We start from the raw sequence: 56334 nt of genomic DNA, 5'->3' as shown, positions 1-56334 counted from the left end.
CGAGTAACGGATCCGCGCGAGAAGATCGAGCTCCGCCTGGTATTGCGCCGTGGTGGCTGCGCTGTTGAGGATTTCGCTCAACCGCTGCGTCAATCCCCGTTCTTCCAGCACAGCAGTCAGCGCAACAACGAGATCCGTGGCCGGGATCGCGAGTCCGGCCCACGAGAATGCGGCGTCGATGGCCCCGAGGATCAGCGAGCGGGCGGAGTTGAGCCAGTCGCGGATGCCGCGACTCCCGCCCTCGGGCGCCGCGGCGGAGATACGCGGGACATGCAACGGATCGGGAAGCTCGTCGCCGAGCTCCAGTTCTCGCGCCGCGCCATACACGGTGGCCAGCAGGAGGTCCATCAACCGGAGCAGCGCAGCCGTCTGCTCCTCCTTGTCGCCGATGTGTTCGTTCTGCCGCTGGGCGAAGAGCCTGAGCAGGTCGTGAAAGCGGTAGCGCCCGGGGGTATGGGCTTCCAGCATGCTCGCCTCGATCAGGCTCTCGGCCAGGTCCTCGGCGCTGTCCTCGTCCACGCCCAGTAGGGCCGCGACCGCGAAGAGCGGCAGGTCGGGGGTGTCTACCAGAGAGAGCAGTCGGAATGCATGTGCCTCCTCGACCGACAACTGGCGGTAGCCGAGCCCGATCGTCGTCTCCACGGCCAGGTTCCCTAGTTGCAGCTCGTCGAGTCGACGTCGCTGGTCGGCGAGCCGCCGCGCCAGGTAGGCGACACTCCACCGCGGCCGATTAGCCAGCCTAGCGGCGGCGATGCGCACGGCCAGCGGCAGGAAGCCGCACGCAATGACCACCTCGACCGAGGCATCCGGCTCAGCCCTGACCCTGTCCTCCCCTGTCACAGCGGCAAAGAGCGCCACGGCATCGCTCGGGGCCAGCTCCTCTACATTCCACACAGACGCACCAGCCACCCCGGCCAACCGGGAACGGCTGGTGACCAGGACTGCGCTTCCGGACACTCCAGGAATGAGCGGCCGCACCTGTTCGGCGTCCCTGGCGTTGTCCAGCATGACGAGCATCCGCCGATCTGCCAGCATCGAACGGTAGAGCGCAGCGCGCTGCTCATACGAATCCGGAACCTCTTGCACCCCCAGCGCGTAGAGGAAGTCGCCCAGCACGGCCGCTGGGTCAGCCGGAGTCATGGCAGTGCCACGCAGATCTGCGTAGAGCTGGCCGTCCGGAAAGTCGAATCTGACGCTATGGGCCACATGCACAGCCAGCGTCGTCTTTCCCACCCCACCGATGCCGCAGAGGACTTGTACCTGCACCGCTTGTCCGGCCCCGCCCCGCAAGGCTTCCCTCAAGCCTTCGACCAGCTCATAGCGACCGGTGAAGTCAGCGACGTCCGCCGGAAGCTGTGCCGGGGGGCGCAGGGCCTGCTGGGTCGCCGGCTCCGTGAGCTGAGGGGCTACCGCCGGCTCCAGGAGCGTCGGGTCGGCAGCCAGGACACGGGCGTGCAAGGCGGCGAGCCCGGCGCCTGGTTCGATGCCGAGTTCGTTGATCAGCAGTTTTCGGGTGTCGGTGTACACGCCCAGGGCCTCGGCCTGGCGCCCGGCGCGATACAGGGCGATCATCAGAAGCTCACGCAGCCGCTCGCGCAGGGGGTGCTGGCTGGTCAGCTGTGACAGCTCGGCGATCATCTCGGCGCCGCCGCCGAGCGCCACTTGGGACTCGAACCTGAGCTCGTACGTCGCGATCCGGCTTTCCGTCAGCCCATTCCGCAGCATCGCGGCTTGAGGGCCGACCACGGCTGCGAGCGCCTCGTTGCCCTGCCAGAGCTCAAGCGCCGCTGCCGCCGCCCGGAGGGCGGTGGCGTGCTCGCCGGCTGACTGGGCCGACCTCACCTCGGCAAGCCGGTCCTCGAACACGTGGAGATCGACGGACTCCCGCGGCAGGAACAGGGCGTAGCCGTCGCTCACACTGACCAACCGAACGGCCGGCTGACGCAGCTCGCGGACAGGTTCCAGGACCATCCGGAGCCGGGACACATAGGTGCGGGCCGCCGCGATGGCCTGTGGCGGCGGGCGGTCACCCCAGACACCCTCGATGAGCTCCTGGGTCGACACCCGCTGACCGAGCTGCGCGGCGAGCATCGCGAGCACGGCCCGCTGCTGGGGCGATCCGAGCGGGACCTCGTGCTCCCCCATCCAGGCCCGTATCGGTCCCAGCAGCGAGATCCGAGGTACGTTCGGGACAGAGGGCAAGGCCGCCGCGCCGACCGCCGGCAAGTCGGCAGGCCGAACGGCCACCACCGACGGACGCCCGGGCAACGCGCGCGGCACCACGTCGGCCGGCCGGTTCGCCGCCGTATCGCCCGGCTGCTCCTGCCGCAGGTCCCAGGCCTGAGCGGTCCGGCCCGACCGTTCCAGAGCCTCTGCCAGTTGATCCCGGAACCGTTCGTGGCCAGGGAACTCGGCAACCAGCGCGCGCAGCCCGGAAATCACGACGGCCGGTCGGTCGAGCTGCAGGTCGGCGTCATTGCGTAGCGCCAGTGCCTCCAGTCGCAGTTCCTCCAGCCCACGTCGTTCCGCCTCCAGCCGCCCGTGCGCCCGAACGCCGCTCAGCGCCGGTCCGCTCCAGCACTGCAACGCCCGTTCGAGCAACTCGGACGCCTGCCCCGGCCGCCCGTCGGCGAGAGCCTCGGCGGCCTGCCCGGTCAGCTCGCGGAATCGGGTGGAGTCCACCGACTCGGGGACGATATCGAGCGAATAACTTTCCAGTCGTACGTGCCGGGTGACGGTCAATGAGGCTTCCAACGAGCGCAGTTGGCCGCGCAGTCGGCTCACCAGGGAGTGCAGCTGCGCCCGGGCGCGCACCGAGGCGGACTCGCCCCAGATGTCGACGACGAGTTGTTCAACGCCTACCGGCTGCCCAGGTGAGATCAGCAGGGCAGCCAGCAGCGCCCGGCTATTCGCGCCTCCGGCGTTCATGCTCACCCCGTCGGCCACCAGCGCCACTGGTCCCAGCAGCCGGGCTTCGACTGTCACCACTCCTCCGACAGCTTGCCCGAGAAGACCAGCTCGCGTTGCCGAAGCAGCTTCTCCGGCACCCGCGCGTACTGGTTCTCCCAGCGCTTCAGCTCCTCGTCGAGCAGTTCCAGCGCGTGCCGGTGGGAGCCGGCCAGGAAGAGTGCCGTCGACAGCAGGACTACGATCCCGTCATTGCCCGGGTGTTCCAGGTTCAGCTGCTGGAGGTCGAGGACGGCGTCAGAGAACGCCCCGATCCTCATGCGGACTCGGGCCGCCCTGGTCCGGACGTCCTGGCACAGGTCGACCAGCCCCTGGCGGACCGCGCAGACGTAGGGCGTGGGCGCCAGGTCCGCAAGCGGTTCACCCCGCCACCAGGACTGCGCTGTGATGCACATCGCGAGGGCCCCCTTGTAGTCGCGCTTGTCCTCCAGCTCGCGCCCGCGGTCGGCTCGTCGCTGGAAGACAAGGGCATCGACCGACTCGGTGTCAACGTGCAGGGAATAGCTGGCCTGTTCGCGCGAGTGGCCCGGATAGCCGGCCAACTCGGGTGCCGGGGCGCCGGCCGAGGTGTGCTCCCTGAGCCGTCGACGCAGATGGTGAACGTGGACCTGGATCGCGTCGATCGCCGTGGGCGGCGCAGCCGTCGGCCATAGCCGCTCCCGGATCACCGCAACCGGGACAGCCTGTGAGCGGGCGAGCAAGAGCAGGGCCAGCAGGGCCCGGCGCTGCGGCGGCCCCAGGGTGATCGGCACGCCGTCCCGGCGGGCGGTCACGGGCCCCAGCAGGAGGAACTGAAGGTCTGTCGCCACCCTGGCACACTAACAGAGCGTTCAGAGGTCGTTAAGTGCATGCGGAGAGACGTCATTTCGCAGTTGTTTAGCCCTTGCCGGGATACTTGATTCAGGCGTCGTGTGACTTGTCCAGTCCACCGTCCGTCGCAGGTGAGGGCCCTCGGGGGTGGTAGCCCGAGGGCCCTCACCTTCTCTTTCTGTCTCCAACACTGTTGAAGCAACGTGGCTTTGAGCTAGCGTCAATCTCGTCGCACGGTCGGATGGCTTGCCCCTACCTACCAAGGGGATCGGATCTCCGTCGTTCACCGTGTGCTGCGGAAGCCGGACTGGACACCTCACCTCAAAGGGACAGATTCACATGCAAGTTCAGACGTCTGCTGTGCTCACCGCCGGGATCGTCACCCTGGCGTTCTTCGCCCTGGTGGGCTCCCTCGTGTGGATGCTGCGCGGTACGCGGCGCCCGGTGGCCGTGCTGGCCGCGGCCGTCACGCTCCTCGGGGCGCTGCCCACGATTCTGTACGTCTTCTCCGTGATCGCCGCACCTGCAGGCGGCACCGGCTGACGCACTCGTGCCCGGCCCTACCTCCGGGCGGCGCCGGGCACGACCTCCTTCCGGTCACCACGTGCGGTCGACCCGCTCCGATCTCGTTGCACGACAGCAGGTAGAACCTGTCGGACGGCTCGGCTCGAAGCAGCCCTCCTCGGCGAAGGCAAGTGCTGCGAGATAGGTGTCCAACGCCGCCTGGTCGATGGCGGCGGGGCGATGATGCGAGCCACCTTTGCCCGTGATGCTAGGCACATGGCGAGGCGGTCCTGTCCTCGGTCAGGTTGGCGACGGCAGGGCCAATGAGGGCTGCGATCTCGGACAAGTGCAGTCCTCCGTTGGCAGCGAGTTCAACGAGGAGTTCGTCAGCGCTCCCGCCGAGCATGGCCTCGGCGAGCATGACGGCCGCGTCCTCGTCAGTCATCTTCATTGGCGTGATCCGCGAACTCCCCCTCTGTGGTCAGATCAAGGCCGGTGACGCCCGGCGACCGTCGTAGTGGCCCCGCTGTGGGGCAGTCGGCCTCACCCGCCGGGACGGCTGGCATGCTGGGCAGGAGAACCGACTGAGAACCGTAGTCGTCCGGGGATAGGCATCGCTGAACATCAGACGATAGCCAGCCGCGCTGTTCGTTCACCGAGAGGCACCTCAGAGGCGGTGGTGAACGACGTGTGGTCCCTGGCAAGTACCCAGATCCTGCCCTTCCGAGTCCGCTCCGACTCCATCGCATCAACTGATCTAGACCTGCCCCAAGTGGCAGTCTTTGCCTGCGAACCCAAGCCCTGACCTTCCCGAGCCGGCACCTCCACCCTCCTCGCTCACTGCGCCCGAAGCGCCCGCTCGCAGTCGTGGCAGCGCCGCGTCACCAGCGCCGACGGGTACCAGGGCTCACCCAGCCGGGACGGCCTGTAATGCGCGTGCTCCATCGAACCGGTATCCAGGCCGCACAGCGTACGAGGCTGCGGTTCCTCGGGCGCATCGGGATCAGAGCCCGCTGCGTGCACCGCCACCACACGGCGGGCTCGACGCCGTCCAGCCCCAAGGCCCGGTCCGGCTCCACCTCGAAGAGACAACGATCGATCCCATGGACACGAGGGTCGGCCAGGTCCGCCGGACCCACATCCGGGGTGCGCCTCTGCGGCTGTATCTGTTGTCGAAGTCGTAGGGCAGACGCTCGACGCTCGGGCTCCACTGGCCCCTTCATGCAACATCACCGGAAGGACCGACTCCGGAACAGTGCGCGCTCACGCAGAAAACGACCGCGCGGATTCGAGAACTGATCAGGTGGCTTCGAGCATGCGTCTTTTCGCGATCGAGGAGTGATCGAGGCAAACGGATATTGCGTCCTCGGGCCTCAATCTCGTTGAGCTGGATATCCGCCGGTAGGTTGATGTTGTCGCCGCAGATGCGGCGGCGGCCCCGGGGGCGGTTGCCCCCCGCACCCGGGGCTCCTTCATCGACCAAGCCCAATGAGAGAACACATGCTCGATCGATTCCGCGGAGGTCGGCGGCGGCCGCTTCCCTCCAAGGCCCCTCAAGTTAGCAGGATCTTCCAGCCTCACGCCGGTACGCGCTCGTTCGAGGTAATCGATGTGGCTGCGCGTTTGAGCGGGCTTATTGCGGTTCCGCTCGCCGTGTGGCTGGCGCTGGGTGACGGCCCTGTCGCGCCGTCGCGGGGGGTGCTCCTGTTCGGCCTTGTCGGGCTCACGAAGGACGTGACCGTTCGCGTTCGGCGAATGCGTTCTCGTTGACCCCGTACTGCGGGCCCCTAGCTGGGGCCCGCAGTATGCCCTTGACATGGCACGGAATCGGCGAGCGGCGGGCGGACATATGTGGTTGTACACCTCGGCCGGGATTCCTTGTTATCACCTGAAGCGGGAATCCGGCCCTATTCGTTTTGGCTGCAGAAGCGACTTCGACGCTTTCGTGCAGCTGTACGAGCAGCAGTATCTGCAGTACGCGCATGTGCGACTGGCCGATGAGGGCCTGGGCGCCGAGGCAGTGGAGCGGACGTTCGGGTATCTCTCGGGCGGCTGGGACGCGGTCCTGCGCTGCCCTCAGCCGATGGCAGCCTGCTGGGTCCTTCTGCGGCAGGTGGTGTCCGAGCGGAGTCGGCGCGCGTCCCGGACTGGCGACCGGCTGCACCGTGCACTGCCCGCCTTGGCCGCCGACGCAGCACTTCTGCGATACCGGCTCGGCCTGGACGCATCGATCGCCGCGCACTTGATGGGCGTGGACGAGTCGGCTCTGCGGGCCCAGCTTCGTACCGCGACCAGCATGCTCGCTCGCGTCTGACATAGGTGTTCGCCTCAACACGCCCAGTTGGAGTCGGGTCTTTGTTCCCTGGCGCAGAGGGGGGAGTGCGCCACCTGCGCTGATACGCAACTGTTCGCCATGCTTCGCCACAGTGCGCCACCACCACCCGATCGGGGGCATGGTGGTCGCTGGTGTGCCCGCTTACGATTGGTCCCCAACTTCCCCGGGCATCCTCGGGGTTGTTCCGACCACGGAAGGGGCACCGTGGATGCCGGCACGGGGCATGGGCACAGCCATGCCGTCGACCCATCCCTCCCAAGCGCAGCGCGCATGTACGACTGGCTGCTGGGAGGTTCCACCAACTTCGATGTAGACAGGCTTGCCTGCGAGGAACTGTTGGTCACCGCGCCCAGCAGCCGCGAACTCGCGCTCAACAACAGGTGGTTCTTGGAGCGTGTTGTGCGCTTCCTTGCACGTGACTGCGGAATCAAGCAGTTCCTCGACCACGGCTCCGGGCTGCCGACCAGGCCCAACGTCCACCAGGTGGCCCAGGAGGTTCACCGCGACGCCAGGATCGCCTACATAGACAACGACCCGATCGTGATCGCCCACGGGCGTACGTCTCTCGACGTCAATGCCGGGACTCGGTTCATCGAGGCGAGCATGACCGAAACGGACCACATCCTGGATCGGGCCGCCGAAGGCGGGTTCATCAACTTCGACCAGCCGGTGGCGGCCCTGTTCGTCTCGGTGATCCACTGCCTGAAGGACTCCGCGCATCCGGAGGAAATGATCCGCCGACTCCGTGCACGCCTGGCGTCGGGAAGCTACCTGGTGATCTGCCAGCTCGTGAGCGATGACGAATCGGTCCGCCGGGATGTGACGGAGCTGATGGACCGCGGGACCCAGGGCCGTTGGGGACGGGTCCGCGAGAAGCACGAGGTGCGCACCTACTTCGACGGCCTGACTGTGCTCCCGCCCTACCTCGTCGACGTCACCAACTGGCGGCCAGACTCCGAACTCCGTCGACCGCAAAAGAGCCACGAGTGGGTGGAGTTCGGAGGTGTCGCACGGATCCGGTGATCGCCGGGACTGCGGGTCAGCTGGAGAACCGCTCCCGGGCGGCCTCCAGCCTCCTGAGGCTTTCCTCACGGCCGACTGCCTCGTACCGCAGCTTGTCCATGAGCTTCTGGTAGTGCTCGAAGGACGGGCCAGCCTTGTCTTCCGGCTGGATCCCCTTCATGTAGTACCGCCCCGTCCAATCCTCCTCGACGTACGCGAGGTTGGGCAGGCCGCTGAAGGGGGCGAAGCCCAGTGTCGTGAACGAGGTGATGTTCGCGGCGATGGCGGGGTTGCTGCTGAAGGGGACGATCCGGATCTCGATGCCCTCCACCGCACTGAGGCGGGTCAGATGATCGATCTGCTTCGTCATGCCGGAGGGCGATCCCACACCCCGGTGAAGGATGCTCTCATCGAGGAGGAAGAGCGCCTGCGGATCGCGATCGAGGGCAAGTTCTTGGCGGGCCTTACGGAGGCGGAGCCGCTCCTCGATCTCATCCTCCCCGAGGCCGAGTTGACTGCCGACCATGAGAGCTCGCGCGTAGTCGGGCGTCTGGAGGAGGCCGGGGAGGAGGCTCAGCTCGAAGGTCGACAGCTCCGTGGCGGCGCACTCCAAGCCGACCAGCTGCGAGAGCGAGGTGGGTACCGAAATGTTGGCCCTCTTCCACCACGTCCGCTCGCGGGCCATCTGGGCAAGACGGATCAACTCGGCAGTGTTCCGCGGGGACAGCTCGTAGAGCTTGGCCAGGTCCTCCACATCGCGGGGATGTGGCGTGATCTCGGCGCGCTCCAGCCGGCTGAGCTTCGCTCCCGAGATGCTGATCGCCTTGGCAGCCTCGTTCTGCTTCATCCCGCTCGCCAGGCGCAGGGAGCGGAGATGGGCGGCCAGTACGACGGCAGCGAAGACCGCGTTCTTCTCCGGGTCGGCGTTCGGCCGGGAGAACGGCACAACATTGGCGAATGCCGGTGGATTGACATCGCGCGACACGCGGGCCCCTTAGCGGAGAGCAACCTTATCCATCGCATCTTCTCACGAATCGGGACCCGCGTGTCGGCCTGCCGATATTCGTACAGGAATATCAGACGGTCGGCAGGTGATCGAATTCTCCGGCCTTAGCGCCGGACAGGAACGCGTCAAACTCTCCGGGCCTAAAGATGAGCGCGACCCCCTCCGGATCGGTGGAGTTGCGGACAGCGACCCGACCCGCACCCAGTGCCGCCAGCTCCACGCACTGGCCGTTCGGCGCGCTGGCACTGCTCTTGATCCACGCCACCTCGATCAGGCCAGCCGGCATCCCGTTCCGGTACTCCACCATGACACTCACACCTTTCCCTCGTTCGAATTCATCCGATGGTCGCAAAAGTACGACCGGACTCTCGGAGTTGCAGGTCGCAGGCTTTCACAATTGCATCCCGCAATTTCCTCCACCGGAGCACTGGAATCGTAGCCGCCGAAATTCGAACGTCGGACCCGCCAAATGGGTGACTCTGATACTCCAGCCGTAGATCGCGATCATGGTTACTCGATCGGTGATGACGGTGGTTCGGCTGATTGTCAGACGTGCCGGCTTGCGGGGTGGACGAGGGTCGGCTGAGCGGGCAGCATGCCCCGGTGAGCATCATCATCAAGTTCTTCGTGGCGCCGGACGACGAGGCTGCGGCGGCAGTCGTGGATCACGGGCCCGACGAGGCCTTCGAGTCGCTGGTGTTCGGCAACTTCGATGTTGAAGAGGCGATAATCGAGTGGGAGAGCATCCTCACCGGTCGAAGCTTTGAAGAGCTCGTTGATGCCGATGAACCGGCGGTCGTCGCCGGCCCCGGCGACGGAGAGGGCCCTATGGTCCTGGCCGCTTCCAGAGTCCTGCAGGATGCGCTCGCCGCTGCCGACGCGCCGAGGCTTGTCGGGGTCAGCGAGCTATGGGTTCAGGAGCGGGCGGCGGGGGGCGAGGTCCTCGACCCGGAGGTCGCGACCAGGATCCTCTGTGATGTGGCCGAGCTGGCACGAAGCATCGGCATGCAGGACGGCGGCAGCCTGTACTGCTGGGTCGCATAGAGACACAGACGGCCACCGTTGATCATCGCGAGGCGTGTCGAAAAACGAAGATCAGCTGGTGACCGTGGGGCCGCAGCGAAGACCCTGCCCGGTGGCAGTCGGTAATTCGAGGACCTGATGGCCAAGGCTGCGAGCCGGTTCACGCGAGTGGAGCCTCGTCGACGGGCGCAGGCGTTCGCGCTGGGGCTCCTTGCGGACCTGCCGAGGAAGAACTGCTGGACGTCGCCGAGCACGCCGGTGACGCGAGTCCGGCCGGCACACAGCATCTGCTCAGCCGGGCGTCCTGGGATGCCGACCAGGTCCGTGACGGCATACGCGACTTCGTGGTCGACCGCCTCCGCGACGAGGACGCTGTGCTGGCCATCGACGAGACCGGGACCTGAAGAAGGGCACCGAGAGCATCGGGGTTCAGCGCCAGTACACGGGCACCGCGGGACGGGTCGAGAACTCCCAAGTGGCCGTCTACCTGATCCACTCCGCCCCGGCCGGACACGCCGCCATCGACCGCCGCCTCTACGTCCCCCGTTCCTGGGCCCAGGACCACGACCGGTGCCGCACCGTTGGCATGCCCAACAGCCTGAAGTTCGCCGCCAAACCCGCCCTGGCCACCGAGATGATCGCCCACGCCCTGGACGTCGGCATCTCGGCCGCCTGGGCTACCGGCGACGAGATCTACGGCGGCGACCCGCACCTGAGCGCCGAGCTGGAAAGACGTCAGATCGGCTACGCACTCGCCGTCTCACGCACGCGGTCAATCGCCACCCGTGCGAGTGTCTTCCGCGCCGACGTGCTGGCTCACAACCTGCCGAAACGTGCCTGGCAGCGGCTGTCCGCAGGAGTCGGGGCCAAGGGCCACCGCCTCTACGATTGGGCCCAGGTCGACATCGACAGCCTGCCCGGGCGCCCCGGCGACCGGTGGCTGCTCGTCCGACGCAGCCGGCGCACCGGTGAACTCGCCTTCTACCGCTGCTACTCGCCCCGCCCGATCCCGCTCACCACGCTGGTCAAGGTGGCCGGACGCCGCTGGACCGCCGAGGAGACCTTCCAAGCCACCAAGGGCCTGGCCGGACTCGACGAGCACCAGGTCCGCCGCTGGACCTCCTGGCACCGCAGGACCACCCTGGCCATGCTCGCGCACGCCTTCCTCGCCGTCACCGCCGCCAGCGGACGGGCCACGAACATCGCGGCTGCCGAACTCAGCCCGCTGACCTGCAACGAGATCCGACACTTGTTCGCAGCCTTCTTCGCCCAGCCCGTCCGCGAGCTCGCCCACTGGCTCCGCTGGCCGAATGGCGGCGTCGGAACCAAGCACGCGCCCGCATCATCCACTACCAGCGGCAAGCAGCCCAACAACTATGAAGATCAAGATCTACAGCTGGAGTACTAGCTGGCTCCCGCTGACGCTCTCGCGAGGCTCAACAAGGGGCCTACCGGGCGAGGGTGACGGTGATCATGATGTTCTCGCATCCGGCCGCGATCCGGTGCAGCGCGTCGAGTTCCACTTGGTCCACGGACAGGCCCCAGCGCGTCTTCACCGCGGTCGAGTCTTCGGCGTACCGGCAGCGGTAGGCTTCCGACGACGGAAGCCACCCCGCGACGTCCTTGTCTGCTTTTGCCCTGTTCGATTGGAACGAGACAGCGATCAGCGTCCTGGGGTCGCCCTGGTCGTTGGCGTAGGCCTCGCGCTCCTTCGCGGTCCAGGTCGATGCGCCCGAATCCCAGGCCTCGGCAAGCGGGATCAGGTGGTCGACGTCGATCTTGGTCGCGTCCGTGATCGTGCGGTCGTCGTACGGGCTAAACCACACCCCGCCGGCGAGCGCGCACCGCGGCCCGACCTCGGGAGAGACCAGCGCCTCGGACCGGATCACCTCGCGGCGAGTGTCGCAGCCGTCGGCCGGGTCGAGACCGCTGTTCCAGTGCTTGAACGCGGTACGCACGTACCCGGTGCGGTCCTCCGCGGCGACCGGCAGCGCGTCGATCAGCTCGCTGAAAGCCGCGCTCACGGTCTCGCCGGCCACACGGTGCCTGGCCGTCCCGGTGGCGGGGGCAGCTACCGCGGATGCTTCTGCGGCCGATCCAGCCAGCAGCACGATCGCCGCCACCACCACCCACACTCTGCCGCGCCTCATCTGCTCCTCTTCCTGCCCGGTGATAACGTCACCGTGATCATCCCGACAGGGTGTGACCGTATGGAAGCGAGCCGCTGCGGATTTCACTCGCGGCGGTGAAGTAGTCGTACCGCAGGTCTCTGGAGTGGTCGGGGTCGAGCCAGACGCCTCCTGAGAGCGGGGCAGCATGCGAGGCTGCGACGAGTGGGCGGCTGGCAGGGCTGGAACTCCTGCTTGAACTTGATCGCCGTGGCGGCGTCCTGCACCTGTTTCGGGGTGAGGTCATTCAGGGACAGGCTGCCGATCTCTTCGCTGATCTTGCCTAGCGCCTCCGTTCACCTGCCGTCGCCGAGGAGTGCACTTCCTTTCTCAGGAAGCTCCATCTCGTTCGTCTCCCCCGTCGCCCTGGTCTCGGCGGCGCGACTCGTGCAGTTGCTGGACGAGTCGGAGGCGAGGGCCGTGGACGCCACGAGGTAGCCCTGCGTCGGCGAGGATGCGGTCGATGCGGTCCACGATGGTCGCCGTCGTGTCCGTATCGGAGAACAGCGCGCCCTCGCGTTCGGGAAGGCTGGTGATGTGCCGGGCGAGTGCCTGGCTGGCGGAGTTGGACAGGGTCAGGGTCCGAGGGGCCTTGCCTTCGCTCCGGAGCAGCCGGCCTTCGGGGTCTTCGGGGTCGTTCTCGACGCTGTCGAGCCGTAGGGTGGCGATCTCTCCGGGGCGCATGCCGTGGGTCACCGCGAGCTCCGCAAGGAGTTCGTCGGCGGGGCCGCCGGCGCGAGCCTCCGCGAGGATCGCAACGACCTCTTGGTCTGTGATCACTCTGTGCTTCAGCACCAGTAGTTCCCCTCCTGCGTTCGGCGATCAGGCTATGCGGTGCGCCTGACAGGGCGTAGCGGCCCGGCTTGGGTCCCGGGCCGCTACGGGCTAGGTCAGGCGTCCTGCCCGGCGGGGAGGGCCGGGGCGGCTGGCAGGAGGAGCAGTTGCAGGCCGTGGTTCCAGAACGACGACTCATGCCCCTGCGGCCGGAAGAGGCGGGCGCGGTGCTGGGGGTGGCGCCACAGGTGGCGGATCTCCCGTTCGACTTCCTTGCGTGTGCGCCACCACCATGCCTGCTGGGTTGATGGGGTGAAGTCGCGCTCCTTGGGGATGGCGACCAGGGAGGCGCCGTGCGGATCGATGAGGTGTTCGACGGCGATATCGACTTCGCCACCTTCGCTGTCGAGGCTGATTAGCAGGGCAGCTGTGCGCGGGTGTTGGCGGCGGAGGCTGGCGGCGAGGGCGGCGGCAACGTCCGGGGCGGGTAGGCGCAGCAGGTGGCGGGCGGGGCTGTGGTTGCCGAAGGGTGCGACTGGCAGGGCGCTCGCGTTCAGGGCTGGTGCGAGCAGCCATTCCATGTCCTGGGTCCACAGGTGGTCTCGGATCGACAGGTACTCGCCGCGGGACCACAGTGCACGGGGCTGGGCCAGGGGCGTGGTGGGGATCTCGGTCCACAGGGCGCAGATGCGGGTGGTGCCGGTGACGTTGTGCTCGAACTCGATGCTGCCGGCTTCTGGGTAGTGCTTGCGGGCCATGGCCGCGAGAAGTTCGAGGGCGGTGGCGGCCAGCGCCATCTGGGCTTCTTCGGCCACCTCGTGGGAGATAGCGAAGTGGTACTGGAGGTTGGGGCGCTCGTAGGGCGCGGGCGTGGGTGGCGGGGTGATGAGCAGCTTCGTGGCCGACATGGGGTTGTCCTCGGCATCCGGGGTGGGGCCGGGCCGCTCGGCGGCGGCCCGGCCGGGGTGGTCAGCTGGCGGCGTCGAGCTGGCGTTGGGCGAGGTCGTGGAGGCGCTCGGCGAGGGCCTTCGCGGCGCGGGCTTCGGCCGAGGTGTGCTCGGTCCCGGGGGCGCAGAGGTTGAAGAACTGGTTGGCGAGGTCGGTGAGGCGCAGCATCGCGCGGGTGTCGTGGGCGGGGATGGTGCGGGTCCAGCCGGAGGCGCCGATGCGGTGGTTGGTGCCGGCGCGGTAGGCGAGGAGTAGGCGGTCGTCGGCCTCGTCGCCGGTGAAGCCGCGTGTGAGGAGTTCGGTGCCTTCCAGCCAGTCGCAGAAGGGGCCGGGCAGGATGAGGGTCCAGCGGCGGCTGGAGACGGCGTGCTGGCGGGCTTGCTCGGCGTAGGCGGTCGCGTAGCCGAGGTGCCGGTTGGTGGCGGCCGGGTCGGTTTCCAGGGTGCGTAGGGCCCAGTCGTAGCCGCAGGCCGCGTGCTCGTGGTCGCGGCGGGCGGCCGGGCCGAGCGTGTCGTCGGCGGCGCTGCGGCGGTGCTTGTCGCGGGCGGTCTGCAGGTCGTTGGCCGTGGGGAGCCCGGGGGTCGGCGTGGTTGGGGTGGGCATGGCGGCCTTCGCGTCGGGGCCGAGCCGCCTGGGGCGGGTCGGCCGTGGGCTGGGTGTCGGCCGGGTGGTGTCCGGCTGATCCCCAGCCTCCCCATCGAAGTTCACCGTTGGGAACATCAACTACCTGGCCAGTTTCGGCAGTTGTGTTGTCGAGGGTTGCGCTGTGCGGCTTCTGTCGATCAGCCGGCGTAGGAGCCGAGGAAGTCGCGGGCGGTCGCGGAGTCGCGGCGCCGGGCGAGTTGGGTGCAGAGGCTGTCCAGACTTACGTTGGACCTGGCGGGCGTGACCTCGCAGATGGGAAGGCAGATCGCAGCACCGGCTCGGCCGCCGGCGCGATGGAGGTGGGCCCGGGAGTCTCAGTCGGCTGAGATCTGTGCAGCTCGCTGCACGAGTTCGGCCGCGCCAGGGATGCCGCGCCGGACGTAGACGGTGAGAGTGGAGCGCATCGTGTCCAGTTCTCTGCGGTTGCGGTCGGAGGCGACGCCGTCCATGAGGTCCGCGCTCTGGCTCCACAGGCCGACGGCTTCCTCGGGCCGGTGCTGGGCCGCAACCGTCTTGGCGATGTTGGCCAGGGTGAGGCCACGCACGCGGTGGTACGTGCCAGAGGTGCGGTTGCGCAGTGCCGCACGGTAGTGGCGTTCGGCGGCGCCGTAGTCCTTCATCTCGGTGAGGGTGCGGCCGATGTGGGAGGCGACGGTAGCTGCGACCGGGCCAGCCGCGGCAGCGTAGGTGGGGATCGTGTCGGCGCTGGAGAACATGGCGTCCTCGGCGGCGAGGATGAGTTTGGCCGCGGCGGCACCGTTGCCGGAGGCTCCGTGGGCGCGCGCGGCGGTGACGAGCAGCAGGGCCTCCGTATGCCGGTCAACCTTTCCCCGGGCCCGCTCCAGGGCAGCCCGGGAAAGGTCCACGCAGCGGCCCGGCTGACCGAGATCGAGGGCCTGGTGGGTGAGGGCGCGCATCGTCCACGCGGCATGACCGGCGGAACCGGACTCGCCGGCGAACTGGTAGGCGAGGAGGTAGAAGCGCTGGGCGGCACCCTCGCGGCCGAGATCATGGAGCTTCCAGCCGATCAGGGTGGCCAGTTCCGCGGCGGCACCGAACGCGTCGGCACGCACGTCGCTGGCAGGGAAGGTCGCGCTGAGCATGGGGGCCACGACGTCGGTCAGGTAGGAGGTGATGGCGACCAGGCCGTGACCGCCACCGAGGCGTTCGTCGGTGGCGCGGAACATCTCGGTGAACTGGCGTACGGCGGCCACCTCTACGGCTCCGACCCGGCGGCCGCCTGCAGCGGCCAGCAGGGACGCGGCGGCAGCCTGGTGGTCGTGGTTGAGGGGCAGGCCAACGGCGGTGGCGGAGAAGGCGAGGGAGAGAAAATCGCGGCGGCGGAGCATGACGAGCCTCCCGAGATCGGAAGCGGCGGCGAGGGGGTCGAGCGCCATGGCGGCCAGGGCGGCGTCCTCGACGGGCTCGAAGCCTAGACCGACCTCGGCGCGCGTCACCGGTCGGTTGAGCTTTCTGCTCAGGGCCTCGGCCACGTAGGCGGGGGTCCGGCCTGCCGGGACGGCGCCCACCACGATCCAGGAGTGGACGGCGGCACGGGAGGTGCGCAGCTTCTCCCCGGCCTCGGCGGCGACCGTGCGGACCGCCTTGGCAAGGGCTTCGTACGTATACCCAGCTTCTTTCACGGCAGCCGCCAGCAGCCGGTTGGGTTCCCTGGGATTGACCAACTCGCACCCCCTCGTAACGATCATGAACAGGATGAACGGGACGGGCGGGTGAACACGGTACCGCCGCCCGGCGCCCGGGGGTTCACTGGCGGGACCAACCCAATCCCACAAGAGGAGCCTGATTCCTCATGATTGACGCATGTTCAGATCCTCGGCTCCGCTTCCTGGACGGTGCCACGGTGCTGGTGACCGGCGGCGGCGGGCTGGTCGGCAGCCGGATCGTCGCCCAGCTCGCCCGGGTCGGTGCCCGCCCCGTCGTCCTGGACCGCTTCGACGCCTACCCGCACCCGGTGCGGGACCGGTTCGAGGTTGACCGGCACGCCGCGCAGGTCGTTCTCGGCGACGTGCGGGAGCGGGCCACGGTGAGGTGGCTCGTCGGCCGGGCTGATTTCGTGGTTCACGCCGCCGCGTACGCGGACGTGGCCGCCTGTACCCGTCGGCCCAGCACCGCGTTCGCCGCCAATGTCCACGGCACCCAGACCGTTCTGGACGCGGTCGCCGACTCCGCGGTGAAGCGTCTGGTGTTCGTCTCCTCCGCCTCGGTCTACGGTGACGGCGCCCGCACGGAAGGCGGCGGGACGGTGATAGGCGGCATCTCCCGGTTCTCCGAGGAGCAGCCGCTGACCCCGATCTCCGTCTACGCCAACACCAAGCTCTGGGCGGAGCACCAGGTGCGGCTGATGCTCGGGGGCACCGGCACGGCGTACTCGATCGTCCGGTACTTCTCGGTCTACGGGGAGCCGCAGGTACCCAAGCCGGGTTCGCACTCATGGATGGTTCCGTGGATGGCCATGTCCGCCGAGACCGGCCGGCCACTGCGGCTCAACGGTGGCGGCCACCAGGTGCGGGACATGGTGCACGTGGACGACATCGCCCGCGCGACGATCCTGGCGCTGGTCGCCGAGGCGGCCGCCGGCCAGACGGTCAACGTCGGTACGGGTGTTGCTACCTCGGTCCGCCGGATCGCCGAGCTGATCGCCGCCCACTACCCCGGCACCGCCTTCGTTGACACCCCGATGCCCGAGGGTGACCCGCGCGGGGGCTTCGCCGACACCCGCAGGGCCGGCGACCTGCTCGGCTGGCAGCCGGTCGTCGCCCTCGCCGACGGGATCAACCGGTACGTGGCCTGGCTCAAGGCCACACCGGGCGCGATCCCGGACTGGTTCACCGCCCCGGCGGCTCTGGCCGCCTGACCGAGAAGGGACACACCCTGATGCGCATCGTGCTGCTCGGCGGAGCCGGCTACCTCGGCTCCGCCGCCTCCCACCACCTCGTCTCCCGGGGCCACCACGTCACCGTGGTCGACGGGCTGATCTACAACCGCGGCGACGACCCCGCCAGGCTCCTGCCGGCCACGGCGACCTTCGTTCCCGGCGACCTGCGCGATCCCGCCCTGCTGGCCAGAACGGCCGAGGGGGCAGACGTCGTGGTGCACCTGGGCGGCATCGTCGGCGAGCCCGCGAGCCGGCTGGACGAGCAGCTGGCGGTCGAGCTGAACTACGCCTCCCCGATGATCGCGGCCGAGGCCGCCTGCGCCGCCCGGGTCGGGCACTACGTGTTCTTCTCCTCGTGCAGCGTCTACGGCATGCACGAGGGAACGGTGGACGAGGACACCGAGCCGAACCCGCTCGGGATCTACGCCCGTACGAAGGTCCTGGCCGAACGGCGGCTTCCCGACGTGCTCGGCGACGACACCGCGCTGACGAGCCTGCGGCTGGCCACCGTTCACGGCTCCTCTCCCCGGCAGCGCCTGGACTCGGTGGTCAACGCGATGGCGTCCCGGGCTGCCGCCACGGGCCGCATCCCGCTCAACGGCGGCTCCCAGCGCCGACCGCTCGTGCATGTCGGCGACGTCGCGCGGGTCCTGGCCGGCGTCGTGGAGCGGCGGCTGGCGGGCGCGTGGAACGTGGGCAGCGACAGGGAGAACTTCACCATCGGGGAGATCGCCGCCACGGTGGCCGATGTGGTTCCGGGCGCGGTGATCGACCGTGGGCCGGAGCAGGACGAGGCCGACGCCCGCGACTACCGTGTCTCCTTCGCCCGGCTCCAGCGGGCGCTGCCCGGTGCGTGCTCCACCAGCCTCAATGACGGGGCGCGGGAGATCGCCGACCTGGTGCTGACCGGTCACATCACCGACCCGGGGAAGGCCCAGTACGACAACCACCGCGGCTTGATCGCCGCCTTCACCGCCGGGAAGGTCGGCCGCCTGGGCAACCCGGACTGCGCGCGGTACGGGGCCGAGTACGAGGCCGCCTGGGGTGAGCGGTGACGGCCCCGACGGGAAGCCTGCCGTTCCTGCCGTGGAACCGGCCCTCGATCGGCGGGGAAGAGGCGGCCGAGGTGCTGGACACGCTGCGCTCCGGGTGGCTGACCGCCGGGCCGAAGGCTGCAGCGTTCGAGCAGGCCGTGACGGAAGCACTCGGCGTGGAGGACGCCTTCGCCGTATCCTCCTGCACCGCTGCCCTGCACCTGGCGCTGCTGGCCGTTGGCATTCAGCCGGGCGACGAGGTGATCACGCCGAGCTTCACGTTCTGCGCGGCCCCGAACGCGATCGTCCAGTCCGGCGCGACCCCCGTGTTCGCCGAGATCGACCCGGTCACGTTCAACCTCGACCCGACCACGGCCGAGCGGGCGATCACCAGCCGGACCCGGGCGATCATGGTCATGCACTACGGTGGCCAGCCCTGCGACCTCGCCGCGTTCCGCAGGCTCGCCGACAGCCGCGGCCTGGTGCTGATCGAGGACGCCGCGCACGCCCTGCACGCCTGGCGCGACGGTGCCCGCGCCGGCAGCGTCGGCGACCTCTCGGTGTTCTCCTTCTACGCCAACAAGGTCATCACCACGGGCGAGGGCGGCATGCTCGCCGGGCGCGGCGACCTGGTCCAGCGGGCCCGACTGCTGGGCCGGCACGGCATCGACTCTTCGGTGTGGCAGCGGCACGGCACACGCAGCACCGCCGACTACGAGGTCACTGTGCCGGGGCTGAAGTACACGATGCCGGACATCACGGCGGCGGTCGGCCTCCGGCAGTGGCAGAAGCTGCCGGACTTCACCGCGGCCCGGGCCCGGATCGCCGCCTCCTACAGCCGCTCGCTGGCCGGCCTGCCGGGGCTGCGGCTGCCGACGGTCTTGGACGGCATCCGGCACGGGTGGTTCCTCTACCCGGTGCTGATCGACCCGACGGCCGGGCGCAGCCGGGACGTGGTGGCCGAGGCGCTGAGGGAGGTCCACGGGATCGGCACGAGCGTGCACTTCAAGCCCGTGCACCGGCTCGCCGCGTACCGGCAGGTCGAGTGCCACCTGCCGGTGACCGAGCATGTCGCCGCCCGGCAGCTGTCCCTTCCCTGCTATCCGGCGATGACCGCCGGGGACGTGCAGCGCGTCATCGACGCCCTGCATGCCCTCTGGTCCTGACCGGCCTGCTGGGCCGGTCCGTCAGAAGACGGGCGGCCGGCCCAGCTTGGTCATCCGCCACACCGTGGTCCACCGCATCGGCCGGCGCGGCGGGCACGGCACGCGGACGCCCTCGAAGAATCCGCCCCACCATGCCTTCAGGCCGTCCATCGGCGGGCGGCGCAGGAGCGTGTAGGCGGTCCAGGAGACGAGGTAGACCGGGACGAGCGGTGCGGGCAGGTGGCGCTTGGCGAGCCAGACGCGGTTGCGGGCGGTCATCCGGTAGTAGGCGGCGTGGCGGGCGGGGTCGGTGCGGGGGTGCTGGAGCACCATGTCCGCCCGGTACTCGATCCCCCAGCCGGCGTCCAGCGCCCGCCAGGCGAAGTCGGTCTCCTCGTGCGCGTAGAAGAACTCCGCGGGGAACAGCCCGACCTGGTCGATCACGGACATGCGGATGGCATGGCCCCCACCGAGGAAGGTCGTGACGGGCCCGGACTGCATGGGGTCGGAGGCCCCGAGACGAGGAACGTGGCGACGCTGGGTGAATCCGGTCTCGTCGGCGATCCGGAAGGAGACGATGCCCAGCTTCGGGTCCTGCTCGAACGCTTCGCGGATCAGGCGGAACGTGTCGGTCCTCGGGAGGAGGCCGTCGTCGTCCAGGACCACCAGGACGTCGGTACCGCCGAGCTCGCGCAGCCGCTCGACGCCGGCGTTCCGCCCGCCGGGGATGCCGAGGTTCTCCGCCAACTCGACCGCGTCGACCCATCCGGGCAGCTCGGGCAGCTCGATGCCCTGTCCGAGCACGACGGTCCGTACGCCGCTGTCGCCGCCTTCCTGGGCCTCGACCGAGTCCAGCAGCGCGCGCAGCTCCGCCGGCCGGTTTCCCATCGTCAGCACCACCACGCCCAGCGTGACGCCCATCGCACCCGACCCCACTTCGAGGAACCCTTCATGATCACACCGACATCGCCGCCCACCGGCGAACCGTCGCTGCGAGAACTGGCCGAGGCAGGTCAGCTCCCGGACCACCAGGTGATGGACCGGGCCACGCTGGCCTGGATCGCCGGCCACCGGCCCGCCGGTGCGGATGTCCGGGCCAGACTGCCACAATCGGTGAGGCTGCTGGTACCGAACGCCTCCTGGTTCGCCCGCACGGAGACCACCGACTCGATCCACGGTGTCCGGCACGGTGCCCGGGTGGCGCTCCTCGTACAGTTCCTGGCCCCCGGCCTGGGCCTCGTCCCCGAGCGGGTGCTCGCTCTCGCGGCTGCGGCGGCATGCCACGACTGCCGCCGCCGGCACGACCGGGACGACCCCGGCCACGGCCGACGCACCGCCCGCTGGCTGGCCAGCCATCTCGACACCGTCACCTCCGCCTTCGGCACGGCCCCCTCGGCGGAGGCAGTCGTCGCAGTCGCCCTCCACGACGTTCCGCACCACACCTTCGACCAGGACGACAAAAGCGAGTACCGCCGACACGGGCTTGCGGTGGACCTCCTGAAGCTCGCCGACGCCTTGGACCGCTACCGGCTGCCGCTCCCCCGCTGGTGGCCCGACCCCGGCCGCCTACGGCTCCCGGTTCCCGACTGGGCGCCCGCACTCGCCCACGACCTGGTGGTGCGCAGCGAGCGGGCCCGGCGCGACGGAGCCTGCGACGCCCAGGCGCTGGAACTCGCGCTCCACGCCGTACGGCCCGAATAGGAGAGAACCCGTGCACACCGACTGGGACCACGCCCACACCGACTACGGGGCCCCGACCGGCCACCCCGCCCCGACCGGGCTCGCCGACACGGAGAACGACTGGCGCCGGCGCCTCGCACAGAGCCCCAACGGCGACCTGATGCGCGACAACGCCATGCTCCGCGTCCTCACCGCCGGCGGCCCGCTCCATCTGCTGCACCTCACCCGGTCCCTGGACGCCGTCCGCTCCAGCGGCCAGTTGCTCGCCTCCACCGGCTGCCTGGTCGGCGCCGTCTACGGATCCCCGCTCACCCCGCTGCCCGGCGGCGCGCTGAGGCCCCACAACCTCGGCGCGCACTTGCTGGACGCCCGGGCCCAGCTGGTCAGCCGCCGGGACAGCACACCGCTGGTCATCGAGATCGTCCCCGACCGCCCGGCACCCGCGGTGGGCCTGGACTACCTGCGCCTCGGCGCCATCCACCTCCGGGTCTTCGAGGCCCACCGACACACCCTGACCCCGGACGAGGACGACCGGGTGACCGGTTCCGTCGCGGACCGGGTGCAGGCCAGCGCGCCGCTGCTCGACACCCTGCTGCGCAACGCCAGCGGCCGACCGACCGCCGACCGGCCGTTCCTCGACGCCCTCGCCGCCGCCGTCCCGGTGATGCCCTACCTCGGCTACCTGTACTTCGAGACCGTCGCCGAGTACCTGATGTCCCACTCCACCAGCTCGGCCACCCGCGAGCTCGCCGCCCGCGGCGAGCTGAACAACCACCTCTACAAGCAGCTCGCCTTCGCGGCGGTCGATGGGATGGGTGTCTTGTTCGACCTCGGCCGATTCCACCCCGACCACGACCGGCTCCTCCGACTCGTCAACACCATCGAGCCCGGCCTGGCCCGCCAGGTCGCGCCGTTCGTCCGCCGGCGCCTGTCCCACCGCTTCGCCACAACCACACTCGCCCCGGCTACGGACGCCTCCACCTTCACGTTCGACCGCGCGGACCTCGGCACGCTCGCGGCAGCCGCACCGGGCCTGCTCGGCCAGCTCCTGTTCCGGGAGGTCCGTCTGCTCGACCGATACGCGCACCGGCTCTACCACGTCTTCGAGCAGGCCAAGGCGCTGGAGGTATGGGCGCACTGGAACACCGTGGGCATCGCGACGCCATTCAACGACGCCTGCGGCCCGAAGGGCGAGATCGGCATCAACCCCGCCCATCCGGGAGCCCGGGTCACCGTCTGGACGGCCGAGACCTGCGAGCGAGGGCTTCTGCACCCGTCCGAGCCGATCGATGCCGTCCCTGCCCCGCGGCTCGTGCCGTGGCTGGTCGCCCCGCTGCGAGACAGGTCGGAGGAGCAGCGCTGGATCAACCGGTCCGTGGCGCGGGCATGAGCTGGCCCAGCCTGATCGTGCTCCGAGGCAACTCGGCATCCGGCAAGACCAGCACGGCCTGGCGCGTTCGGTCCTTGTCCAACGAGCGGCTGGCGATCATCTCGCAGGACACCATCCGGATCAACGTCCTCGGTGAACCCGACGTGCAAGGGGGCGTCACCATCGAGATGATCGACGCGATGACGAGGGTTGCCCTCGGCCGGGGCTGCCACGTGCTTCTGGAGGGCGTTCTCGCCGCCGAGTTGTACGGCAGCATGCTTCGCAGGCTGTATCTCGACCACCCGCAGCGCTGCTTCTTCTTCTACTTCGATCTTCCGTGGGAGGAGACCGTGGCACGACACGCGACCCGAAGGAAGTCGGCGGAGTTCGGGGCCGACGAGATGAGCCGGTGGTTCATTCCGTATGACGTACTCACCGGAGTGGGAGAGGTCATGATCGGGCCGGAGAGCACGCTGGATGACTCAGCGCGCCTGATTCTGGGTGCTGCGCTCTCGACACCGAGAGAGTGAATCGCTACCCGCGGGTGGCGCTGTGGCCGGCTCCGCCCGCGCGTAGGAGGGCCTCCACGCCGTCCGGGTAGCAGGACATCCGCTGGCTGGCCTGCGCCACGGGCACCCAGGCGACCTCGGTCACGTCGTCGTCGTGTTCGTTGGCGGCCGGGTCGCCGGACAGCAGCTCGGCGCTGAAGACGGTGAACACGTCGTGGAGGTCGTCCGTGATGCGCTCGCTCACGTCCACGATCCGTCGGGCCTCGACCACGACGCCGGCTTCCTCCTTGGCCTCGCGCACAGCTGCTTCGGCCAGGCTTTCTCCCACCTCGCGCCGGCCGCCCGGCAGGCTCCAACTGTCGTGGTTGCGCACCAGGAGCACGTTCTCGCCGTCGCTGTCGGCGATCAGGACGTAGGCCACATCAACGCGGTCCGCTGGCATCGTCGCTTCCTCTCGGTTGTGCACTCGATTGTTCCCGGCCAGGGCCGGATTGCGCAGCGGTGGGCCTGGGCGCGGGAACGGCCACGGCCCGAGAGCGGGGCCGTGGCCGTTATATCGCGTGGGGCTAGGCGGGCGGGCGGGAATCCTCGTCCCGGGTCGGCGCCTGCTCGCGCGACCCGTGGATGTCTTCCCACGTGGGCCCGGTCGGGCAGTCGGTGAAGCACAGGCTGCCAGCGGCGGCGCCGCAGTCCTCGCAGGGGTCGGGCAGGTGGAGGGGGTCAGTCATGGTTGCCGTCCCTCGGGTGTCGGGTCGGGTGTGGGTGGAGGCGGTACTTCGACCAGCCGGCCGTACGCGGCGGCCATGCGCAGGGCGTAGACGGCAGGCCCGTACGCGTTGGCGAAGCCACGGCAGATCGCCGCCTTGGTCCCGGGCGGGGCGAGGGCGGGCAGGGTGGAGTGGCAGACGATGTGCCCGTTCTTGGCCAGTGCCTCCCGGGCGAGTTGGCGCAGCCGCCCAGGAGCGAGGTGCATCAGGTTGCCCGGCCGGTAGACGCATGTGGTGCAGAGGTCGCTGAGGACCCTCACCTCCCCGGTAAGTGGGTCCGCCACGGGCGGGGAGGGCTGCTGGCCGTCGTCGTCCTCTTCTGGGTCGTCCCAGTCGGCGCTGCTGTCCATTCCGCTGCCCCCGTGGTGGTTGGTGAGGTGATCCGGCCCGTTGTATCGATCCGTTGCTGTGGCGTCGCGTCGGCCGGTGGTGGGGCGGCCGTCCTGGTGACGGCCGCCCCGGATCGGACTTTCAGTCCAGACGCCCGAGGCGCAGGGCCCTCTGGCGCTGCGTGGTGGCCAGGATGCGGTCGAGGGGCAGCCCCTTCGTGATCATGGCCAGCAGCAGCTCTGCCAGCTGGTAGTACGGGTCCGCCTGGCGCGCCCGCCTGAGGGTGATCACGGCAATGGCGGTGTCGGCGGATGCCCACGCCGTGTACCCGGCAAGTGTCAGCAGCGGGGCAGCGATCTCCCCGTCGGGTGTCGTGCACCGGCGGGCGAGCAGCGTCCACAGGTCGTGTGCGCGGCGCAGCTCGGCGGGTCGGGTGAACTCCATTGCCAGGTCGCGCAGGTGGCGCCACTGGAGACCAGTGATCAAGTCGGCCGCGAGATCCGTGTCGAGGTCGGCGAGTGGGCTGCCGTCGCCACCGTCCAGGAGCAGCGTGTCGAGCAGGGTGGTGAAGCTCTGGTCCTCGGCGTGGAGACTGTTCGACCCGATCCGCTCGTTCCAGCGCGTCGCGGCCCGGTCCAGGGAACGGGTCTGGGCGTCCGCGAGCGGGCCCGTGATGGGAGTGATCTGCGCGTGCACCTCGGCGAGGCTGGGCGGCATCGGGATGCCGCCCAGCGCGGCGGCGGTGGTGATGGGGCCGGGGAAGTCGGGGCTGTGGGCGGGCATCCCTTCGCTGCGGCAGTACATCGGCTCGGGGTGGTCGTAGGCCCACCAGTGGGTGGTGGTGACGAACAGGGTGCCAAGTGTGGCCACGCGGTGCTGGGTGGCGGCCTCGGTCAGCCGGGCGGCCAGAGGTTCGTAGCGACGCATCGCGGCGTAGCCGTTCGCTGCGGCAGCGGGGTCGGGGCTCAGGTAGAGCAGGAGGCTGTTGGCGGTCCCGTCGGGGTGGCCCATCAGGTGCAGCACGGTGTGGAAGAACTGGCCGGCGCATTCGTTCCACTCGGCCGGATCGGCGGGGATGTCGCGCCTTGCGGTGCCGTGGGGGCGTTCGTTGGTCTCGTCGTAGATGAAGGCCACCATGCTGTTGTCCGGCCGGAAGCCCATCAGGAACGGCAGGGCTTCTGCGGCCTGTTGCGGGTCGTGGACGTCGAACGCGGGCATGTCGATCATGGTCATCGGGTGTTCCTCGCGGGTCTGGTTCCGGGTCTGGTCGCGGTGGGCCCGGCGGGCCGCCCGGCCGTGTGCCGGGCGGCCCGCCGGGCCTTCTCAGTCGGCGGAGTGCAGACCTGCGCGGTGCGCGTGCAGCATGCGGCGCGTGACCTCGAAGTCGGGCTCGGTGTTGATCAAGCCGACCAGCAGTTCGGCGAGGCTGTTGCCGAATTCGGCGGCGTCGGCCGCGTGGGCGGCGATCCGGGCGACGCCTGTCTCTCCTTCAGCCCAAGCAGTCAGGCCGTAGAGGGCGAGCGGGGTACCCCGGTAGTCGCCGTACGGCTCGACGCCGAAGCGGGCCAGAGAGCGCCACAGGTGCCGTGCCGCGCCGACCTCCTCCGGCTCGATGTACTGCATCCCGGCGTCGCGCACGTCGCGGTACTGGAGCAGGAGCAGAAGCTCGGCCGCGCGGTCGTCATCCAGGTCTGCCGGGGTGGTGTCGGCGGCGAGGCTGCGGATGGTGTCGGCGAGCAGATCCTTCCCGTCGTCCACGACGGTCTGGTTGCCTTCCGCGCGGATCTTCCGGTGGAGGGCGATCGTCGCGCGGTCGATGGCGTCGCTGTACCGGATTGCGTCCGCCCCCGAGGCTGGGGCGAGGTCGGCCAGCACATCGGCTCGCCGTACGTACGGCGTGTGGTTCCCAAGTTCGGCCGCGAAAGCCTCGGCGGCAGCGTCCTGGATCGGCTTACCCTCGGGCGGGCAGCACTCAGGCTTGGTGCAGCATGCCGACCACCAGTGGGTACGGGTGACGTACAGGCTGTCCAGTACGTGTACCTGCCGCTCGGCGCACGCCTCCCGCAGGTAGGTGGTGATGGGCTGGTGGGTGACGCGGGACTCGGCGCCGTAGCCGGGCTCGGAGGGGTCGGGGCAGATGAAGGCAACGACGGCCTGGGTCCGGATGCCGTGGGCGGCAGTGGAGCCCATCAGGAATTCGAGGCTGTCGCGGACGAGCGCCTCCCAGTGGGAGGGGTCAGTGGGCAGTTCCGTGCTGGCCATGCCGCGCGGCTCGTTCGTGCTGGGGTTGATCCCGCACAGGATGAACCCGCCGTCCGGGTAGTAGCCGAACAGCGAGGGCATCAGGGCCACGAAGCCGGCGGGGCCGGGCACGACCACCGTGTTCTGGGATGGGTCAGTCATGGGGGGTGTTCCTGTCTAGGTGGGTCCGGGTTCGCGGCCCGGACTGGCAACCAGGCAGACGTACTGCTGTCTGCTTTCTTGACCCCAGTCTATTTTCTGAGGCCACTGCTTGGGCACACCCAAAGCCCCCTCAGATCCGCCTAGTTGACCCTCCACCCGCTCCCGGCGATGGCGAGGAGCAGCCCCGCCGCCCACCGGCTCTCGCACGAGAACCAGAGCAGCGCCCCGGCCATCGGCAGAGGCGCTGCTATCGGTTCCTCGCTCAGTCCCGCTCAGCCCGGAGACGTGCCCGCCCGGACCGCAGATCGCGGTGCAGCAGCGCGACGGCGTCCATGCCCCGCGTCAGCACGCGAGCCTCCTGAAAGTCGAGGATCCGAGACAGGCGCTCGGCGGTCGCATCGCCGGGCTTGGCGGCCATGGCGGCCAGAACCATCGCCCGGGCCCTCGACAGATCCCCGGCCAACAACTCCGTGAGCGCGAGCAGATTGAGCGGCGCAGCGGCCAGCATGCGGTAGGGATCGACGCACAGCCAGGCAGCACGGGCCCACAGCTCCTGCGCGCGCGCCAAGTCCCCGATCTCGCACAGCTCGGCGGCGGCGTCGAACAGCGGGCCGTTCTGAACCGCGACGAGCACCCGTGCAGCGAGATCGTCGCCCATGGCGCCCTCTCCTTGCGCGTCGCCAGGGCGCAGCGCCTGGTCGAGGAGCGCAAGGAGCTGGCGCCTGGTGGTGCCGTGGCCGGCTGCGAGCTCGCGGCCGAGGTCGGCAAGTGCCCGTTCGACGGCGTGCCGAGCCGTCGTCTCGCCGGGCACCGGCCCGCGCGTCCACGCCTCGGCGGGCGCGGTCCCACCGGTGCCGCCTGCGACGCCTGTGGAGCATGCCCCGGTCGCCGCTTCCCCTTCACCCGCGGTTGGCGAAGGTTGGATGCGCCGGGGGGTGCCGGGGAGCGGTGCGCCCGCGAAGGTGCCGTTGCCGGTCAGGTGCCACCAGTGCGTGGTGGTCATGAACAGGCTGTGGGTCAGTGCGAGGTGCCGGCGGGCGCAGGCGGCCGCGAACTCCGCGCCCAGGGGTGCGTACCACTGCTGCCCGGCCGCGTCAGTCTCGTCGGGGCAGACGGCGAGGATGACGTGGTGGGCGTCGATGCGGGCGTCCTGGGCGGCGCGTGCGGTCATCGCCCCGGCGAGGTGCCTCCAGTCGGCCGGGCGGGCGGGAATCGGGGACAGTACGGCGCCCGGGCTGTCGAGTTCCTGGTCGAGGGCGATCACGACCACGTTGCCGTACGGGTGGTGGCCGATCACGTGCGGGACGAGTTCGACCATGTCGGCCGGGTTCGCGAAGTTGAAGTTCTTGCTGCTCATCATGGGTCCCATCGGCTGGGGGCGGGCCGCGCCGCAGGGTGGCGGCGCGGCGGGCGGCGGGCGGGTGGCCCGCGAGGGGTGCGGCGGGGGCTGACGACCCCCGCCGCACCGATGGGTCACGCGGCGAGCAGCAGGCTCTTGGCGAGGTCCTTGATCGGGTTCTTCTGGTCGTGCAGCAGGACGGTCATCGCCAGGTTGTTGCGGTGCTCCTGCTCGGTCAGCTCCTCGGGGGTCTTCACGTCCCGGAAGTAGTCGTCGAACTCGATGACCGCCTGGAGGGCGGCCCAACGGGTGCCCCGGATGTTCTCCTGGGTGTCAGCCTCACGGAAGAGGTGGTGGAGGCGGTCGCGGCGCTCGGTGTACTTGGCGACCACGTTCTTGCGGGCGCCCTCGGCCGGAGTGCCCCACAGCTCCGTGATCAGCTTGTCGAAGTCCTGGTTGGTCATGGCCGTCTGGAACAGCTGGATGGCCTCGGCCTCGAAGGCGGCGGCGAAGCGCTCGTTGTAGCCGAGGGCCCGACGCGCCTCCTCCAGCTGGGAGAGGGCGTCGGCGGTGTGGCGGATCTTCCAGGTGCGCTGCGCCTCCTTGACTGCGAAGTCAAGGGTGTTGGTGCAGACGGCGCGGATGGGGGTCTCGACAGCAACGGCGGCGGAGCGGCCGTCGTGGCTGTTGGCGAACAAGGTGTAGAGGTCGATGCGGTCGGCTGCGCCTTCGGGGTCGAGGGTGATGCTCGGGGCTGCGGTCGACATGAAGACGACGCGGCCGCCGTCGATGGCTCCGGCCGTCTCGTAGGTGACGTGGCCGCCGCCGACCAGCTCGTCCAGGAAGGCGAACGCCTCGCGGTTCTGGATGGGGGTCCAGCTCTTGCCGACGAGGCCGCCGACCCAGTCGCCCGTGTCGTCGCGGAAGGTGCCGAAGCGGCCGGGGATCTTCTTGCCGAGCTTGCCCTTGTTCATCGACAGCAGCGGGCGCTTCTCGACCAGCCAGTTGAGCTTGGCGAGGTGCAGGACTTCGTCGCTGGTCTTGGCCTCCTCGGTGACGGTGCCGAGGCCGTGCCAGGCGGGCTGGCGGTGGGAGTAGAAGGCGGCCTCGCCGGTGGTGTTGTCGATGGCTCCGAGGTCGGCGCGGCCGGTGATGACGTCGCTCTGTCGCATGGGTGTCTCCTGTGCGGTGGGTCCGGGTTCGCGGCCCGGACTGGCAACCGGTGAAAGCTGACTTCTGTCTGCTTTCTTGACCTCAGTCTATTCTTCGAGGGGTCGCCTTGGGCACACCCTTTGAAACGTCAATTGTGGTTCGATAGACGTGTTTTGAGTCCTCCATGGGGCTTCCCATCGGCGGGCTTAGCGTGGACCATCGCGCCGAGCCACGGCACCCCGCCCTGCTGCCCCGGTCCCGATGCGGGTCGAGCGCGACCGCCGACCGGGCTCAGTCCCCCTATGCCCGACTGCTGCGCCCGGCCGCCCGAGGCCTCGTGCGCGCCATCGCGATGCACCACGCGTGGGTCGGCGCGGCGAGTCTGGGTCCGCCGTTTTCGCCGACCGCCGCCGGTGCCGGCTGCCGCTTCGCCGCGAGCGTGCGGCGCGACACCCTCGAGGAGGCGGCCAGCCGCGGCCTGGTCATGCCGGGCGCGGGGAGCGTCCCGCCCGAGTACGGCGGCGGGTCTGCGAGTGGCGCTGGGGCGACGACCGCACCGGCAGACCGGCCGCCGCGACAGCGCGGTCCCGGGGGCGAGGCCAGGGCTCGCCTGCGCCGGTGCAGGCGCGGCTGAGAAGCCTTGCTGCCTGGGTGACCGACGGCAGAAGGCCCGTGCCGCTGAGCGGCACGGGCCTGGCCTTCGAAATCTGGTCCCCTACCCGCTGCGCCTGTTGCGCATCTCCAGGCCCGCCTCACGCGCGTATCGGGTGACGAGGTTCGGCACGATCCCCGAGGCAGCTGCGATCTGGTAGACGGCGAGGCTGCGGTCCGGGTACGCGGCGACGACTGTCTCGCGGCGCAGCTCTCGCATGCGGGCGACCACGGCGTCGGCCTTCTCGAGCGGACCTCGCAGCGCCTCCAGCAGCGGCAGTTGATCGAGACCGGCTTCCTCGACGGCCTTAAGGGCTTTCTCCAGCGCGGTCGCGGCGTCGGCCAGCTTCATGCTCGGCGTCTTGCCGCTCATCGTTCTCCTTCGGCGTGCGGCCGGGTGGGGTCGTTCTATGTGTATCAGGACGGACGCGGACCGAGCGAGTAGCCGGGGGCTTCCCCCGGCGTCCGGGCAGCGTCGTGACCGTCGGCGGGCTGCGTCAGGGCGGGGTGGCTGCGGGCCACGCCGCCGTCCAGCAGGAGGCCGATCGCCTGGACCTCCAGTTCCACGATGATCCGCTGGTTCTCGCCTGGCGGCTGGTGGAGCCGTTGGGTCAGCGAGCCGACCACGATCACCCTGGTGGTGGCCTGGAGGGTGGCGATCTGCTGGGCAAGGCCGCCCCGGGCGACGCATCGGAGGGTCAGAGAGCTGTCTGCCGAGCCGCGGGACCGGCCGCCGCCGGCCAGCGGGGGCCGCTGCTGCAGGGTGAACGTGACGGTGGCTTTGGACGGCCCGCTGCCCGGCGGCTCGTAGAGCTGCGGGTCACGCAGGATACGGCCGATGAGGGTCGTGTGGCTGGTGATACTCACCGGATTACCTGCCTGCCTGGCTGAGGGGCGTACCGGGTGTCTCCAACGGGTCGGAGACTGCGGCCGCGTCGAGGCACCGGGCGATGATCCGGTGGTGCTGGGCGTTGTCCAGGGCGTGATGCCGGCGGGTCTGCTGGCTGGGCAGCTCGTCCGGATCCACGCCGAGGCGGTGCGCCTCCTGCCGCAGGTCGTTGGTCCAGTCCGGGACCGCGTCCGGCAGGTCCAGTTCCGTGCCGAACAGCTGGCAGAGCAGGACGTGGGCGTAGGCCCCGCGCCACGACCACAGTTCGAGGTCGGGCACTGCTGCGAGGAAGGCGTCGACCTCTGCGGCGATGCGGCTGCGCATCTTGACGTCCGGGTGGCTGCGGTCGAGCAGGGTGTCGTCGCGTGTCGGCAGATACGGCCAGGCGGCGGCGCGCAGCGACGGATCCGCGAGGACATGACGCGCGGACAGGCCTCGGTTGACCGCGTAGTACGTTCGGCCGTCCTCGCGGACCAGGCCGATGCTGATCAGGACGAGCCGGTCGCTGTAGTCGAGGTACTGGGCGCTGTAGAAGACCCTCACGGGTTGTCTCCAGATGGTGGGTTGGAGTTGGCGCGGCGCCCGGCCGGGTCAGGCCGGGCTGCGACGCTGGGGTGGTCGTGCCGGCTGCGACGCTGGGGCGTGAAAGGGCCCGGGCGCGGCCGCCCCGGGTCTACTCGGGGCGGCCGCGCCGTTCGGTCACTGGAACGGTCGGACGGGGTCGCCGCTGGCCATGCGGAGGGCCTCGGCGTTGACCGCGTCGGGTTCGTCAAGCGTGGCCAGGACGACTCTCTCTGGTCGGGCTCGCCGCCGAGCCGCTGTCCAGGTGCGGGCCGAGGGCGGCCTCAATGAGGCCCCTCACGGCCTCCAGGGCCTGGTTCCACCCGTCCGCCCATTGATCGCCCACGCGCTGCTCGCCGAGCGAGGCGATCGAGGTCAGGGCCGAGACCATGGCCGGCAGCGGGAGCGCGATCACGCGGGTCGCTCCGCCGTGGCCGTGGACCGCCTCGACGTCCTGCGCCCGGTCCCAGGCGACGGTGGAGCCCCGCTCGCCCCGCCATCGGGTGACCGCGGTCGAGCCGGCGGCGGCGGAGAAGAAGCAGCCCTCCGCGACGGTTCCGGTTCCCGATACTCCGGACACGTCGGTGTCGCGGCGCAGCACGAACGGGGTCGGTACGGGCTGGGCCTGGTCGAAGAGGGCGGCCAGGCGCTCGGGCAGGTTGGCGCTCATGCGGCGTCCGGGGCGGCAATCGGGGTGTGGGTGCCCTTGGGGTCCTTGCGGATGGAGCTGACGCCCTCGGGCAGCTCGCGAAGGCCGGCGGCGAGATCCTTGAAACGCTCGTGCGGCCGGAACCGGGGAACGGTCCGGGCCGGGATCGTCACGCGCGCGCCGTTCTGGGGGTTGCGGGCGGGGCGGCTGGCGCGGTGGGCGGGTTCGAAGGATCCGAATCCGGTCACGGAGACGGTGTCCCCGTCTACGACGGCGCGCACGATGGTGTCCAGCACCGCTTCGAGGGCGGCGGCGGCGGCGGCACGTCGACCCCCGAGCTGGGGAGCGAGTCGGTCGATGAGCTTCTGCCTGTTGACGTTCACGGCGGAGTTCCTGTCCTGGATGGGGCCTGCGGGATGTGGTTCCGGGCCGGGCGCCGGTGGGTCGTCACGGCGCCCGGCCCGGGGCATGTGGCGCCTTATGCGGCCAGGCGCGGTACGGGCGCCGGGGCCGGGCTGGGCGCGGGAAGGGTCGGGGTAGCGACCGGCTTGGCCGTGCCGGACGGGGTGGCGCAGCCGGGCTGTGCGGGCTGGGATGCGGGGACGGCGGGGGGCTGGCCGGGACCGTCGGCGGTGCGGGCCACGGCGGCGCCGCTGAGGGTGCCGAGCACCAGTCCGGCGAGGAGGGAGCCGACGAGCAGAGCGGGGCCGCGCATGGCGGTGTCCTTTCTGGGTGGGCCTGACCGGCCCCGCCGTGCGGCGGGGCCGGTCAGGTTCCGGTCAGTGGCTGGCGGTCGGGTGGCCGGGGACGAGGGGCGGCAGGCTGGTCGGGATGGGTGAGGGGCTGGGGCTCGGGCTCCCCGACGGGCTCGGCGCGGGGGCCGTGGTCGCGGGCGCGGTGGGCGACGGGACGGGGGCGCAGATCGTGGGCGCGCCGGTCGGGATGGGGGCGATCGGGGTGGGTGCGGTCTGGACGTGGGTGACCGTCACGGTGACGGTCGGGACAGGAACGGGTTCGGTCGTCTGGGTGACGATCGAGGGGGCGGGGGTGAGGCCCGGGGCCGGGGCGACGGGCGCCGCCGGGGCCATCGGGGCGGCCGGGGCGGCCGGGGCGAAGGCCGGGGCCTGGGTCGGCAGGGCCGGGAGGGTCGGGGTCTCGGTGCCGAGCTGGACCGGGGCGGCCGTCAGGCTCGGCGTGAGGGTGGTCGGGATGGGCTGGGCGCTCGGGGCCGGGGTCGCGCCGGGGCGACCCATCACGACGGAACCGGCGACGAACCCGGCGGCGGCGAGGCCGAGGGCGACCAGGGTCCGCTTGTCGAGGCGCTGCCTGGCGGCCGGGCGGGTGCCGGTCTCGCCGTGGGTGTTGGCCTCGGTGGCGGGGGTGTCGGTCATGGGGCTGTGCTCCTTGCGTTGGGCCGGGGCTTCGCGTTTCCCCGGCTGGCAGGACCAGCCTCGCACAAAACAGACTGAAGTCTAGTAACTAGACCTAGGTAACTTTTAGTTCGGGGTGGGCACTCAAAGCGCCCACCCCTCAATTGAGTTGAACGCCTACCGGCCGCGCAGGCCGTGCGCCGTCTGATAGGCGTACAGCCATGTCAGCGGGCCCGTCAGCCCGTCCGCCGGCCCCAGATCACCGACGTAGTACTCCTGGAGCGCCGCGACCTTCCGCAGGTCCAGCGACTCCATGTCCTCGCTCGGCCCGACCCGGTACGGCGGCCCCCAGCCGGCGGCCTGCAGCCACGTCTGCAGCTGCTTGGCGTACGGGCTGTGCGCCCCGAGGACGAAGTGCTCGCGGCCCGGGAACGGTGGCGCCGGCACCTGGAGCTGCTGGCCGGCCTGGATCACGTCGGGGTCGGCGATGCCGTTGAGGGTGACGAGCTGCGTCACACTCGTCTCGAACCGCCCGGCGAGGCCGCTGAGCGTCTCGCCCGGCTGCACCGTGTAAGTACCCGCCCCCTGGCCCGAGGGCTGCGGCGGCTCCCCACCACCTCCACCACCGGACGGCCGCGGTGCGCCGCGCTGGATCCAGCCGTACAGCTCATCGCCGGGGCAGGTCGTGGCGTATCCGTCGCGGTGCCCGCGCACTTCGCCGCCGGCACCGCCCTGCGCCCGGCAGTACTCGATCGCATCCACCAGCCCGTCGAGCATCGCGCCGGTCGGCGAGGTGATGCCGGAAGTGCCGACCATCGCGCACACCGCGTAGTGGCCGGCGTTCAGCGCCGGGTTGCCGTTCGCTCCGTTCCTGCGACCGAGGCCGCGCCCCTCATGCACGTACCCGTGCGGGCACACGACGAACGAGTAGGCGATGTCGATCCAGTCCTCGTTCGGGTCGTTGAGGTGGGCGCGCTGGATGTCGCGGACGTGGCCGGCGCACTGACCGTGGTCGCCCAGCAGGCCGCCGGGTACAGGAGACCCCTCGTAATGGATCTTCACGCCCCGCGTCGACGTGATGCGGCTGTAGGAGCCGGTGGGCGCCGCTGCGCCCCACTCGGAGCGGGAGACGAGCTTCATCGGCTCGCCCCCTGCCCGTAGTCGGTCCGGCTGGCGCCCTGGTGGTTGATCGGCACGGTGTCCTCCCCGGTCGGGTTGGTCGGTGTGCCGGGACGCTAGGCCGCACCGGGCCTTAAGGTCGCGCCGTCAGTCGGCGCCCTGCTCGGTCAACACACCGTCCTGGTAGCTGAATCGGCGCTCAGCAAGCCGCTCGCCAACGATGAAGACCGGCGCCACGCCGCCGCCCTCGGCGGGCGCGAGCGCCGAGTAGTAGTCCGCCGCGAGGACCATCACCCATTCGTCCGGCTTGGCCTCCGAGAACCCGACCGGCACGGCCGTGCCTGCCGGGGTGCGCCCCGCGCTGGCGCGACGGGCGTGCTGGTGGGCCATGTGCGGGCACAGCAGCAGTGCGGCTTGTGCGCACGCCTCGTGCATTGGCGGATCCGAATACCAGCCCGCATCCGCTGCGCGGGGGCCGCCCAGGAACGCGGCCGGCCCTTCCAGCCGCAGCGTGCACAGCGAGCAGCAGCCCTTGACCGCCAGGTTCAGCGCGACCTGACCGTTGATGGACACGAAGTCGGCGGTGCCGTCGGGCTGTTCGTTGACTGCGGGAATCGGAAGGCCCCGCCGCTCGTCGCGGGGCCGGGCGGCGAGGCCCGGCGGCATGTCAGGCAGGTTCGTGGTGTTCGGCATCTCTACCTCCGAGGAGGCCCCGTTCGCAGCGGGGCTCGGCGTCAGGTTGTCCGCCGTGCCGGGCCCCGCTTGCGAGGCCGGGCCAGTCGCAACCAGACCCGGAACGCCGTCCCCGGCCCCCGGGGGAAGGCGGGGAGCGCGGACGACGGGGCCCGGCACGAGCGGACCCGTCCACACTCCCCACCTGCATGCGGGCCGGACAACAGGCCTACCGCACAGGCCGGATGACGCCCTCCGGGGCCTCGCCGTCCGCGTTCAGCAGATCCTCCGACACCCAGTAAGGCTCGATCAGCTTGGAGTCCGGGATGCTGCGACCGGGACCGGTCCACACCGTTTTGAGGTGCCCGCCGCGCAGGTGCGGGTACTGCCGCCAACCGCTCGTCCCGCCGCCAGCACCCGGGTTCGGCATGCTGCGCCGCGCCTCCTGCACGCGCACGCGTGCTGCCCGCAGGGCCGGGCCAAGCCGCCACCCGAGCCGCAGGAAGTTGTCCGGCTTGTTCCAGCGTCGCTGCTTACCGCGTTTGGCGGCCTTGCCTCGCGGAGCCGGAGGAGTCTCGATGTCCGCCTTCGATGAGCACAGGTACACCGCAACCTGCAACGCACGCTCGACCATCGCGCGCTGCGCCTCCGTCGGCTCGTCTTGGCCGTTCTTCTGGGCGAGCCGGACGGCCAGATCCTCGACGGTGAACCGGTCCGTCGCCCGTGCCGGGATCGACAGGTGGAAGAACTCCAGCGGCGTGGTCCCGCCGACCGGACGCGGCAGCGCGGTGCCGTCCTGGGCCATCGGCTCGCAGATCGCCGTGACCGACACCTCGTCCATCCGGGTGTCACTGGTCAGGCACAGCAGCTTGTCCGGCTCGCTGCGCCCGCAGAAGAGGATCGCCAGCAGCCGCCCCTTGCCGCCCTCGTCCACGCTGAGTTCCATCACTGGCGGCTCACCGAACACCACCGCCAGGTTCGGGAACCGCCCCAGGTTGCGGAACAACCCGCCGGGCAGGGTCCCGAGCTTGTAGGTCGCCAGTTCCGCAGCCATGTCCGGGTGCACCGCCGCCACGTTCTTCCCCCGTGCCCACAGCCGCCACAGCGCGGCCATCGTCGTCGTCGCCCGTACCTCCCGCAGGCTCAGCACGTCCTGCGGAAGCGTGCTGAGCAGCACGCCCCCGTTGATGGCGTAGTCCGGCAGTTCACCGAGGCCAATGCTGTGCATCTGCCGGTTGGCTGCCGACAGCTCACCGAACACCCGCTCGGCGATCTCTGCAGTCGTACGGCCCAACTCGACGTCCCTGCTTGCCATGTGGGCTACTCCCTACCCCCTGGGCCTCTCCCGGCCCGACTGCTCCCACACTCACCAAGAGCCGCAGATGAGGACAACAGCCTTATATGGCAATGTAGTTGCACACTTAGGGATCGATCCCTTCCACCAGCTCCGCATCGACGACGCCGGCCTCCTCCTCCAGCTCGGCCGCGAACTCCTCGCGGATCGTCGCAAGCCGGGCGGCCAGCCGGTCGATGTCCGCGCCCGACCCACCGGACCCAGCGGGCAGCTCGCCCCCTCCCGCCGGCGCCAGCTCGATCCGGGCCTGCGCCGCTCGGCCGAACGTCTCCGGCGCGAGGCACGCCAGCAGGAACTGCGCGGCCCGCCAGTCCGGCTGCGCGAAGTCGCGCTCCGTCTGGACCACTTGCTGACCGGTGTCCGGGTCGCGCACCAGCCGGGTCCGCTCTCGCAGCACGTGACCGCCCTGTGCGGCCTTGCGCACCAGCAGCACCAGCTGCGCCTTGCCCTCGCTACGCGCGCGCATGAACCTGTCGCGAAACTCGCGAAACTGCCGCTCCCCCGGCCTGGCCCGCTGCCCGCCCTCGATCCGCTGCTGCTCCTGCTCGGCCCGCTCCAGCCACCGGTACACCGTGCTGGCGTGCACGCCGGCCATCGGGGCGGCGTCGCTCACTGGTACGCCCGCCCGGACCGCGTCGAGCAGCCGCTTCTCGACCTCCGGCTCGAGGGCAGGGCGACGACCCGGGCGGCTGCTCATGTCGCCGAACGTACGACGAACCGCAGGTCAACGACTCCTCGACCAGCCACGCGCCAGCCTCTGAACGTCCGCCCGGGAACCAGTCGTCCGCCTTAGCGGCATTCGCAAAGCGCCAAATGATGCGGGAATAGAGGTCGCCATACCAATCAAGCCCTACCCTTTCAGAGTAGTGGCCAACCATTCGGCAAGCGAAAAGGAATGAACCCCGGCAATAGGCGATTAGGTTAGCCCGAAAGAGCAATGGATTACGCACACTCTTTAGGCCTAATGGAAACGGCTTCATCCATTCATTCGGGAAAGACTGGAGCGGTGGCCTCCCGAGGCGTGGAACAAAGGTGACATACGCAAGTCTCCCCTGGCAGGGCGCCCGGATGGGGATACGCCGGCCACACCTTCGCAGGCCGAGGAGCGCGGACGGAACATCTTGTCGCCAGCCCCCGACCCGGCCGTTCTCCCTCGACTTCAGGACTCGCACCACGAACTTCACAGAGCCCCGAGCTGGAACGATTCGTTGGCGCACCTATCGGATTTGGCGAGGCGTCAGCCAACTCGTAAGCTTCAGGGCGCGGAGCGGGCCACCTTTGCAGAGGTGGCCCGCGTGTCCCGCAATGCTGCCCTCAATTAACAGAAAGGGAACTATGCCCATCATGGCACAGCCCAAGGACTCCTCGGCGCCGTCGATGGCGGACCGGCCGGTCACCTGGCGAGACCTCGCCGTGTGCGCCCACGGGGCCCTGGCCGCGGCCAGCCTGCACACCCAGGTGGGCTGGCCCGTCGCCACATCAGCGATGTTCGGACTCACCGGGCCCGTGCTGTGGGCGCTGACGCGCAGCAGGTAGCCACGCGCTGCGCCTGCTACGGCCACCCCACGGCCGGCTGTAACCCATCACGGCCCGGGGCGGGCACCTAGTAACGTTACTAGGTGCCCGCCCCGGGCCGTGGGCTAGTCAACTGACCTACTCCCAGCCGAGGTTGTAGACGAGCTCGTCGTAGGCGTAGCCGGTGGCACCACTGACGACCTGGGGCAGGGACACCGCGCGCACGCTGACGCCCGACTCCTCATCGACGTAGTCCGTTTCCACCGGCCAGCCGACGGTGGACTGCCGGGGGCCGTCCGGGGTCTCCCACAGGGCCACCAGCAGGGCATCCGTGGGAAGCCCTGCCAGCAGGCCCCGAAGGTACGCCACGCGCATCGCGGCGGTGTCCAAGGTGTGGAGCTGCGGGAGGGCAACGACGGGAACACGTCGGCCGGACTCGTCGCGCACCGGTGCCGTCACGGGCCAGCCCAGCAGGGTGCGGCTCTCGCCTTCGGGACCGTGGTGGTCGGCGACGACCAGGTGGTCGTCCGGCAGCTGCTCGAGCTGGGCCCGCAGATGTCCGACGCGGAGAGCGGTGTCGGGCACTTCGAGGGGGACGGTCAGCAACATCACGGTGGTCTCCTTGACCTGTCGGCGGCCGGGATTCGCGGTCCCGACCTGGCCCTGCCATCCTCCATTGCGATCGCCCGCCTTGGGCACAACTTGCCTGCTGATTCAGGACGGTGAGGGCATCAGGGCGAGGACTTCGGCGCGGCGGGCCGGGTCGGCATCCAGAGCGCCGGCCAGGTGGCTGGTGACCATCGCCGCGTCGTGCGCCCGGGCGCCGCGCAGCGTCATGCAGGCGTGCTGGGATCGGATCAGGCATGCCGCGCCCTGGACGTCCAGACTGCTGACGAGGGCCTCGACCACCTGTCGGCCGAGCCGCTCCTGGACCTGTGGCCTGGCCGCGTACTCCTGGGCGAGGCGGGCGAGCTTGGACAGGCCCACGATCCGGGCCCCGGGCGCGGGCAGGTAGGCGACCGTGGCCCTGCCGGGGAACGGCAGGACGTGGTGTTCGCACAGAGCGACGAAGGGCACGTCGATCGCGGCGATCAGCCCCGGCTGCGCGGCTTCGGGCGGGAAGGTCACCTTCAGGTGCCGGGTGGGGTCGAGGTGGACTCCCGCGGTCAGTTCGGCGAGGGCCTTCGCCATGCGGCGGGGCGTGCCGGCCGTGGACTCGCTGTCGCACGGAATGCCGAGGGCAGCGAGCAGCCCGGCGGCGTGCGCGGTGGCGCCGGCCAGGTCCACGCCACCGTGAGCGGGGGTGGTGATGGTCATCGGTTGCGCTCTCCAGGCCACAGCAGCACGTGCTGCCGCATCGACAGGTTCCAGTTCCGGCCGATCACGTGCTCGGCCAGCGAGCGCGCCACGTCGATGGTGCGCTCGGCGGTGGTGCCCTCGGGCATGACCCAGACGGCGTGCGGAGGGATCAGGAACCGCTCGACCAGGTCGGCGATCTCCTCGAGGTCGTCCGGTCCGGTGGCGACGAACTTGAACCGGGCTCGCTCCCTGACAGCGAGTTCCGCGAAGGCATCCAGCGCCTCGGGGACGATGCGCCGCGCCTCATCGACGTGGGAGTTCGCCAGCTTCGGCGAGACGTTGAAGGTCAGCCGCGGCACGCCGAAGGTGACCGGCTGGGGGGCGATGGTCCCGTTGGTCTCGATCTCGACCCGGCGGGTGGTGTGGCGCAGCACGGCCATCCAGGAGCGCCACGCGTCGGTGCCCTGGTGCAGCAGGGTCTCGCCGCCGGTCAGCACGATGACGGCGTGCGGGTGCTCGGCGGCCCACTCGGCGAGGTCGATCACCGGGGTGCGGGTGATCTCCTTGCGCAGGTCGAACCGCTTGCCGTCCCACGAGTAGGGGGTGTCGCACCAGCTGCAGGTCAGGTTGCAGCCGCCCAGGCGCAGGAACAGGGCGAGGCGCCCGGTGGACGGTCCTTCTCCCTGCAGGGTGGGGCCGAACTTCTCCACCACGGGCAGGCTGGCCGGCAGCACGAGGGCGCTCATCGCTGCGCCGCCGTCCAGGAGGCGGCGTTGACTGCGGTCTCCGAGACCCGGACGTGGGAGACGTAGGCTCCGGCGGCGCGCGGCAGGGTGTGCAGGGCCTCGGTTGCGACGCGCCCGAGGAGCTGGGCGACGGCTTCGACGCTGGGCCAGCCGAGGCCGGCGGCGTGCTGCTCCTGCTCGGTCGGGTCGTCGGCGCCGAAGCGGTACAGCTTGCTGCCCTGCCCGGCGAGGACCGGTACGAGGGGATCGGTGGCGCCGAGCATGGCGCCGTGGTCGAGGAACGTGTCGATCCACTCGCGCAGGGCCCTCTTGAAGGCGCCGAACTCCACGACGGTGCCTGCGGCGAGCTGGGGGGCGGTGACGGTGATCTCGGCCCACCAGCTGTGGCCGTGCAGGTTCTCGCACTTCCCGGCCAGGTGGGGCAACCGGTGGGCCGTCTCGAAGTTGTGCCGGACGGTGACTGCGTGGAGCTCGGTCACGGCTGCTCCCCTTCCCGCGGCAGGCGGACGATGGCGCCGGCTTCGCCGTCCTCGCTGACGGCGACCTCGTCGAGGCGCAGTCCCAGCGAGGTGAGGTGTTCGGCGAGGGTGCGGGCCAGGGCCTCGCAGGAGGCGGCGCCGCACTCGCGGTCGCCCGGGCCCCACCAGACGCGGATGGCGTCGGCGAGGTCGTGGAACTCGACGTCGCGGTCGTCGTGGGCGACGTGCACGGCGGCACGGATGTGGAACAGGTGCCGGTGGCGGGCACGCAGGTAGGCGCGGTGGTCGGGTGCGGCCGGCCAGTGGTGGAAGCCGGGCAGATCGACCCGGGCCCAGACGGTTGCCGGCGGGATGCTGGCGGTGGTGGTCACGAGGGCTGTCGCTCCTGTTCGGTGAGGGGTGGGTAGGAGGGCTGGCCGAGCAGCTGGTCCCGGGCGGTACGGGCGAGCTTCCACACGGTGGTGGTGGCCTCGACGGTCTGCGCGCACATCAGGCAGCAGGCGGTGCGGCCGCGCTCGGGGTGGGCCGGCTGGTCGAGGTCGTAGGCGAAGCCGCGGTCGATGACACCGACCTTGCGCAGCAGTGCGGAGTCGATCCGCACGTCCGGCCAGCGCAGCGGGCCCAGCCAGGTGGAGGAGTCGCAGGAGTCCGGCGGCGCCGCCAGGCACCACTCGTTGACCGTGAGACCCAGGACATGCACCCACAGGTCCGGATAGCGGCGGTGTCGTTCCCACAGGGTGTGCAGCAGCCTCAGGCGGACGGGTGCCGGGGCCTGGACGACGTTGCCAAAGCAGATCCGGTCGTACTGCTGCGCCAGCTCGTCGAAGTAGTCCCAGCCGTCCACCAGCGGGTGGTAGACCGGGATCGGCGCGAGGCCTTCGGCTTCCAGCCGGGCGCGGGTGCGGATCTTGTTGTCCCGGCCGCCCTGGTCCAGTTCGATGTAGCCCCACAGCCGGTCGCCGTGTCGCTGGACGAGCTCCACGTACCGGGCGTACAGGGTCTCGAAGCCGTCGACCTGCTCGGGGGCCAGGCGGAGCGCCTCGTCCATGGAGACGCCGGGGTTGGCCCGCTTGTACTGGTTGGTCAGCCAGAAGATGCCGCTGTCCAGCAGCACTTTGTGGCCGGCGTCCAGCAGCTCGACCAGTCGGCGTTCATGGCCGGCGGTCAGGAGGTCGTTGGTGGCGAGCAGGACGTACTGGGGGTAGTGCTCGGAGTCGCCCGCGGCAAAGTAGATGTGCCGGTTGGCCGGGTCGAAGGCCCCTCCGCCGGTCTTCTTCAACACGGGTGTCCTGGCGCGGGCGGTCATCGCAGCGCCCCTTCCTTGTCGGTGCGCGCGGGGATCGGGCCGCTCAGGTCCTCGATGCGGTGCGCGGCGTGGTGCCAGCAGCGCCCGAGGGCGGCGGCGGCGTCAGCGCAGAGCCCGGCGGCCGCCGCGTAGGAGGCGCTGTCGCCCGGGGCGTAGCGGAAGCCGGCGGGCAGGTTCCCGACGCGGCGCAGCATGGCGGTCTCGATCCGCTGGTGGTTCCAGCGCAGTGGTGCCAGCCAGGAAGAGGAGTCGCAGGAGTCCGGGGCGAGCGGCAGGCACCACTCGTTGGCGGTCAGGCCGAGCGCGTGTATCCACAGGTGCGGGTAGGCGCGGCGCCGCTCCCACAGGGTGTGCAGGATCCGCAGCCGGACCGGCGCGGATGCCTGGACGATGTTGCCGACGCAGATCCGGTCGTACTGCGAGGCCAGCTCATCGAAGTAGGACCACCCGTCGACCAGCGGGTGGTACACGGGGATCGGGGACAGACCCAGCTCCTGGAGGCGGGCGCGCTGCTCCCGCTTGTGGAGCAGGCCGCCCTGGTCCAGTTCGATGTAGCCCCAGAGCCAGTCCCCGTAGGTGCGAGCCAGGTAGATGTACCGCTCCCGCAGCTCCCCGAAGCCGTCGATGCTCTCGGGCGGCAGTGCCAGGGCTTCGTCCATGGACACGCCGTGGGTGCGAGTGTGACGGTTGGTGAGCCAGAAGATCCCGCTGTCGAGCAGGACGCGGTTTCCGGCGTCCAGGAGGGCCCGCAGCCGCTGCTCCTCGGCATCGCCCATCAGCTCGTTGACGGCGGTCAGGATGAACGGTCCGGCGTTGTATTCGCCGCCGCCGGCGGTGAAGTAGATGGGCCGCTCGGCCCGGTCGAAGGTCCCTCCGCCGGTCGGCAGGACCGTCGTCACGAGTCCTCGCCCGCGAGGGTGGGTTCCTGCCCGCTGATCCGCGCCCATTTGTCGAGCAGGTGACCGGCCAGGTACCGCTCGGGCTGCACCATCACCAGGCGGCGTCCGGCGGCGCGGTCGGCGAACGGGGCGAGCGGGGTCGGGTAGGGCAGGAAGAGGCTGCCCTCGATGAGCAGCGGCGACCAGGCGGGCCATCCGTCGAAGACCTCGGCGACCACGAGGCGGTGTTCGCCCAGCTCCCACACCTGGCCTTTCTCGACCTGGTGCTCGGGTTCGCCGACGGTTACTCCGGACAGGGCGAGCAGATCACCGCGGGCCGGTTCGTCCCGGGCGTCGTCCTGTTCCTCCTGGCCGCCGGCCTGCTCTTCGGCGGCGTCCGTGTCCAGGTCGGCGAGGAGCGCGTCGAGCTGCCCGTGGTCGAAGCCAGTGGACGCGTACAGCTCGACATCCGCCGCCTCCAGTTCCGACAGCATCTCGGCCAGACCCGCGCCGTCCCATCCGCCCTTGGTGGTCAGGTGGTTGGAGGCAATCAGGTACGCCTGGGCGTGCGCGTCGTCCCGTGATGCCCAGCCGCGTACGACCGGAACCGTCCAGGTGCCGTCGCTGCCGACCACGACGCCGTCCGGCGCCGGCTTGCCCGCCTCCCGGCGGCGGACGAGGGTCTCGTAGCGGCCGTGGCCGGCTACAAGGCGGCCGGTGCGCTCGTCCAGTAGGCCGGGCTCGGTGAAGGTGAACTGATCGACGGACGCATCCAGCCCGTCGTCGTCGTGCCCCTTGGGGTTGCGTTCGGCGGGCCGGATGTCGTCCAGCGGCATGTAGTCGATGTAGCGGGCAGCCATGAGCGGGGAACTTAGGCGGCCGTCGCCGTTAGGGTCGCGTTGAGCTAACTGCCCGTTGGTCGGTCGGGGTTCAGTGCTCGGTTCCGCTCGCTCCGGCAAGGGGTTGCCGCGCTCGGGTCGGTCCGAGGCGGCTGAACGGGTCTCCGAGGGCCACCACGAGCGAGTCGTAGATCGGTGTGGCGGCATCGCCCGGTCCGCCGGCCGTCGCGGCGGGTGCGGCGACGGGGAGAGCGAGCGCAGCGCTGGCCGGTACGGGTGACAGGGCGGGCCGGGACGCGAACCACGGGGAGGACTGCGCGTCAACCGCAGGCTCGGGGCTGGTCATGGCGGCGATGCTCCTTTCAACTCTTCTGTTGGGTGCGGATGTTATGGACTGTGGTGCTCTAGGTCGCGGCGGTCGTGGGCCGCAGGGGCGGGCCCGGCGCGCACGAGCCGGGCCGTAGGGCCCGACCGCGCGCGCCGCATTTGGCGTCCTTACGTGCTCCTTGTGCCGCGCTTCGCGGCCCGGACGCGTCGGATCTCGTCGCGGCCGCCGGTCCGGCCTTGCTTCGTCGGGTAGTCCAGCTCGGCGAGGGATGGCCGTTCACCGGGCGGGTTGTCCCAGAAGGCCTCCAGCTGCCGTACGCGGCCCGTCAGGTCCGGCTCCGGTTCCTTGAGCCGTCCGCCCACCCGGACGTACTCGTAGTCGCCGTAGGTGCCGTAGGGCACGCCCTCCAGCAGAGTCTTGGCGTTGGTCTGCTGTTTGTCGGCGTCGGACTTCGCGCGCCGGTGCCGGTCGTACTCGGCCAGCGCCCATTCGATGTCGGCTTGGTCCGCGATGAGCGTGTAGGACTCCGGAGACCGGCTCGCCTTCTCCGCCTCGACCATGTTCCAGCAGTCGATGCGGGCCGGGCAGTACCGTCGGCAGATCGGGTCGTTGGTCGGGCCGGAGCGATCGCGAGGCAGCTCGGTGCCGAGGTCGAGGGCCGTGGCGATCGAGGTCAGCCGGGCCAGCGCCCGGCGGGCCGCGCTCTCGTCGTACCGCCTCGCGAACTCCTCGTCCGCACCGGACTTGCGCTCGAAGTAGATGATCCGCACCTCCCGGACCAGCTCCCCTGCCATGTCCAGGGCGAAGGCGTACAGCTGTGCCTGGTCCCAGACCTCCTCGGCCGGTCCGTTCGATCCGACCTGTTCCCACTGCCAGTCACCGGCGGTCTTGAAGTCGTAGAGGATGCCGGTGATCGGGTCGTACTCGTCGTAGCGGCTAGGCCGGTCGAGACCGGGCAAGGTGACGTGCTGCTCGTACCGTCGCCATGGGTAGAGGGCGTGGCGCCGGGCGGCAACCGAGTCGTGGATCAGGGTTCCGGCGGTCGCCGCACGTCGGTCGGTCGGCGCCGGGGTGTAGCCGGGGGGCGGGTTCTCCCGGTACCAGATCGCCCGGCGGCAGGACGTCGTGTCGGACGCACCGATCGACCAGTGCCCCATCGGGCGGGAGGCGCGGCGTTTGCGGCGGTGCGCGCGGTCGTACTCGGCGAGGTCCTGTCCGAGGCTGCGCCCGGTGCCGGCCTCGGCGCGCTCCAGAAGGACGTCTGCCGGGTCCCGGCGGTACCTGCGGCAATCGGTCGGTGGATGGCCTCCCGAGCGCTTCTTACCCCGGTGCACATGGCGTGGGGCGCCGCAGCGGCAGGGCAGCATACGGGGGCCGATGGCGGCGGCAGCGGCTGCGAGTTCGCGGGCACGCTGGATGAGCAAGGGGTCCAAGGTGATTCCCGAAGGTGGGCAGGCCGGCCAGCCGCGCAAGGGCGACTGGCCAGCCTGCGGTAGGTGGTGGCGCTCAGGCCTGATCGGCGGCGCGGCGACCCCACACGCGGTGGTCGGGGTTCTGGCGAACGAGCATGCCGCCATCGGCGAGGTACTGGGCGGCTTCCTCGTTGTGGTCGCGAAGTGCGGCGACTGCGTGGTCTCGAAGCCCGTCGAGGAGCTGGCTCAGTTCTTCGGGTGTGGCTTCGGTGGTGTTCTTGCCGTTGGATTCGCGCCAGCGCCGGGTGATCTGGGTGACGCTCTTGCCGAGGGCAGCCGCGTAGGCACGCACTTCCCCGCGAAGCTCGTCGAGGGTCGGAGGCTCGGCGGTGTCGTCTTGCGAGGGGCTCGACTTCTGATAGTCATCCGGGCCACTGTCCGCTGTCGTGCTCTCAACGACGGTGCCTCGGATTACCACCGGGCCCGGCTGGGGCACCTCCGAGCGGGCAGCGCGTCGGCGCGCTGCGCCTTCGTCGCGGGCAAGCTCTCGCTGTTCGGCGTCTGCTCGGCCCATCTCGTCGTGCTCGTAGATGCCGGTCAGCTCACGCGGGAACGCGACACGCCATGCCTGAGCCTCCGCCACCTTGCCGATCATGTGGGTGCCCATCACCGGCCAGAGCCCGGAGAGGATCTTGTTGCCGGTCTTCGAGCCATCGCCGGAGTACGGATCCCTGGTCCACTCGTCCTTGGTGACGGCGAACTCCTTGAACAGGGCCACTGCCTGGGAGACCGTCCGGTCGCCCGCGATGCTGTAGTGCTCAATGCGGCACATGGCGGCGGCCGGAGGTCCGTCGCCGAGCCAGACATCAACCCACCGGCGGCGGTTGATACCGTCCTCACCCTCGGTCCACCATTTCGGGTCGTCCTCGGGGCCGGTCCAGAACGGGCCCTGGCGCCGGATGAAGCGCTTGGTGCGCTGGCCGATGTGCCGGAACCCGTCGATGCCGGTCTGGGCGGTATAGAACAGCTCGTCGGGCTTGTTGTACACCTTGCGCTTGCGCGCGATGTAGTAGATCTCGCGGCGGAACGGGTCCAGGCCCGTGCTCTTGCAGATGTGGAAGAACGCGACCTGCTCGTGGGTAGGCGCGTCCTTGAGTCCGATCGACGCGAGGGCCGATCGCTGTGCCTTGGTCCAGAACCGCTGGTCGGAGGTGATCTCCAGGACCTGGTCAGCGGTCTGGATCGCCATCTCGGCACGGTTGTCGTTGAGCGGCGTGATCGGCTCGGGCGCGGCCGGCGCATCCTGCCGTGCGGCAGCAGGCTTGTCCTGCTGGGTAGTTGTCACCGTGAGGTGCCTTCCTTGTCTCCGTGGCGGCACCGGGATTCGCAGGCCCCGGTGTGGCTGCCTGCGTCTACCCTCCCGCTGCCGGAGCGCCCGTGGGAACACCCACCACGTGGCCAAATCGGCTGCGGAGACAGAAGATTAAAGGTGCGGCCGCCGAGCCCGCGGGGTGCGAATCCCGCCCGGTTCCTCGCGCTCCCCTGTTAAGGAGACAGCCCCGAAGGGTTGGTTGCCAGAGCACGAGGTCGGTTGGCCCGGCGGCCACATCTTCACTCTAGGGTACTGCTGGCGCCGGCCGAAGGCCGATTACCACGTGCCCGGGGTGCTCTTGGAGGTGGCGCGCTCCAGCGGACCGGCGCCCACGTGCTGCCACAGGCCGTCGTAGAACGTCTTCGACGCGGTGATGGCAAGTGCGATGGTGGTGAGGGCGGTCTGGGCGTGGGCGATGTCGCCGCGGGCCAGAACGGTGATGACGCCGACGATTCCGGAGGCCACGGCGCCGACGACGGCGCGCACCGGCTTGGTCCAGTGCGGCTGTTGGATGAGCGCGGTGGCCCAGGGGGTGGCGGCGCCGAGCAGCAGGCCCCACGCTTCGGTGTCGTTCAGGAGGTCGTTCACGGTCGTGTCTCCCGGGTGCTGGTGGTGTGCGGGTCGGAGTTGGCGGTCATAGCGGCCAGGTCGCGGCGAGGGCGAGAGCGGCCCCGGCCAGGTAGCGGCTGGTGAACCGGTACCTGGCCAGGAGTCTGGTCCGCGCGGCTACTCGCGGGGCGGCCGTTCGTCCCTTGACAGCGCGGCCGGCAGGCCCGCCAGGGTCAGGCCAGTGACGATCACGCTGGGGTCCGCTGGAGGGGTCCACACCTCCCGGACGATCACGGCCATGCCGAGCAGAAACAGCACCGCGTCCCGGATCGTCGTCATCCCGGTGATCTGACGCCATCTGGTCCTCCGTCGGTGTCGTCGACCAGCGGGGGGCTGCTGGTCGTCCGGGGGCGGTTCCACAGCCGGGGACGGTAGGACGGTGTGGCGCTTACGGTCGCGTCGAGGCGGCCTCGAGCTCGGCGAGTGCGGCTTCGAGCTCGTTGATCCGCTGGTCTTTGGCGGCTTCACGACGGGCCCGCACCGCGATCTCCTCCCGGGCAAGCGCGAGATCAGCCTGCGTCTTGCCCCAGGCTTCGGTCAGTTGAGCACTCAGGCGGGCGATGTATGGCTCGGCGTCGACGGTGATCGGCTCGGTGGCGCGGTCCATCAGCGATGCCTCCTTCACGTTTCGGGGTGTGCGGTGTCGGCGGGGCAGTTCGGCTGGCAGCTGCAGGTCTCCTCCCTGCTGAAGTGGACGGTCAAGGCTCGGGCGGTCGGGAAGGGGGTCGGCTCGTGGCAGTCGGCGGGGCGTCCGGCAAGAGTTTGGGGCTGGTGGAGTGCCCGGGCCCGGTCGGCGGCCGTCCTGGCGCGCGCGGCCTGGTGGCTCCAGTGCCGGGCCCAGGCTTCCGCCCGGGCGGCCGCTTCGCATAGGTGCTGCACGCCGGCGCGCAGCAGCGCGGCCTCCTGGGGGCTGAGGCGTCTGCTCTCGGCGTGCCCGAGCAGGTGGTCCAGCTGGCCTGGGGTGGGCGGTTGGGTCATTGCGGGTCTTCTCCACTGCTCGCTCGGTGGGCTTCGTCGCGCCGGGGCACGGCGGCGTCCCACATGGCGGTGGTGAAGGACTCAGGGAACCCGGTGGGGCCATGAGGTGGCGGCGGGGTGTGGGCCAGGGCGGCCGCCAGCTGCCTGCGGGCCTGCTCGACCATGGCCGTCTTCGCGGCCACGCCTTCGGCGGTGATGCCGTGGTCGGCGCGGATGGCGGCGAGGGCATCCGGCGCCGAGCCGCGTGCCGACGTGGGTTTCCCGTGCGGCTGGCCGGGCCCGACGACGTGGACGCGGGTGCGCTTGGCGTGGTCGATCCGTTCCAGGTGCGCGGCGCGGGCGGTGGCCCGGTCGGGCGCGTTGTGCAGGGTGATGGGGGCTTCGTCGCCGATCGCGAGGCCGTGGACAGCCTCGGTGGACGGGGCGGTCAGGCCTCTGGCCGCAGCCGGATCCTGGCCGCGGTGCTCGATCGGGTCGGGGATGAACGGCTCGTGCAGGACCATGTCGAGAATGGTCGCCAGGCCCTCCTCGGTGGTGTAGTCGATCTCGTACTCGGCTGCTCGCCACTCCAGGGTGGAGGTCGGGAAGAGGGTTACGTGGTAGCCGCCGTCTGGCCGCTTCTGCCGCACCTGCCAGCAGTCCGTCTGTCCGACGCGGGTCCGGCTGGTGTCGGTGATCTCGTAGCGCTCGGGCATATCGCCTCTCTCGTCCGTCAGATGCGGAAGCACCAGAAGCCCACGCTTCCGTCGGGGCTGTTCGAGTCGAGGGCCATGGTGAATCCCGTGCGATTGCTCACGGAGATCATCCAGCGGTGCCAGGCCTGGCTGTCGCGGATGGTGGCGATCGGCACCATGTCCGAGGCCATCGTCGGGCCGTATCCGAGCGACATGCCGTTCCAGTCGTTCATCTGGACGGTGCCGGTGAACAGGCCGTAGTCGGGCTCGGCGTACCAGTAGTTCGTCCAGGTGCCCCGGTACTGCACGGCCGAGCCGGCGATCCAGATCTCGCTGGTGGAGCCGTCGTCGTTGCGCCGGCCGAGAGAGGCCCCCTGCTCGCTGGCGTAGACGTAGCCGTGGAGTTGGCTCTGCGAGAGGTAGACGAGCGAGGCGCCTTCGGCTGCCATTCGCACGGCCCCGCCCCAGGGCTCCTGGGTGTCGGTGCGGATGGTTTCCAGGGTCGACACGTAGTCGGTCAGGTACAGGCGGAAGGCTGAGTCCTGGTCGCGCAGCCTGAAGGTACCGCTGTTCAGGCCGATGTAGGCGCCTCCGGAGCCGCCGCCGACCGCGTTGATGAACGCGTAGTTGCTGCCATTGGTGGGGAAGAATCGGATCTCCGGCAAGCCGGTACCCCCGGGGTTGATCTCGATGCGTTGCCCGCTGACCCCGCTGGCCAGGCCACCGACGATCTCCACGGTGCCGTCGCCCGCGGCGACGGACACGGTCTGGACCCCATCGGCGTTCCATGCCCCGATGCCGCCCGAGTTGAGTTCGACCCTGGCACCGGAGTCGGCCGTCTTGATGCGGGCGGAGACCGTGAGATCGGCCTTGAGCTGCCCGACCGTCAGCTTGCTCGCGGAGACGGTGCCGATGTGCGCGTCCTGGATGGTCGCCAGCGCGATCTTTGCGCCGACGATCGTGGCGTCGGCGATCTGCACGGATCCGACGATGTTCGCCGGGAACTCCAGTGCCTCCAGAGTGAACATGTCGATCTCGGTGACGGCGGCGGCTCCGCCGTCCACGTTGAGCAGCAGGTGCGGGCGGACGGACCGCACGTTGGGGTGGAGGCTGCTGGGCTTCTGCGGGTCGGGCTGGGGGGTCCAGAACGGGCCTGCGACGGGGCCGTAGCCCTTGAGGAACCCGGTCAGGGTCACCCAACCGCCGCCGGAGGACAGAGGGGCGGCGTTGGCGGCGACGGCGAACGGCACGTCGACCGTGTTGGCGCCCGCGGTGTTGATCCGTGTCAGGCCGTCGGCAGCGATCCCGGTGAGGCCGGCCGTGATCTTGCAGGCGGTGCCGGCGGTCTGCCGCACGCGGACCGACATGCGGTAGAGCACGGCCGGGTCAAGGAGCAGGTTCTCGGACCACTCCAGCCGCAGCATCTTGGACGCGACCAGCGCGCGGGCGCCGGTGGGGGCATCCGGCCGGGCGGCGGTGGCCCAGGTGGCGCTGGCGTCGCCGGAGGTCTTAACCCATCGCGGGTCGTCGGACGCGAAGCCGGTGAAGAACGAGGTCTGGAGGCTGGCACGCTCGACGTCGGCCCACTTGCCCGCGGTGAGGATCTTGTCCGCGAGGTCGGAGCCGATCACCATGTCCGGGATCGCAGAGGCCTCGGCGGACGGCGCAGACGTGTTGCCCGCGCGGTCCACAGCCCGGTACTTGAGGTAGTAGGTGGTGCCGTAGGCGAGGCCGGTGATCGGGGCGGCGGCCGCACCGGTAAGCCGGTCCACCACGGTCGCCGCGGTGGGGGTGAAGCCGGCGGCGGTGGAGATGTGGACCTCGAGGGCCGCGAAGTCGGCGGGCATCTGCTCGCCCTGCGCGCCGAGGCCGTCCCAGCTCGCGCGGATCCCGCCGATCAGCCTGGCCAGGACTGGCTTGGACGGGGCAGGCGGCGGCGTGGTGTCGGTGGCGAGGATGATCTCCTCGGACTCCTGCCAGCCTGAGGAGTTCCCAGAGGCGTCCACGGTGCGCACCCGGGCCCGGACGCGCTGACCGGCGGGCAGCTGGTCGTAGTGGGCGACGGTGCCGTGGACGGCCTGCTCCGGGGACCACTCGGCAACGCGGCCGCCGATCGGCAGGCCGGGCAGCAGGTAGGAGACGTAGTAGACCCCGGCGTCGTCGTACACGGTGCCGTCGGCGTTCTCGGTGACCTTGGGCCAGGAGACGGCCAGGGCCGCCTGCTGCTGCCCTTCTGCGTCCAGGTAGGCCCAGGAGCCGAGCAGGACGGCGGCCGGGGCCTTCGGGGCCACGGTGTCGTTGCGGTCGCCGAGTGGAGGCAGTGGGGTGCGGGAGGCCGAGGCGGCTCCGTTGGTGAGGGCATCAAGGCTGCGCTGGATGCGGATGCGCTGTTCCACGAAGACGTCGTTCAGCTCCAGGGAGCTGCTGGGCTGACCGCCTTGGTCGTAGGTGGTGGCGATGGTGCGGACCCGCAGGGGCTCCAGAGTGGCGGGGTCGGTACGCCGCTGGTCGTACCGGACGTAGTCGCCCGGCTGGTAGTCGATACCGGGCCGGTGCTCGGTGACGGCCGGATCCAATTCGATGGTGAAGCCCTCAGCGGCCGTGGTGAGACCGCCGAGGGTGACGCGCGCGAGTTCGGCCAGGGTCGCGGCGTCGGTGATGCCGCCACGCCCGTCGAACGCCTCTCGGCGGCCGTAGCGGGCGGCGGCGGTCCCATCGACCACCTCGGCCAGCGTGCCGCCGTCTCCGGCCGCCAGGAGGTGGGAGCGCACGGAGCGGCGGGAGCGCTGGCGCGGGCCCTTGAGGACGTCCCGGCCCAGGTAGAGCACGATGCCGGGGTGGTCGATGGCGCAGGCGGTGTCGGGCACGTAGGCGCGTACCCGGTAGCCCTCCATCCGCACGTCGGCCCAGCCGGCGCCGGTGATGGCCTGCACGGTCTTGAGCAGGTCTCCGCCGGCGTCGTATTGCGCGGTGTAGGTGGTGGGCCAGGGCTGGCCGGCGCTGTCGGCGGCCGAGGTGAAGTCCCAGGTGACTTCGGGCAGCGCACCGCGGTCCTGGGCGCGCTGCAGGAGGGTGGCGAGGATCGCGCCGGGGCTGGCGTTGACGAACGGGAAGTGCGGGTCGAGGCCAAGAACCGACGCGCCAGGGGTGTGCCCGGCCGGGTAGATCAGAGCGCGTTCCAGTAGCGCGAGGGCGCCGCGGCAACCCACCTGGATGGGCCGGGCTTCGCCTCCGCCGTCGGCCGGGTCGTCGCCGTCGTCCTCCAGCAGGTACCGTTCCGGCCGCTCGGTGCCATCGATGACGAGAGCGATCCGCGGGTCGTCGCCCGCGAGCAGCGGCGCGCCGGGGGCGTTGCGAGTGTAGGAGAAGGCGAGGCTGCCCGGCCCGTTGTGCTCGGACTGCACCTTGAGGTCGCTCGGGTAGGGCAGCAGCCCGAGCAGGGGCCCGCTCGGGCTGTAGACGCGCAGGTGGACGGCCACGGTGGTTGCTCCGGTCTCAGGTCAGGTAGGTGCGGCGGCCGGTGACGGCCAGCTGCGTGCCGGCTCCGGCGTTGGTTCCGGACAGGCGCACGCTCGGGAAGCGGCCAGGCCGCCCGGGGGCCAGACGCAGAAACGCGGGCCCCGTGTTGGTGAGCCGGGCCGGGTCGGGGACCAGGCCTGCGGTGCCGGTCAGCTGCCAGGTGGCGGAGTCCACGGTGAGGGACTGGCCGGCGCCGATCTGCCCGGTGTAGGTGAAGGAGTCACCGTCGCGGCCGGGGCCGTCGGTGGTGTCGGTGACGGTCGGCGCGGTGATCGGCCCCGTGATGCGGTAGGCGAGCTGTTCCATGGGAGCGGTGGCGTCGGCGAACGGCTCCAGGTCGAGGTTCTGCGGCAGAGGGGCGCCGGGGGCCATGGCCGCTGCCGCGACGTCGGTGGACTCCCAGTAGCCGGCGGGCACGTTCACCTCCACACCGAGCCGCATGCCGCCTTGACCGAGCGGGGTGGGCGCCAGCGCGGACAGCACCTCGCCCTGGCAGCGGCGGATCTGCCCGGCGGCGGTGTGCCGCTCGAACGCGAGCAGCCGGTTCGGCCGTGCGAGGGCGCGCAGCAGGTCCTCCCAGGCCCGTTCGACCTCGGCCCAGCCGCCGGCCTGCGGGGCCAGCCACAGGGCCAGGGTGAACTTGCCGGGGCCGTGGTGCTTGGGCCGCCACAGCTCCCCGATCCGGTTGGGTACGGCGGCGTTGGAGCCGACGACAGCGGGGGTCGTGGTCAGCCCTGTGCGGTACTCCACGTCCCGCACCAGGCCGTCGGTGAGTTCGTAGCCGTCCACCAGCCAGCGCTCGCGGGCCATCAGGCGCTCTCCTTGTCGAACAGGCCGAAGCTGGCGAGGGCCCGCAGGCGGTTGTTGACCGTCTGCCCGGGCGTCTCCGGCAGCGGGTTGGTGATGTACTGCACGATCGCGCCGGGCGAGATGACGGTGCCGATCCGGTCGCCCTGGCCGCCGTCGGCGAGCTGCCCGCGGGCGGCGTTGATCGCGCCCACCGCCGAGCTGCCGCCGAGGCCCCGTACGGCCTGCGGGGTGAGGACGCCTTCCCCGGGGGACAGCCGGGCCAGGGCGGAGTCCTGACCGGGGGCGTAGCCGGGGACGACACCCCCGGTGGCGTAGCCGCGCACGAAGGACAGCACCCCGTCTACGGCCCGGTTGACCATACCGCGCAGCATGTCGCCCCACCGGTTGTCCGGCATCCAGTTGAACCAGGACCGCACCGGGTTGAGCGCCTTGGCGAGTGCGCCGGCGGCCCAGCCGCGTAGCCGGTCAAGGCCTGCGTCTACGAGGCCGCCGAGGAAGTAGCCCTCGACGGGCGCGCCGGCTTGCGCCAGCCGTCCGGCGCGGGCGGCGTCGTTGAGGGCGGTGATGCCGCCTTCGCCGCCGAGCTGACGCACGGCCTGGGGGATCAGCACGCCTTCGCCGGGCGAGAGCATCGCCGGTACGGTGTCGCGGCCCGGGGCGTAGCCTGGCACCACACCGCCTCGGGCGAACCCGACGGTGAAGCTGGGCAGTTTGCCGAGGCCGAAGCTGTCCGCGATCCAGTTCCACAGCTTGCGGATCCCGCCGTCGTAGACGACGTTGACCCAGAAGCGGATCGGCGTCGCGAAGATCGTCATCAGCGTGGGCCAGATCGCCTTCACGAATCCGACCAGGCTGTCCACAGCGAACCGGATGCCGTCGGCGAGGCCGCTGATGGCGCCGTTGACGACGCTTCGAAACCACTCCGACTTCTGGTAGGCCGTCACGAAGGCCAGGACCAGGGCGGCGACGGCGGTGACGATCAGCATCACGGGGTTGGCCGACAGCGCGAGCATGGCGACGCGGACGGCGGCGATGGCGTTCGAGACAGCCATGATCCCGGCAGCGACGCCGGCCATCGTGAGCAGCGCGGACACGAACGCACCCATGCCGGGGATCGACAGCAGAACCTGGACGGCGGTCGCGACGGCCTGGATGACGAACAGGAAGCCGGACAAGGTGTTGCCCAGACCCCCCAGTTCGGCGGCGATGTTCGCCACCGAGGTGACGAGGCTGAGGAGTTGGCCCCACAGCTGGCCGTTGCCGAGCGCCCCGGCGAGCTGTACGACCGCGGGCAGGAACTCGGTGCGCAGCCGGGCGATCAGCGGCGCCAGGCTGGGGTTGTTCGTGAAGTTGAACCAGGCGACGCCGACGGCTACGACCAGTCGGCCGAGCTCCTGGACGACCGGGACGGTGTTGGCGAAGTACCCGCGCAGCTTGTCCTGCGCCGAGACCTCGCCGCTCAGCTGCCGGGCGGCGGCAACTGCACCGGCCAGCGAGTCGAGGAGGACCCTTCCGGCGGGTGCCGCCGCCTGCCCGACGTTGAACAGGACGACCGCGCCGTCGCGCAGGATCGCCCACAACTGTGCGCCGGTGTCCCCGGCCTGCACGAAGAAGGCAGCCAGTTGGCCACCATCGCGCCGCGCCTGGATGAACGCGCCAGCGATCGCGACGCCGCGCTCGATACCGTCGGCCAGCCGCAGTACGAGCGGCCCCGCCGCGACGGTGATGTTGCGGAAGATGTCGGCGACGCCGAGACCTGCATTGCCCAGGCGGCCCAGGACCTGGGCGTTGGTGGTCCCGATCTGGGCGAGGTCCGCCCTCCACGGGCCGGAGGTGGCCATCTCCGCGCCTCGGATGGCGACCTGGCCGATCACCTGCCCGGTCTGGGCCAGCGCGCTGTCGAAGATCGGCAGCAGCTGCAGGCCGCGGGTGATGGCGGTCTCCAGCGGCGGCAGGAGAGCCTCCTGGGCGGTGTCGCGCAGCCCGCGCAGGGCTGGCTGGACGGTGCCCTGGATGAAGCGGGCGAAGCGCTGTCCGGCCGGGGACAGTTTGTCGAGCGTGGCGGCGACCGCGTTGGCCGCCACGCTGCCGCCGGCCAGAGCCTGTGTCTGGTCCCGCAGCGCCCGGGCGACGTCCCGCTGCGCGTCCGCTATCTGCTCGGCGGAACGTTTCTGCTGGCGCTCCGTATCGCGGACGGTGCGGTCGAGATCGGTGTGGGCGTCCTGGACTTCCCGGACGGCCTCCACCCGGGCGCGGGCCGCCTGCTGCTCCGCGTCCTGGGAACCCCGGACGGCGTCCTGCTCCGCCTCCTGGGCGCGGGTCAGCTCCTGCTTGGCGGCAGTGACCTGGTCGCTGCCCTCGATCCCGTCCTGGTTCGCCTTCTTGACGTCCTCCGCGAGCCTCCGGTTGCGGACCCGGACGTCTTCGAGCTGGTTGGTGGCCTCTTGGAAGGCGATCTGCGCCTCGCGCCGGTCGGTCTCCGACGCGAAGGGCGAGGTGTTGACCTCGTTGAGGCGTGAGCGGGCCTGCTCCAGGCTGAGGAGCGCCTTCTGCTCCTCCAGCGGACCGCGGGCGGCGTCCCGGGTCAGGTCCTCCAGCGAACGCTGGGCTTCGCGGCGTGCGTCGTTCAGCGCCTCCTGCGCGCGGGTAGCAGCCTGGTGGGCGCGGGTGACCGTCAGCTCTGCCGCCGCCAACTGCCGGTCGGCGGCGGCAACGGAGGCGGCGGCCTCCTCCTGGACGTCCGCGAGACGGCGGCGGGCCTGCGCGACCTGCTCGGCCCCGCGAAGGGACTGCTCGTCGGTGTCGCGTTGCGCCGCGCCGAGGCGGCGTTGGGCGTCCGCGACGCGGTCGGCGGCGGCCTGCCGGGCCTGTGCGGCGGCGTTGGACGCCCCTGCGGACTGGGTGTCCGCCTGCCCGAGGGCCTTCACGGCGGCGCCGATGCCGCTGAACGCGGCCAGGATGGTGCCGCCCCCCTGGGCGGCGGCGCTCATCGCCCCGGGCAGCGCGCCGAGCAGTCCGACCGCGGGGGCGGCGGCCGCGCCCATGGCGAACAGGCCGCCGGCGGCCTGGGTGAGAGCCTGGCCCAGCGCGAGCGCGCCGGAGGCCATCGCGGGCAGGCGCATCAGCCCGGCGATGGTTGAGCCCAGCCCCCCGGCAGCTTGGGCGAGTCCTCCGCCCGCGCCACTGCCGCTGACGTTGAGCGGGATGTCCAGCGGGCGGCCGGCCAGCGTGCGGAACGCCGCAACGCGCGTGGCTGCGGCGGCCGTGTCGACGTCCACCCGGACGGTGACGGACAGGCCGGCCAGTGCAGCCCGCACCCGGGAGCGCAGCCCGGCCGTGTCGACGTCCAGGTCGATCTTGACCGTGCTCGCGGCGGCCTTGGCGGCGGCCTGGACGCGCTGCCGCAGGTTGCCCGTGTCAAACGCGACGCCGACACGCACGTACGCCGCGCGGGCCGTCGCAGCGCGGATTCGCTCGGCCAGGCCGGAGGTGTCGA

General features: G+C 70.6%; 58 protein-coding genes and 1 pseudogene (2 of these 59 running past the window's edge). 12 read left to right on the top strand and 47 right to left on the bottom strand.

Annotated features, from left to right (window positions below):
* Both OH807_RS30980 and OH807_RS30975 read right to left on the bottom strand, forming a co-directional pair.
* Window positions 1-2985 carry the 5' portion of an AfsR/SARP family transcriptional regulator gene (locus tag OH807_RS30980; RefSeq protein WP_406205473.1) on the bottom strand. 744 nt of this gene lie to the left of the window's left edge, so the window shows 2985 of its 3729 coding nt (coding positions 1-2985); the start codon lies at window positions 2983-2985; its stop codon lies beyond the left edge, outside the window.
* Entirely contained in the window at window positions 2982-3776 is a 795-nt protein-coding gene (locus OH807_RS30975) for a BTAD domain-containing putative transcriptional regulator (protein ID WP_406205470.1), read from the bottom strand. The genes OH807_RS30980 and OH807_RS30975 overlap by 4 nt, the downstream gene beginning before the upstream one ends.
* Window positions 3777-4116: 340 nt before the next feature.
* Here OH807_RS30975 and OH807_RS30970 point away from each other — a divergent pair, with 340 nt between their 5' ends.
* Window positions 4117-4320, top strand: coding sequence for a hypothetical protein (locus OH807_RS30970; RefSeq protein WP_406205467.1), 204 nt, complete (start codon window positions 4117-4119; stop codon window positions 4318-4320).
* A gap of 229 nt (window positions 4321-4549) precedes the next feature.
* Here OH807_RS30970 and OH807_RS30965 read toward each other — a convergent pair whose 3' ends face one another.
* Window positions 4550-4732 (bottom strand): hypothetical protein, encoded by a 183-nt coding sequence (locus tag OH807_RS30965; RefSeq protein ID WP_406205465.1) that lies wholly within the window; start codon window positions 4730-4732, stop codon window positions 4550-4552.
* 1494 nt (window positions 4733-6226) lie between these two features.
* On the opposite strand from OH807_RS30965, the gene OH807_RS30960 reads away from it, so the two are divergent.
* Entirely contained in the window at window positions 6227-6595 is a 369-nt protein-coding gene (locus tag OH807_RS30960) for a hypothetical protein (protein WP_406205462.1), read from the top strand.
* A gap of 225 nt (window positions 6596-6820) precedes the next feature.
* Window positions 6821-7639 (top strand): SAM-dependent methyltransferase, encoded by an 819-nt coding sequence (locus tag OH807_RS30955; RefSeq protein WP_406205459.1) that lies wholly within the window; start codon window positions 6821-6823, stop codon window positions 7637-7639.
* Between the two features lie 16 nt (window positions 7640-7655).
* Here OH807_RS30955 and OH807_RS30950 read toward each other — a convergent pair whose 3' ends face one another.
* Both OH807_RS30950 and OH807_RS30945 read right to left on the bottom strand, forming a co-directional pair.
* Window positions 7656-8603, bottom strand: a complete 948-nt coding sequence (locus OH807_RS30950) for a helix-turn-helix domain-containing protein (RefSeq protein WP_406205456.1) — start codon at window positions 8601-8603, stop codon at window positions 7656-7658.
* Window positions 8604-8694: 91 nt separating this feature from the next.
* Window positions 8695-8931, bottom strand: a complete 237-nt coding sequence (locus OH807_RS30945; protein ID WP_406205453.1) for a DUF397 domain-containing protein — start codon at window positions 8929-8931, stop codon at window positions 8695-8697.
* A gap of 296 nt (window positions 8932-9227) precedes the next feature.
* On the opposite strand from OH807_RS30945, the gene OH807_RS30940 reads away from it, so the two are divergent.
* On the top strand, window positions 9228-9668 hold the full coding sequence (locus OH807_RS30940) for a hypothetical protein (RefSeq protein WP_406205450.1): 441 nt from the start codon (window positions 9228-9230) through the stop codon (window positions 9666-9668).
* A 117-nt stretch (window positions 9669-9785) separates the two neighbouring features.
* Window positions 9786-11027, top strand: a pseudogene (locus OH807_RS30935) (IS701 family transposase).
* A gap of 68 nt (window positions 11028-11095) precedes the next feature.
* On the opposite strand, the gene OH807_RS30930 reads toward OH807_RS30935, so the two are convergent.
* From OH807_RS30930 to OH807_RS30910, 5 genes are all read right to left on the bottom strand, one after another.
* On the bottom strand, window positions 11096-11773 hold the full coding sequence (locus OH807_RS30930) for an HNH endonuclease family protein (protein ID WP_406205448.1): 678 nt from the start codon (window positions 11771-11773) through the stop codon (window positions 11096-11098).
* Window positions 11774-12145: 372 nt separating this feature from the next.
* Window positions 12146-12610: a tyrosine-type recombinase/integrase gene (locus tag OH807_RS30925; protein ID WP_406205446.1), complete on the bottom strand. Its 465-nt coding sequence runs from the start codon at window positions 12608-12610 to the stop codon at window positions 12146-12148.
* Between the two features lie 95 nt (window positions 12611-12705).
* Window positions 12706-13497 (bottom strand): hypothetical protein, encoded by a 792-nt coding sequence (locus OH807_RS30920; protein WP_406205443.1) that lies wholly within the window; start codon window positions 13495-13497, stop codon window positions 12706-12708.
* Between the two features lie 61 nt (window positions 13498-13558).
* The gene (locus OH807_RS30915) at window positions 13559-14140 is read right to left on the bottom strand and encodes a hypothetical protein (RefSeq protein ID WP_406205440.1); all 582 of its coding nucleotides are present in this window, start codon (window positions 14138-14140) and stop codon (window positions 13559-13561) included.
* Window positions 14141-14496: 356 nt separating this feature from the next.
* Window positions 14497-15867, bottom strand: a complete 1371-nt coding sequence (locus OH807_RS30910; protein ID WP_406205437.1) for a tetratricopeptide repeat protein — start codon at window positions 15865-15867, stop codon at window positions 14497-14499.
* 128 nt (window positions 15868-15995) lie between these two features.
* On the opposite strand from OH807_RS30910, the gene OH807_RS30905 reads away from it, so the two are divergent.
* The 3 genes from OH807_RS30905 to OH807_RS30895 are packed head-to-tail and all read left to right on the top strand — an operon-like array spanning window position 15996 to window position 19281.
* Entirely contained in the window at window positions 15996-17060 is a 1065-nt protein-coding gene (locus OH807_RS30905) for an NAD-dependent epimerase/dehydratase family protein (protein ID WP_406205434.1), read from the top strand.
* Window positions 17061-17080: 20 nt separating this feature from the next.
* Complete coding sequence (locus tag OH807_RS30900) at window positions 17081-18136, top strand: NAD-dependent epimerase/dehydratase family protein (RefSeq protein WP_406205431.1); 1056 nt, start codon at window positions 17081-17083, stop codon at window positions 18134-18136.
* Window positions 18133-19281 (top strand): DegT/DnrJ/EryC1/StrS family aminotransferase, encoded by a 1149-nt coding sequence (locus OH807_RS30895; protein WP_406205428.1) that lies wholly within the window; start codon window positions 18133-18135, stop codon window positions 19279-19281. Before OH807_RS30900 ends, OH807_RS30895 begins: the two co-directional genes overlap by 4 nt.
* Before the next feature lie 21 nt (window positions 19282-19302).
* Here the strand turns inward: OH807_RS30895 and OH807_RS30890 are convergent, their stop codons facing one another.
* Window positions 19303-20181: a glycosyltransferase family 2 protein gene (locus OH807_RS30890; protein WP_406205425.1), complete on the bottom strand. Its 879-nt coding sequence runs from the start codon at window positions 20179-20181 to the stop codon at window positions 19303-19305.
* Between the two features lie 30 nt (window positions 20182-20211).
* On the opposite strand from OH807_RS30890, the gene OH807_RS30885 reads away from it, so the two are divergent.
* Genes OH807_RS30885 through OH807_RS30875 form a run of 3 tightly spaced genes read left to right on the top strand, consistent with a single transcriptional unit; the run spans window position 20212 to window position 22839 of the window.
* Entirely contained in the window at window positions 20212-20961 is a 750-nt protein-coding gene (locus OH807_RS30885; protein WP_406205422.1) for a hypothetical protein, read from the top strand.
* A gap of 10 nt (window positions 20962-20971) precedes the next feature.
* The gene (locus OH807_RS30880; RefSeq protein WP_406205419.1) at window positions 20972-22330 is read left to right on the top strand and encodes a hypothetical protein; all 1359 of its coding nucleotides are present in this window, start codon (window positions 20972-20974) and stop codon (window positions 22328-22330) included.
* Complete coding sequence (locus OH807_RS30875; protein ID WP_406205417.1) at window positions 22327-22839, top strand: AAA family ATPase; 513 nt, start codon at window positions 22327-22329, stop codon at window positions 22837-22839. Before OH807_RS30880 ends, OH807_RS30875 begins: the two co-directional genes overlap by 4 nt.
* 4 nt (window positions 22840-22843) lie before the next feature.
* Here OH807_RS30875 and OH807_RS30870 read toward each other — a convergent pair whose 3' ends face one another.
* The 18 genes from OH807_RS30870 to OH807_RS30785 form a co-directional block, all read right to left on the bottom strand.
* On the bottom strand, window positions 22844-23260 hold the full coding sequence (locus tag OH807_RS30870) for an NUDIX hydrolase (protein WP_406205414.1): 417 nt from the start codon (window positions 23258-23260) through the stop codon (window positions 22844-22846).
* 124 nt (window positions 23261-23384) lie between these two features.
* Window positions 23385-23546, bottom strand: a complete 162-nt coding sequence (locus tag OH807_RS30865; RefSeq protein ID WP_406205411.1) for a hypothetical protein — start codon at window positions 23544-23546, stop codon at window positions 23385-23387.
* On the bottom strand, window positions 23543-23935 hold the full coding sequence (locus tag OH807_RS30860; protein WP_406205408.1) for a hypothetical protein: 393 nt from the start codon (window positions 23933-23935) through the stop codon (window positions 23543-23545). The genes OH807_RS30865 and OH807_RS30860 overlap by 4 nt, the downstream gene beginning before the upstream one ends.
* A gap of 121 nt (window positions 23936-24056) precedes the next feature.
* The gene (locus OH807_RS30855) at window positions 24057-25148 is read right to left on the bottom strand and encodes a DUF4192 domain-containing protein (protein WP_406205405.1); all 1092 of its coding nucleotides are present in this window, start codon (window positions 25146-25148) and stop codon (window positions 24057-24059) included.
* A 90-nt stretch (window positions 25149-25238) separates the two neighbouring features.
* Window positions 25239-26318: a DUF4192 domain-containing protein gene (locus OH807_RS30850; protein WP_406205402.1), complete on the bottom strand. Its 1080-nt coding sequence runs from the start codon at window positions 26316-26318 to the stop codon at window positions 25239-25241.
* A gap of 262 nt (window positions 26319-26580) precedes the next feature.
* Window positions 26581-27678, bottom strand: a complete 1098-nt coding sequence (locus OH807_RS30845) for a DUF4192 family protein (protein ID WP_406205399.1) — start codon at window positions 27676-27678, stop codon at window positions 26581-26583.
* A gap of 113 nt (window positions 27679-27791) precedes the next feature.
* Window positions 27792-28829 (bottom strand): DUF932 domain-containing protein, encoded by a 1038-nt coding sequence (locus OH807_RS30840; protein ID WP_406205396.1) that lies wholly within the window; start codon window positions 28827-28829, stop codon window positions 27792-27794.
* Window positions 28830-29524: 695 nt separating this feature from the next.
* Entirely contained in the window at window positions 29525-29833 is a 309-nt protein-coding gene (locus OH807_RS30835) for a hypothetical protein (protein ID WP_406205393.1), read from the bottom strand.
* Between the two features lie 44 nt (window positions 29834-29877).
* Entirely contained in the window at window positions 29878-30327 is a 450-nt protein-coding gene (locus OH807_RS30830; RefSeq protein ID WP_406205391.1) for a single-stranded DNA-binding protein, read from the bottom strand.
* A gap of 4 nt (window positions 30328-30331) precedes the next feature.
* Window positions 30332-30892 carry a 3'-5' exoribonuclease domain-containing protein gene (locus OH807_RS30825; protein ID WP_406205389.1) on the bottom strand — a complete coding sequence of 187 codons (561 nt, stop codon included), beginning with the start codon at window positions 30890-30892 and terminating at the stop codon, window positions 30332-30334.
* Between the two features lie 226 nt (window positions 30893-31118).
* Entirely contained in the window at window positions 31119-31580 is a 462-nt protein-coding gene (locus OH807_RS30820; protein ID WP_406205386.1) for a hypothetical protein, read from the bottom strand.
* Window positions 31577-31942, bottom strand: a complete 366-nt coding sequence (locus tag OH807_RS30815) for an HU family DNA-binding protein (RefSeq protein ID WP_406205384.1) — start codon at window positions 31940-31942, stop codon at window positions 31577-31579. Before OH807_RS30815 ends, OH807_RS30820 begins: the two co-directional genes overlap by 4 nt.
* A 95-nt stretch (window positions 31943-32037) precedes the next feature.
* Window positions 32038-32274, bottom strand: coding sequence for a hypothetical protein (locus OH807_RS30810; RefSeq protein WP_406205381.1), 237 nt, complete (start codon window positions 32272-32274; stop codon window positions 32038-32040).
* A 64-nt stretch (window positions 32275-32338) separates the two neighbouring features.
* Window positions 32339-32950, bottom strand: coding sequence for a hypothetical protein (locus OH807_RS30805; RefSeq protein ID WP_406205378.1), 612 nt, complete (start codon window positions 32948-32950; stop codon window positions 32339-32341).
* Window positions 32951-33106: 156 nt separating this feature from the next.
* Complete coding sequence (locus OH807_RS30800; protein ID WP_406205375.1) at window positions 33107-34069, bottom strand: LysM peptidoglycan-binding domain-containing protein; 963 nt, start codon at window positions 34067-34069, stop codon at window positions 33107-33109.
* Between the two features lie 126 nt (window positions 34070-34195).
* Complete coding sequence (locus OH807_RS30795; protein WP_406205372.1) at window positions 34196-34741, bottom strand: hypothetical protein; 546 nt, start codon at window positions 34739-34741, stop codon at window positions 34196-34198.
* A 208-nt stretch (window positions 34742-34949) separates the two neighbouring features.
* Window positions 34950-36035: a hypothetical protein gene (locus OH807_RS30790; RefSeq protein ID WP_406205369.1), complete on the bottom strand. Its 1086-nt coding sequence runs from the start codon at window positions 36033-36035 to the stop codon at window positions 34950-34952.
* Window positions 36036-36141: 106 nt separating this feature from the next.
* Window positions 36142-36771 (bottom strand): hypothetical protein, encoded by a 630-nt coding sequence (locus tag OH807_RS30785; RefSeq protein ID WP_406205367.1) that lies wholly within the window; start codon window positions 36769-36771, stop codon window positions 36142-36144.
* A 647-nt stretch (window positions 36772-37418) separates the two neighbouring features.
* Between OH807_RS30785 and OH807_RS30780 the strand changes: the two genes are divergently transcribed.
* Window positions 37419-37610 carry a hypothetical protein gene (locus OH807_RS30780; RefSeq protein ID WP_406205364.1) on the top strand — a complete coding sequence of 64 codons (192 nt, stop codon included), beginning with the start codon at window positions 37419-37421 and terminating at the stop codon, window positions 37608-37610.
* Window positions 37611-37727: 117 nt separating this feature from the next.
* Here OH807_RS30780 and OH807_RS30775 read toward each other — a convergent pair whose 3' ends face one another.
* From OH807_RS30775 to OH807_RS30690, 18 genes are all read right to left on the bottom strand, one after another.
* Window positions 37728-38201 carry a hypothetical protein gene (locus OH807_RS30775; RefSeq protein WP_406205361.1) on the bottom strand — a complete coding sequence of 158 codons (474 nt, stop codon included), beginning with the start codon at window positions 38199-38201 and terminating at the stop codon, window positions 37728-37730.
* A 102-nt stretch (window positions 38202-38303) separates the two neighbouring features.
* Entirely contained in the window at window positions 38304-38906 is a 603-nt protein-coding gene (folE, locus tag OH807_RS30770) for a GTP cyclohydrolase I (RefSeq protein WP_406205358.1), read from the bottom strand.
* Window positions 38903-39634, bottom strand: a complete 732-nt coding sequence (locus tag OH807_RS30765) for a 7-carboxy-7-deazaguanine synthase QueE (protein ID WP_406205355.1) — start codon at window positions 39632-39634, stop codon at window positions 38903-38905. Before OH807_RS30765 ends, folE begins: the two co-directional genes overlap by 4 nt.
* Complete coding sequence (locus OH807_RS30760) at window positions 39631-40113, bottom strand: 6-pyruvoyl trahydropterin synthase family protein (protein ID WP_406205352.1); 483 nt, start codon at window positions 40111-40113, stop codon at window positions 39631-39633. Before OH807_RS30760 ends, OH807_RS30765 begins: the two co-directional genes overlap by 4 nt.
* The gene (locus tag OH807_RS30755) at window positions 40110-40484 is read right to left on the bottom strand and encodes a hypothetical protein (protein ID WP_406205349.1); all 375 of its coding nucleotides are present in this window, start codon (window positions 40482-40484) and stop codon (window positions 40110-40112) included. Before OH807_RS30755 ends, OH807_RS30760 begins: the two co-directional genes overlap by 4 nt.
* Window positions 40481-41419 carry a hypothetical protein gene (locus tag OH807_RS30750; RefSeq protein ID WP_406205346.1) on the bottom strand — a complete coding sequence of 313 codons (939 nt, stop codon included), beginning with the start codon at window positions 41417-41419 and terminating at the stop codon, window positions 40481-40483. Before OH807_RS30750 ends, OH807_RS30755 begins: the two co-directional genes overlap by 4 nt.
* Window positions 41416-42318 carry a hypothetical protein gene (locus OH807_RS30745; RefSeq protein WP_406205344.1) on the bottom strand — a complete coding sequence of 301 codons (903 nt, stop codon included), beginning with the start codon at window positions 42316-42318 and terminating at the stop codon, window positions 41416-41418. The genes OH807_RS30750 and OH807_RS30745 overlap by 4 nt, the downstream gene beginning before the upstream one ends.
* Window positions 42315-43157 carry a hypothetical protein gene (locus tag OH807_RS30740; RefSeq protein WP_406205341.1) on the bottom strand — a complete coding sequence of 281 codons (843 nt, stop codon included), beginning with the start codon at window positions 43155-43157 and terminating at the stop codon, window positions 42315-42317. The genes OH807_RS30745 and OH807_RS30740 overlap by 4 nt, the downstream gene beginning before the upstream one ends.
* Before the next feature lie 474 nt (window positions 43158-43631).
* Window positions 43632-44888, bottom strand: a complete 1257-nt coding sequence (locus OH807_RS30735; protein ID WP_406205339.1) for a hypothetical protein — start codon at window positions 44886-44888, stop codon at window positions 43632-43634.
* A gap of 82 nt (window positions 44889-44970) precedes the next feature.
* Window positions 44971-46221: a recombinase RecT gene (locus OH807_RS30730; RefSeq protein ID WP_406205336.1), complete on the bottom strand. Its 1251-nt coding sequence runs from the start codon at window positions 46219-46221 to the stop codon at window positions 44971-44973.
* A 303-nt stretch (window positions 46222-46524) separates the two neighbouring features.
* Entirely contained in the window at window positions 46525-46836 is a 312-nt protein-coding gene (locus OH807_RS30725; protein ID WP_406205334.1) for a hypothetical protein, read from the bottom strand.
* A 138-nt stretch (window positions 46837-46974) separates the two neighbouring features.
* Window positions 46975-47136 carry a hypothetical protein gene (locus tag OH807_RS30720; protein ID WP_406205331.1) on the bottom strand — a complete coding sequence of 54 codons (162 nt, stop codon included), beginning with the start codon at window positions 47134-47136 and terminating at the stop codon, window positions 46975-46977.
* 109 nt (window positions 47137-47245) lie between these two features.
* Window positions 47246-47464 (bottom strand): hypothetical protein, encoded by a 219-nt coding sequence (locus OH807_RS30715; protein ID WP_406205328.1) that lies wholly within the window; start codon window positions 47462-47464, stop codon window positions 47246-47248.
* Between the two features lie 14 nt (window positions 47465-47478).
* The gene (locus tag OH807_RS30710) at window positions 47479-47835 is read right to left on the bottom strand and encodes a hypothetical protein (RefSeq protein ID WP_406205326.1); all 357 of its coding nucleotides are present in this window, start codon (window positions 47833-47835) and stop codon (window positions 47479-47481) included.
* Complete coding sequence (locus OH807_RS30705; protein WP_406205323.1) at window positions 47832-48530, bottom strand: hypothetical protein; 699 nt, start codon at window positions 48528-48530, stop codon at window positions 47832-47834. The genes OH807_RS30710 and OH807_RS30705 overlap by 4 nt, the downstream gene beginning before the upstream one ends.
* A gap of 17 nt (window positions 48531-48547) precedes the next feature.
* Complete coding sequence (locus OH807_RS30700; protein ID WP_406205320.1) at window positions 48548-51988, bottom strand: hypothetical protein; 3441 nt, start codon at window positions 51986-51988, stop codon at window positions 48548-48550.
* Between the two features lie 16 nt (window positions 51989-52004).
* The gene (locus OH807_RS30695; RefSeq protein WP_406205317.1) at window positions 52005-52838 is read right to left on the bottom strand and encodes a hypothetical protein; all 834 of its coding nucleotides are present in this window, start codon (window positions 52836-52838) and stop codon (window positions 52005-52007) included.
* Window positions 52838-56334: the 3' portion of a hypothetical protein gene (locus OH807_RS30690; RefSeq protein ID WP_406205314.1), read on the bottom strand. The gene runs 787 nt beyond the window's last position; 3497 of the gene's 4284 nt are visible here — the last part of the coding sequence; its start codon lies beyond the right edge, outside the window — the gene reads right to left on this strand; it ends in the stop codon at window positions 52838-52840. The genes OH807_RS30695 and OH807_RS30690 overlap by 1 nt, the downstream gene beginning before the upstream one ends.

The sequence above is a fragment of the Kitasatospora sp. NBC_01560 genome (assembly GCF_045208415.1).
Lineage (GTDB): Bacteria > Actinomycetota > Actinomycetes > Streptomycetales > Streptomycetaceae > Kitasatospora.
The sequence above is the reverse complement of the archived record's forward strand: the minus strand, read 5'-3'. Positions and strand labels throughout refer to the sequence as shown.

Coding starts and splice junctions, on each gene's coding strand:
- OH807_RS30970 (WP_406205467.1), top strand. CDS start 4,117: ATGCAAGTTCAGACGTCTGCTGTGCTCACCGCCGGGATCGTCACCCTG.
- OH807_RS30965 (WP_406205465.1), bottom strand. CDS start 4,732: ATGAAGATGACTGACGAGGACGCGGCCGTCATGCTCGCCGAGGCCATG.
- OH807_RS30945 (WP_406205453.1), bottom strand. CDS start 8,931: ATGGTGGAGTACCGGAACGGGATGCCGGCTGGCCTGATCGAGGTGGCG.
- OH807_RS30920 (WP_406205443.1), bottom strand. CDS start 13,497: ATGTCGGCCACGAAGCTGCTCATCACCCCGCCACCCACGCCCGCGCCC.
- OH807_RS30915 (WP_406205440.1), bottom strand. CDS start 14,140: ATGCCCACCCCAACCACGCCGACCCCCGGGCTCCCCACGGCCAACGAC.
- OH807_RS30905 (WP_406205434.1), top strand. CDS start 15,996: ATGATTGACGCATGTTCAGATCCTCGGCTCCGCTTCCTGGACGGTGCC.
- OH807_RS30900 (WP_406205431.1), top strand. CDS start 17,081: ATGCGCATCGTGCTGCTCGGCGGAGCCGGCTACCTCGGCTCCGCCGCC.
- OH807_RS30890 (WP_406205425.1), bottom strand. CDS start 20,181: ATGGGCGTCACGCTGGGCGTGGTGGTGCTGACGATGGGAAACCGGCCG.
- OH807_RS30885 (WP_406205422.1), top strand. CDS start 20,212: ATGATCACACCGACATCGCCGCCCACCGGCGAACCGTCGCTGCGAGAA.
- OH807_RS30875 (WP_406205417.1), top strand. CDS start 22,327: ATGAGCTGGCCCAGCCTGATCGTGCTCCGAGGCAACTCGGCATCCGGC.
- OH807_RS30870 (WP_406205414.1), bottom strand. CDS start 23,260: ATGCCAGCGGACCGCGTTGATGTGGCCTACGTCCTGATCGCCGACAGC.
- OH807_RS30865 (WP_406205411.1), bottom strand. CDS start 23,546: ATGACTGACCCCCTCCACCTGCCCGACCCCTGCGAGGACTGCGGCGCC.
- OH807_RS30860 (WP_406205408.1), bottom strand. CDS start 23,935: ATGGACAGCAGCGCCGACTGGGACGACCCAGAAGAGGACGACGACGGC.
- OH807_RS30855 (WP_406205405.1), bottom strand. CDS start 25,148: ATGACCATGATCGACATGCCCGCGTTCGACGTCCACGACCCGCAACAG.
- OH807_RS30850 (WP_406205402.1), bottom strand. CDS start 26,318: ATGACTGACCCATCCCAGAACACGGTGGTCGTGCCCGGCCCCGCCGGC.
- OH807_RS30845 (WP_406205399.1), bottom strand. CDS start 27,678: ATGATGAGCAGCAAGAACTTCAACTTCGCGAACCCGGCCGACATGGTC.
- OH807_RS30840 (WP_406205396.1), bottom strand. CDS start 28,829: ATGCGACAGAGCGACGTCATCACCGGCCGCGCCGACCTCGGAGCCATC.
- OH807_RS30835 (WP_406205393.1), bottom strand. CDS start 29,833: ATGAGCGGCAAGACGCCGAGCATGAAGCTGGCCGACGCCGCGACCGCG.
- OH807_RS30820 (WP_406205386.1), bottom strand. CDS start 31,580: ATGAGCGCCAACCTGCCCGAGCGCCTGGCCGCCCTCTTCGACCAGGCC.
- OH807_RS30810 (WP_406205381.1), bottom strand. CDS start 32,274: ATGCGCGGCCCCGCTCTGCTCGTCGGCTCCCTCCTCGCCGGACTGGTG.
- OH807_RS30805 (WP_406205378.1), bottom strand. CDS start 32,950: ATGACCGACACCCCCGCCACCGAGGCCAACACCCACGGCGAGACCGGC.
- OH807_RS30800 (WP_406205375.1), bottom strand. CDS start 34,069: ATGAAGCTCGTCTCCCGCTCCGAGTGGGGCGCAGCGGCGCCCACCGGC.
- OH807_RS30795 (WP_406205372.1), bottom strand. CDS start 34,741: ATGCCGAACACCACGAACCTGCCTGACATGCCGCCGGGCCTCGCCGCC.
- OH807_RS30790 (WP_406205369.1), bottom strand. CDS start 36,035: ATGGCAAGCAGGGACGTCGAGTTGGGCCGTACGACTGCAGAGATCGCC.
- OH807_RS30785 (WP_406205367.1), bottom strand. CDS start 36,771: ATGAGCAGCCGCCCGGGTCGTCGCCCTGCCCTCGAGCCGGAGGTCGAG.
- OH807_RS30780 (WP_406205364.1), top strand. CDS start 37,419: ATGGCACAGCCCAAGGACTCCTCGGCGCCGTCGATGGCGGACCGGCCG.
- folE (WP_406205358.1), bottom strand. CDS start 38,906: ATGACCATCACCACCCCCGCTCACGGTGGCGTGGACCTGGCCGGCGCC.
- OH807_RS30765 (WP_406205355.1), bottom strand. CDS start 39,634: ATGAGCGCCCTCGTGCTGCCGGCCAGCCTGCCCGTGGTGGAGAAGTTC.
- OH807_RS30750 (WP_406205346.1), bottom strand. CDS start 41,419: ATGACCGCCCGCGCCAGGACACCCGTGTTGAAGAAGACCGGCGGAGGG.
- OH807_RS30740 (WP_406205341.1), bottom strand. CDS start 43,157: ATGGCTGCCCGCTACATCGACTACATGCCGCTGGACGACATCCGGCCC.
- OH807_RS30720 (WP_406205331.1), bottom strand. CDS start 47,136: ATGACGACGATCCGGGACGCGGTGCTGTTTCTGCTCGGCATGGCCGTG.
- OH807_RS30715 (WP_406205328.1), bottom strand. CDS start 47,464: ATGGACCGCGCCACCGAGCCGATCACCGTCGACGCCGAGCCATACATC.
- OH807_RS30710 (WP_406205326.1), bottom strand. CDS start 47,835: ATGACCCAACCGCCCACCCCAGGCCAGCTGGACCACCTGCTCGGGCAC.
- OH807_RS30705 (WP_406205323.1), bottom strand. CDS start 48,530: ATGCCCGAGCGCTACGAGATCACCGACACCAGCCGGACCCGCGTCGGA.
- OH807_RS30695 (WP_406205317.1), bottom strand. CDS start 52,838: ATGGCCCGCGAGCGCTGGCTGGTGGACGGCTACGAACTCACCGACGGC.